At 50.9% G+C, this 52,193-nt stretch carries 47 protein-coding genes, 1 tRNA gene and 1 pseudogene (1 of these 49 cut by a window edge); 25 read left to right on the plus strand and 24 right to left on the minus strand.

Annotated features, from left to right (window positions below):
* From WW58_RS07385 to ruvB, 3 genes are all read right to left on the minus strand, one after another.
* On the minus strand, positions 1-335 hold the start of the coding sequence (locus WW58_RS07385; protein WP_215833641.1) for a sulfite reductase subunit alpha. It extends 796 nt beyond the left edge of the window; the window shows 335 of its 1,131 coding nt (coding positions 1-335); its start codon is at positions 333-335; its stop codon lies beyond the left edge, outside the window.
* 27 nt (positions 336-362) lie between these two features.
* Positions 363-1,382 carry a beta-ketoacyl-ACP synthase III gene (locus tag WW58_RS07390; RefSeq protein WP_046436566.1) on the minus strand — a complete coding sequence of 340 codons (1,020 nt, stop codon included), beginning with the start codon at positions 1,380-1,382 and terminating at the stop codon, positions 363-365.
* Positions 1,383-1,503: 121 nt separating this feature from the next.
* Complete coding sequence (gene ruvB / locus WW58_RS07395; protein ID WP_012419681.1) at positions 1,504-2,523, minus strand: Holliday junction branch migration DNA helicase RuvB; 1,020 nt, start codon at positions 2,521-2,523, stop codon at positions 1,504-1,506.
* A gap of 696 nt (positions 2,524-3,219) precedes the next feature.
* On the opposite strand from ruvB, the gene WW58_RS07400 reads away from it, so the two are divergent.
* From WW58_RS07400 to WW58_RS07410, 5 genes are all read left to right on the plus strand, one after another.
* A tRNA-Ser gene (locus tag WW58_RS07400) sits at positions 3,220-3,310 on the plus strand.
* 409 nt (positions 3,311-3,719) lie between these two features.
* Positions 3,720-4,922, plus strand: coding sequence for an SIR2 family protein (locus WW58_RS07405; protein ID WP_046436568.1), 1,203 nt, complete (start codon positions 3,720-3,722; stop codon positions 4,920-4,922).
* A gap of 1 nt (position 4,923) precedes the next feature.
* Positions 4,924-6,810 (plus strand): ATP-binding protein, encoded by a 1,887-nt coding sequence (locus tag WW58_RS13280; RefSeq protein WP_180975534.1) that lies wholly within the window; start codon positions 4,924-4,926, stop codon positions 6,808-6,810.
* On the plus strand, positions 6,803-7,012 hold the full coding sequence (locus tag WW58_RS13775; protein ID WP_180975535.1) for a KTSC domain-containing protein: 210 nt from the start codon (positions 6,803-6,805) through the stop codon (positions 7,010-7,012). Before WW58_RS13280 ends, WW58_RS13775 begins: the two co-directional genes overlap by 8 nt.
* Positions 7,012-8,049, plus strand: coding sequence for a hypothetical protein (locus WW58_RS07410; protein ID WP_046436570.1), 1,038 nt, complete (start codon positions 7,012-7,014; stop codon positions 8,047-8,049). Before WW58_RS13775 ends, WW58_RS07410 begins: the two co-directional genes overlap by 1 nt.
* Positions 8,050-9,414: 1,365 nt before the next feature.
* On the opposite strand, the gene WW58_RS07415 is transcribed toward WW58_RS07410, so the two are convergent.
* Entirely contained in the window at positions 9,415-12,405 is a 2,991-nt protein-coding gene (locus WW58_RS07415; protein WP_215833640.1) for an autotransporter family protein, read from the minus strand.
* A gap of 40 nt (positions 12,406-12,445) precedes the next feature.
* The gene (locus WW58_RS07425; protein WP_046436576.1) at positions 12,446-12,667 is read right to left on the minus strand and encodes a hypothetical protein; all 222 of its coding nucleotides are present in this window, start codon (positions 12,665-12,667) and stop codon (positions 12,446-12,448) included.
* A gap of 295 nt (positions 12,668-12,962) precedes the next feature.
* Between WW58_RS07425 and WW58_RS13285 the strand changes: the two genes are divergently transcribed.
* Positions 12,963-13,130 carry a hypothetical protein gene (locus WW58_RS13285; protein ID WP_164917391.1) on the plus strand — a complete coding sequence of 56 codons (168 nt, stop codon included), beginning with the start codon at positions 12,963-12,965 and terminating at the stop codon, positions 13,128-13,130.
* Between the two features lie 72 nt (positions 13,131-13,202).
* Positions 13,203-13,631, plus strand: coding sequence for a hypothetical protein (locus WW58_RS07430; RefSeq protein ID WP_046436578.1), 429 nt, complete (start codon positions 13,203-13,205; stop codon positions 13,629-13,631).
* Positions 13,632-14,282: 651 nt separating this feature from the next.
* Here the strand turns inward: WW58_RS07430 and WW58_RS07435 are convergent.
* Positions 14,283-15,803 (minus strand): M60 family metallopeptidase, encoded by a 1,521-nt coding sequence (locus WW58_RS07435; protein ID WP_046436580.1) that lies wholly within the window; start codon positions 15,801-15,803, stop codon positions 14,283-14,285.
* 362 nt (positions 15,804-16,165) lie between these two features.
* Between WW58_RS07435 and WW58_RS07445 the strand changes: the two genes are divergently transcribed.
* Entirely contained in the window at positions 16,166-17,425 is a 1,260-nt protein-coding gene (locus WW58_RS07445; RefSeq protein ID WP_217730197.1) for a sialidase family protein, read from the plus strand.
* A 119-nt stretch (positions 17,426-17,544) separates the two neighbouring features.
* Here the strand turns inward: WW58_RS07445 and WW58_RS07450 are convergent, their stop codons facing one another.
* Entirely contained in the window at positions 17,545-18,240 is a 696-nt protein-coding gene (locus WW58_RS07450; RefSeq protein WP_046436586.1) for a substrate-binding domain-containing protein, read from the minus strand.
* Positions 18,241-18,254: 14 nt separating this feature from the next.
* Here WW58_RS07450 and WW58_RS13290 point away from each other — a divergent pair, with 14 nt between their 5' ends.
* Positions 18,255-18,518: a hypothetical protein gene (locus tag WW58_RS13290; RefSeq protein ID WP_237970154.1), complete on the plus strand. Its 264-nt coding sequence runs from the start codon at positions 18,255-18,257 to the stop codon at positions 18,516-18,518.
* Here WW58_RS13290 and WW58_RS13820 read toward each other — a convergent pair.
* The 3 genes and pseudogenes from WW58_RS13820 to WW58_RS07465 all read right to left on the minus strand — a co-directional run.
* A pseudogene (locus tag WW58_RS13820) lies at positions 18,498-18,638 on the minus strand (hypothetical protein); the annotation flags it as partial. The gene WW58_RS13290 and the pseudogene WW58_RS13820 overlap by 21 nt on opposite strands.
* Positions 18,639-18,718: 80 nt before the next feature.
* Positions 18,719-20,035 carry a sialidase family protein gene (locus tag WW58_RS07460; protein WP_046436590.1) on the minus strand — a complete coding sequence of 439 codons (1,317 nt, stop codon included), beginning with the start codon at positions 20,033-20,035 and terminating at the stop codon, positions 18,719-18,721.
* Positions 20,036-20,053: 18 nt separating this feature from the next.
* The gene (locus WW58_RS07465) at positions 20,054-20,767 is read right to left on the minus strand and encodes a PEP-CTERM sorting domain-containing protein (protein WP_215833637.1); all 714 of its coding nucleotides are present in this window, start codon (positions 20,765-20,767) and stop codon (positions 20,054-20,056) included.
* Positions 20,768-21,080: 313 nt separating this feature from the next.
* On the opposite strand from WW58_RS07465, the gene WW58_RS07470 reads away from it, so the two are divergent.
* On the plus strand, positions 21,081-21,416 hold the full coding sequence (locus WW58_RS07470) for a DMT family transporter (protein WP_012419673.1): 336 nt from the start codon (positions 21,081-21,083) through the stop codon (positions 21,414-21,416).
* 67 nt (positions 21,417-21,483) lie between these two features.
* Here WW58_RS07470 and WW58_RS07475 read toward each other — a convergent pair whose 3' ends face one another.
* Positions 21,484-23,418, minus strand: a complete 1,935-nt coding sequence (locus WW58_RS07475) for an NAD(+) synthase (protein WP_046436594.1) — start codon at positions 23,416-23,418, stop codon at positions 21,484-21,486.
* 318 nt (positions 23,419-23,736) lie between these two features.
* Here WW58_RS07475 and WW58_RS07480 point away from each other — a divergent pair, with 318 nt between their 5' ends.
* On the plus strand, positions 23,737-24,486 hold the full coding sequence (locus WW58_RS07480; RefSeq protein WP_046436596.1) for a class I SAM-dependent methyltransferase: 750 nt from the start codon (positions 23,737-23,739) through the stop codon (positions 24,484-24,486).
* Between the two features lie 50 nt (positions 24,487-24,536).
* On the opposite strand, the gene WW58_RS07485 is transcribed toward WW58_RS07480, so the two are convergent.
* A complete protein-coding gene (locus tag WW58_RS07485; RefSeq protein WP_046436598.1) occupies positions 24,537-24,932 on the minus strand; it encodes a hypothetical protein in 396 nt (131 codons plus the stop codon).
* A gap of 342 nt (positions 24,933-25,274) precedes the next feature.
* Here WW58_RS07485 and WW58_RS07490 point away from each other — a divergent pair, with 342 nt between their 5' ends.
* Positions 25,275-26,054, plus strand: a complete 780-nt coding sequence (locus tag WW58_RS07490) for a PP2C family protein-serine/threonine phosphatase (protein ID WP_162610417.1) — start codon at positions 25,275-25,277, stop codon at positions 26,052-26,054.
* 141 nt (positions 26,055-26,195) lie between these two features.
* Here WW58_RS07490 and carB read toward each other — a convergent pair whose 3' ends face one another.
* Positions 26,196-29,390, minus strand: coding sequence for a carbamoyl-phosphate synthase large subunit (gene carB, locus WW58_RS07495; RefSeq protein ID WP_046436600.1), 3,195 nt, complete (start codon positions 29,388-29,390; stop codon positions 26,196-26,198).
* Positions 29,391-29,647: 257 nt separating this feature from the next.
* On the opposite strand from carB, the gene WW58_RS07500 reads away from it, so the two are divergent.
* Positions 29,648-30,454, plus strand: coding sequence for a hypothetical protein (locus WW58_RS07500; RefSeq protein ID WP_148038602.1), 807 nt, complete (start codon positions 29,648-29,650; stop codon positions 30,452-30,454).
* A 12-nt stretch (positions 30,455-30,466) separates the two neighbouring features.
* Positions 30,467-30,985 carry a DNA-deoxyinosine glycosylase gene (locus WW58_RS07505; RefSeq protein WP_046436604.1) on the plus strand — a complete coding sequence of 173 codons (519 nt, stop codon included), beginning with the start codon at positions 30,467-30,469 and terminating at the stop codon, positions 30,983-30,985.
* A 59-nt stretch (positions 30,986-31,044) separates the two neighbouring features.
* Here WW58_RS07505 and WW58_RS13295 read toward each other — a convergent pair whose 3' ends face one another.
* Positions 31,045-32,013 (minus strand): hypothetical protein, encoded by a 969-nt coding sequence (locus WW58_RS13295; protein ID WP_215833636.1) that lies wholly within the window; start codon positions 32,011-32,013, stop codon positions 31,045-31,047.
* 86 nt (positions 32,014-32,099) lie between these two features.
* On the opposite strand from WW58_RS13295, the gene hisI reads away from it, so the two are divergent.
* The 4 genes from hisI to rsmI all read left to right on the plus strand — a co-directional run bounded on the left by hisI (position 32,100) and on the right by rsmI (position 34,870).
* Positions 32,100-32,591, plus strand: a complete 492-nt coding sequence (hisI, locus tag WW58_RS07515) for a phosphoribosyl-AMP cyclohydrolase (RefSeq protein WP_046436606.1) — start codon at positions 32,100-32,102, stop codon at positions 32,589-32,591.
* A gap of 63 nt (positions 32,592-32,654) precedes the next feature.
* The gene (locus tag WW58_RS07520) at positions 32,655-33,605 is read left to right on the plus strand and encodes an outer membrane protein assembly factor BamD (protein ID WP_046436608.1); all 951 of its coding nucleotides are present in this window, start codon (positions 32,655-32,657) and stop codon (positions 33,603-33,605) included.
* Positions 33,606-33,623: 18 nt separating this feature from the next.
* The gene (gene lptE / locus WW58_RS07525) at positions 33,624-34,139 is read left to right on the plus strand and encodes an LPS assembly lipoprotein LptE (RefSeq protein WP_012419661.1); all 516 of its coding nucleotides are present in this window, start codon (positions 33,624-33,626) and stop codon (positions 34,137-34,139) included.
* A gap of 29 nt (positions 34,140-34,168) precedes the next feature.
* A complete protein-coding gene (gene rsmI, locus WW58_RS07530) occupies positions 34,169-34,870 on the plus strand; it encodes a 16S rRNA (cytidine(1402)-2'-O)-methyltransferase (protein WP_022197616.1) in 702 nt (233 codons plus the stop codon).
* An 18-nt stretch (positions 34,871-34,888) separates the two neighbouring features.
* Here the strand turns inward: rsmI and WW58_RS07535 are convergent, their stop codons facing one another.
* Positions 34,889-35,557 (minus strand): endonuclease/exonuclease/phosphatase family protein, encoded by a 669-nt coding sequence (locus tag WW58_RS07535; protein WP_233465537.1) that lies wholly within the window; start codon positions 35,555-35,557, stop codon positions 34,889-34,891.
* Positions 35,558-35,915: 358 nt separating this feature from the next.
* Here WW58_RS07535 and WW58_RS07540 point away from each other — a divergent pair, with 358 nt between their 5' ends.
* A complete protein-coding gene (locus tag WW58_RS07540) occupies positions 35,916-36,215 on the plus strand; it encodes a hypothetical protein (RefSeq protein WP_022197618.1) in 300 nt (99 codons plus the stop codon).
* Between the two features lie 72 nt (positions 36,216-36,287).
* Here WW58_RS07540 and WW58_RS07545 read toward each other — a convergent pair whose 3' ends face one another.
* The 9 genes from WW58_RS07545 to WW58_RS07580 all read right to left on the minus strand — a co-directional run bounded on the left by WW58_RS07545 (position 36,288) and on the right by WW58_RS07580 (position 48,079).
* Positions 36,288-37,658, minus strand: a complete 1,371-nt coding sequence (locus WW58_RS07545) for an ankyrin repeat domain-containing protein (protein ID WP_046436610.1) — start codon at positions 37,656-37,658, stop codon at positions 36,288-36,290.
* A gap of 205 nt (positions 37,659-37,863) precedes the next feature.
* A complete protein-coding gene (locus tag WW58_RS07550) occupies positions 37,864-38,388 on the minus strand; it encodes a hypothetical protein (RefSeq protein ID WP_046436612.1) in 525 nt (174 codons plus the stop codon).
* Positions 38,389-38,431: 43 nt separating this feature from the next.
* Positions 38,432-39,298, minus strand: a complete 867-nt coding sequence (locus tag WW58_RS07555) for a hypothetical protein (protein ID WP_046436614.1) — start codon at positions 39,296-39,298, stop codon at positions 38,432-38,434.
* Positions 39,180-39,617 (minus strand): lysozyme inhibitor LprI family protein, encoded by a 438-nt coding sequence (locus WW58_RS13825; protein ID WP_102758724.1) that lies wholly within the window; start codon positions 39,615-39,617, stop codon positions 39,180-39,182. The genes WW58_RS07555 and WW58_RS13825 overlap by 119 nt, the downstream gene beginning before the upstream one ends.
* A 321-nt stretch (positions 39,618-39,938) precedes the next feature.
* Entirely contained in the window at positions 39,939-41,024 is a 1,086-nt protein-coding gene (locus tag WW58_RS07560; RefSeq protein WP_148038604.1) for a hypothetical protein, read from the minus strand.
* A gap of 14 nt (positions 41,025-41,038) precedes the next feature.
* Positions 41,039-41,728, minus strand: a complete 690-nt coding sequence (locus WW58_RS07565) for a hypothetical protein (RefSeq protein ID WP_146023941.1) — start codon at positions 41,726-41,728, stop codon at positions 41,039-41,041.
* Positions 41,729-41,739: 11 nt separating this feature from the next.
* Positions 41,740-42,759: an SPFH domain-containing protein gene (locus WW58_RS07570; protein ID WP_046436620.1), complete on the minus strand. Its 1,020-nt coding sequence runs from the start codon at positions 42,757-42,759 to the stop codon at positions 41,740-41,742.
* Positions 42,760-43,078: 319 nt separating this feature from the next.
* Positions 43,079-47,398, minus strand: coding sequence for an autotransporter outer membrane beta-barrel domain-containing protein (locus tag WW58_RS07575; RefSeq protein ID WP_046436622.1), 4,320 nt, complete (start codon positions 47,396-47,398; stop codon positions 43,079-43,081).
* A 372-nt stretch (positions 47,399-47,770) separates the two neighbouring features.
* Positions 47,771-48,079: a TRL-like family protein gene (locus WW58_RS07580; RefSeq protein WP_022197627.1), complete on the minus strand. Its 309-nt coding sequence runs from the start codon at positions 48,077-48,079 to the stop codon at positions 47,771-47,773.
* 281 nt (positions 48,080-48,360) lie between these two features.
* Between WW58_RS07580 and WW58_RS07585 the strand changes: the two genes are divergently transcribed.
* From WW58_RS07585 to WW58_RS07610, 6 genes are all read left to right on the plus strand, one after another.
* Positions 48,361-48,990, plus strand: a complete 630-nt coding sequence (locus tag WW58_RS07585) for a glycosyltransferase family 2 protein (RefSeq protein ID WP_180975864.1) — start codon at positions 48,361-48,363, stop codon at positions 48,988-48,990.
* Positions 48,983-49,399 (plus strand): hypothetical protein, encoded by a 417-nt coding sequence (locus tag WW58_RS07590; protein WP_046436624.1) that lies wholly within the window; start codon positions 48,983-48,985, stop codon positions 49,397-49,399. The genes WW58_RS07585 and WW58_RS07590 overlap by 8 nt, the downstream gene beginning before the upstream one ends.
* Positions 49,396-49,590 carry a glycosyltransferase family 8 protein gene (locus tag WW58_RS07595; RefSeq protein ID WP_046436627.1) on the plus strand — a complete coding sequence of 65 codons (195 nt, stop codon included), beginning with the start codon at positions 49,396-49,398 and terminating at the stop codon, positions 49,588-49,590. Before WW58_RS07590 ends, WW58_RS07595 begins: the two co-directional genes overlap by 4 nt.
* A complete protein-coding gene (locus WW58_RS07600; RefSeq protein WP_046436629.1) occupies positions 49,587-50,342 on the plus strand; it encodes a glycosyltransferase family 8 protein in 756 nt (251 codons plus the stop codon). The genes WW58_RS07595 and WW58_RS07600 overlap by 4 nt, the downstream gene beginning before the upstream one ends.
* A gap of 229 nt (positions 50,343-50,571) precedes the next feature.
* The gene (locus WW58_RS07605) at positions 50,572-51,804 is read left to right on the plus strand and encodes a hypothetical protein (RefSeq protein WP_046436631.1); all 1,233 of its coding nucleotides are present in this window, start codon (positions 50,572-50,574) and stop codon (positions 51,802-51,804) included.
* A 35-nt stretch (positions 51,805-51,839) separates the two neighbouring features.
* A partial coding sequence (locus WW58_RS07610) for a hypothetical protein (protein ID WP_046435453.1) occupies positions 51,840-52,193 on the plus strand: 354 nt, incomplete at its 3' end.

Genomic DNA, 52,193 nt, shown 5'->3' on the forward strand with positions numbered 1-52,193 from the left:
GAGGCGGCGGCCCATTTGGTCAGCAGGGCTTTGTTGACATTGGTAATGTCATAGCAGCGAACCAGAGCGTCCTTCAGGCTTGCGGTTTCCCCTTCCGGCGTGGGAACCTGGGAATCCGGGCTGAGGCCGAGCTTGTCAATCAGAGCGTCCGCCAGGGCCGGATCATTGGCGGGAATGACGGCCAGGGCATCCCCGGCAATGTAATTCATCCCGGAACCGTCCAGGCTGTATTCAATGTGGATGGTTTCCTTGGGACTGCCTTCCCCGGTGATGTGCTTGACGGAGAGGACGGGAGCGGGAAACGGATTTTTTTTGCCGTATGGTTCAGTGGTCATGATGATGGGGGAGTATGAAAAAGAATATTACCAGCGGATAACGGCGGCGGACCAGGTAAGCCCGGCGCCGAACGTGACCAGGACGACATTGTCTCCCTTGCCGAATCTGCCGGAACGGCGCGCTTCGTCAAAGGCGATGGCGACGGCGGCCGCGGACGTGTTGCCGTACTTCTCAATGTTCACGAATACCTTATCTTCAGGAATGGAGAGGCGCTGCGCTACGGCGTTAATGATGCGGAGGTTGGCCTGGTGGGGAATAATCAGCTGAATATCGTCCGCCGTGAGGCCGGCGCGTTCAATGACGCTGGCGGCGGAAGCCTTCATGCGCGTGACGGCATGGCGGAAAGTCTCATTGCCGCGCATGGCCAGGGTGGCCAGGCGTTCATGGGCGTTTTCCGCAGTGGTGGGGCAGCGGGAGCCGCCGCCCGGAATCTGGAGCAGGTCATGCAGGGAGCCGTCCGAACCGATATCCGTGGCAAGGACGGAGCCTTCCCCCTCTTCCCCTGTGGAGGCCTGGAGCACGGCTGCTCCGGCGCCGTCCCCGAACAGGACGCAGGTGCTGCGGTCCTCCCAGTTGACGACGGTGGAAAGTTTTTCCGCGGCGATGATGAGCGCCGTCTTCATCTGGCCGGTGCCGATGTACTGGACGGCGGTCTTCATGGCGAACAGGAAGCCGGAGCAGGCGGCGGAAATGTCAAAGGCGGCGGCATTCTTGGCGCCCAAGGCATCTTGGATATAGCAGGAAGTGGAAGGGGTGAACGTATCCGGCGTGATGGTGGCGACGATAATCAGGTCAATATCCTCCGGCTTCAGCCCGCAGGATTCCATAGCGCGCTGGGCGGCCTTCGTCCCCATATGGGAAGTGTACTCGTCAGGGGCGGCGATGCGGCGTTCCACAATGCCCGTGCGTTCAATAATCCATTCGTGGGAAGTGTCCACCATCTTTTCCAGATCCGCATTGGTCAGGCGGCGTTCCGGAACATAGGAACCCGTACCGATAATCTTGACGGGCAGTCTTTTAAAGGGAGTATCAGAATGTGCGGCCATAGCTTTGGGCGTATGATGAACAGAAAACGTCCTGACGTTTTATGTGGAAACAGTCTAAAAGAAAGCGGGCCTGATGACCAGCACAAAACGCAGGACTCCTTCCATGCCGTAAATGAATGGCCTACAACAGCCACCCCTGGCCGTTGGCGGGCGGCGCGGCTCCCATCTTGAGATAGGCGGAAGGCATCGCCACGCGCCCCCTGGGGGTGCGGCTGATATACCCCTGCATAATCAGGAAAGGCTCGTGCACGTCCTCCAGCGTGGAAGCGTCCTCCCCTACGGCCACCGCCAGGGAGGAAAGGCCCACCGGGCCGCCGTTGAATTTGTAAATCATCGCTTCCAGCAGGCGCTTGTCCATCTCGTCCAGGCCATCGTCGTCAATCTCAATCATGGTCAGGGCGTCGTGCGCCAACTGCTCCGTAATCACGCCGTCGCCGCGCACCTGGGCGTAATCCCGCACCCAGCGCAGCAGGGAATTGGCCACGCGGGGCGTGCCGCGGGAGCGCAGCGCGATCTGCAGGGCGCCCTCCGGGTCCACGGGCACGTTCAGCAGCCCCGCGGACCGTTCGATAATGGCGCACAGCTCCTCCCGCGTATAATAATCCAGTCGGTTCACCAGGCCGAAGCGGGAACGCAGCGGGCTGGTCAGCATCCCGGCGCGGGTGGTGGCCCCCACCAGGGTGAACTTGGGCAGGTTGAGCTGGATGGAGCGGGCGTTCGGCCCCTGGTCGATGATAATATCCAGCCGGAAATCCTCCATGGCCGGGTACAGATACTCCTCAATGGCCGGGTGCAGGCGGTGGATCTCGTCAATAAACAGAATATCCCCCTTTTCCAGATTGGTCAGCACGCCGGCCAGGTCTCCCGCCTTTTCAATCTGGGGGCCGGAAGTCGTATGAATGCGGCAGCCGACGGCATTCGCGATAATATTGGCAAGCGTCGTCTTCCCCAGGCCCGGGGGACCGCTCAACAGGATGTGATCCAGCACGTCGTCGCGCTGTCTGGCGGCTTCCACCATCAGCATCAGGCGGTCCTTAATCTTCTCCTGCCCGCAGAACTCGCTGAAAGCGGGTGGTCTGAGGGACAAATCAAAAGCGGAGGAGGGGGCCTCCGTGGTGCGTGTGTAAAAGGACTCTCCCATGCGCAGGACTAGCAAACCTGTCTTTGGGGCATCCGTCAAGGGGGAAGTGCGGTCGGGAAACGCCTTTTCCGGGACATTCCGGAAGCCTTTGGCCTTTTTTGAGGACGGGAGGAATGCGGAGCCGCGGAAATGATGATACTCGGTGAAACGGCATGTTCTGCCTTCTCTTCTTACAGTGTGGATTCCCATTTCTGCCGCGTTTTCCCGGAACTCCCGGAACCCTGGGCTTCCGGAATCTTTCAGTCTTCTCTTCCCGTCTCGCTCCTGAAACTTCTCAAACGGCTGCCGGTCAATCCTGGAGCCCGGACGGAAGCAAGTTTATCAATAGAGGTTCTTACCTGAACCTTGCCCGATTGCCCGGAAGCCGTAAAGGTGGAGAAAGAGAAAAATTCTTATTTGCTCTGCGGGAAAAACAGGGCAGGGAGGGAGGAAATCTGCCATGCCCTCATGGATGATTTTTGTGAACCACGGAAACCTGTCCTTTCAAAACTTTTCAAAATACGCTTCGTTTCTGCTTATTCCTATTGAAAACTTCCTCGTGCTGCCGAGGCGCTTTTCATCCTTTTCGAGCAACTGCCGGAAACGTGAAAAAACTCGGGGAAGACGGGAAAATTTCTTCCGGATGAAAAAAAGATTGCCAAACCTCTCTTCTGCCATTATTCTGCTCCTGCTTTCCTATCTAGCACAATCTCCAACGGGCAGGTGTCAGAGTGGTCGAATGAGCACGCCTGGAAAGTGTGTGTACCGCAAACCGGTACCGAGGGTTCGAATCCCTCCCTGTCCGCCATCAATTTTCCACCGCAATATATTCGTAATGGATATATTGCGGTTTTTGTTTGCAGGAGTATGGGGAAAATATTGGGAAAACGAGTAATCCTTTTATTGCTGTCTCCATCAGAAATCCTACAGGAGGTATTGACAATGAGAAACCCTAAAGCATAATCTATTTGGGTGGCATTCCAAGAACATTACTCAGAGACACAGGATAATCTACAGGGTTTCGGTGATACGCAGGAAATTATTTCTCTGAAAACGCATTATGATATTTCAGGATATTCCTGTCCGCCATCAATATTCTACTGTAATATATTCATCATGAGTATATCGAGACTTGTGTTTGCTTGAACATAGGAAGAAATGGGGAAAATAGCATAACTATATGCTTGCTTTATAAAATTGATAATTGATAATGAGCTATGGGATTCCTTCAAAATGAATATTTTCATGATCCGATAAGACACTTAAAAGCCCTAACTCAAATTCTGTCTCAAGATAAAAACCCAATTGGTTTTTTCATATCGGCTGGCTGTCCTTTATCGATAAAATGTGGAGAAATTGAAAATAAGATTCCACTTATTCCCGATATGAAGGGATTGCAAGAATATGTTCAGCAAAATTTAACATCAAATGACGACTCTAATCCAAGTGTTTATGATAGATTTATTGAGGTTTTTAAAAAAATAAATCCAATTAATGAAGGAGATTCTCCAAATTTGGAGAAAATACTTAGTTTTATTAGATCTCTCATAAGTGTATCGAAAGGGAACCTAATAAATAATTTTAAGGAAGAAGAATTAATAACACTTGAAAAGGAAATATGTAAGCATATCGTAGAAAAAATAAAAGTAAATTTACCGACAAAAAATACTCCGTATCATAAGTTAGCGAATTGGATTAGTTCTATTGATAGAGAACAACCCATAGAAATATTTACAACAAATTATGATTTATTGATGGAGCAAGCCTTAGAAGACACAAATATACCTTATTTTGATGGTTTTGTAGGATCAAGGGAAGCTTTTTTTGATTTGAGGTCTTTGGAAGATAATCTTATTCCTAGGCATTGGACAAGGCTGTGGAAAATGCATGGATCAATAAATTGGTTTAAAAAAGAAAATGGAAAGATTTTTAGATCTGATAAATATGACAACTCTGAATCCTCTTACCTCATCTATCCCTCTCATTTAAAATATGATCAAAGTAGAAAGATGCCTTTTTTAGCTCTATCTGATCAATTGAATTGCTTCTTAAAAAAAACATCTTCTGCATTAATCGTTTGCGGATATTCATTCAATGATGAACATATAAATGATACAATTACCAACGCACTCATTTCAAACCCATCTGCTCTAGTAATTACTCTCCTATACGGGAATATAGAATATTATCCTAAAAGCATTGAAATAGCAAATAGGAGACATAATTTAATTATATGGGCTGAAAATGAAGCCATAATAGGAACACACAGGGGTAAATGGAGAAAAGCGAATGATATAAATTATGAATTTGAAGAATTTATTGAAGAGGAAAATGAAAAAATATATTTCAAAATGGGTGATTTTATTACATTTTCCAATTATTTAAGATCCTTAATAGGCAGATCTTCAGAAGAAATATAAAATGACTAAAGTTGCTACTTATATAGGTGAAGTTCAAAATGTTGAAGGAGCGACAGTTAGCGCAATTCTGTCAATGGACTGTGCCTCGGGATTAACATATGTTAATGGAGAAGTATATAAAATAGGACAAGTTGGAAGTTTTGTAAGAATTCCTATAGGTTATAATGACTTATTTGGAATAGTATCAAAAGTGGGAGCTAATGCAGCTCCGGATAATCAAATAGAAAGCCAACCTCATGGAAACCGTTGGATGACTATTCAATTAATTGGTGAAAGCTATCATAAAACTGGTTTTGATCGCGGCATTTCTCAATATCCAACGATAGGCGATGAGGTTCACTTAGTCTCTGAGAAAGACTTAAAATGCATCTATGGCAGATTGGAAAAACCCCATTTCGTAAAAGTAGGTCATATTGCTGGAGCTGAATCTATCCCTGCACTACTCGACATAAATAAGTTAATTATCAGGCATTCTGCTGTGGTTGGAACGACGGGAGCAGGAAAATCCACAACTGTAGCAGGACTCCTTAATGCTCTATCTAATGATATTAGATATCCATCTGCTAGAATAATTGTACTTGATATTCATGGAGAATACGCAAATGCCTTAGGGGATAGGGCAAATATATTCAAAATAAATTCAAATTGCATAAAGACAAATGAAAAAGAATTAAATTTACCGTTTTGGGCATTAAATGCAGACGAATTAATAGAAATTTGTTTTGGAGTAGTAGATGAAAAATCAAAAACATTGATTCTAGAAAGTATATTGAGAGAGAAAAAAAATGTTTTCAAGCTATATCGAAAGAGTGTAATTTCAGAAGAATTAATTAATGCAGATACACCCATTCCTTTTAGTATAAAAAAAATATGGTATAACTTATATCAGGAAACATTGGGTACCTATTATAGTAGAAATCAAGGGGCTCCGATAGATAATTTGGCATATGAACTGGATGATAATGGCAAGGAAATGAAAGGAGACCCTCAAATAGGTATTCCTCCCACATTTAAGAGAATTAAAAATAATGCAAATGATCCAGAAAAAATCTATTACATGCCTAATGGCGCTAACTTAAGTAGTCAATTAATTTCTCTCGGAGCAAAATTTAGAATTCCTCAATATAATTTTTTATTTTCTCCTGGAGATTGGGAACCTAGTCTTGATGGAAATACAAAATTAGATTTAGATGAGTTATTTAAAGGTTGGATTGGTAATGAAAGACCAGTGACAATATTCGATTTATCAGGAATTCCTACTACTATCCTTAATACAATAATTGGAGTATTATTGCGAATTTTATATGATGCCTTGTTTTGGACTCGAGATTTATCGCAAGGAGGCAGGCATAGACCCCTTCTTATAATTATGGAAGAGGCACATAATTACCTAAGTAGTAATACAAAGAATTCTGCATCCCATATCGTTCAAAGAATAGTTAAAGAAGGTCGAAAATATGGAATAGGAGTAATGATAGTAAGTCAACGACCTTCCGAAATCAGTGAAACAGTATTATCTCAATGTGGCACTTTTATTTCTCTCAGACTATCAAATAGAGCAGACAGAGGACATATCTGCTCCGCTGTAAGTGATAATTTGGAGAGTCTTACAAGCATGCTCCCTATTCTGAAAACTGGTGAGGCAATTATTTTAGGAGAAAGTGTAAAACTTCCTATGAGGGTATTTATAGAGCCTCCTCCTAGAAATCATTGGCCAGATAGTCAAGATCCTGTTATATATGATGAAGTAGAAAGCGCAGATGGTTTGTCAAAACCTCAGGGATGGGGAGCTTCTAAGGAACAAGCATCTGACTTCAAAGATTTTTTAGCAGTATGGAGATCGCAAAACCCACACCTAAGAACTCAACACGATAATAAAAATGGATAGACAATCAGTTACATCATCGAATATTTCTTCTATAGGCTATGATGCCTCTAGTCAAACGCTAGAAGTTGAATTTAAACATGGAGGCATATATCAATACTATGATGTTCCTCAACATGAATACGAAGGATTAATGAATGCCCCTTCTCATGGTAAGTATTTTGTTTCTCAGATAAAAGGAAGGTATAGATATTCAAGAATATAATGGCATCGGTAGAAATTAATCAACAACTAAAAAGGGTAGAGATTGAAGATTTTGAAATACAAAATGAAATAGTTTTCAAATATTTTGATACGCTTCCATATACAGAAAGAAGCGAAAAATTTTTGAAAGCACTGTATATAGGTGTATTAGCGCTAATGGAAGATCGTTTATCCGCCTTCCTTTCAAAAACATCTAATGAATTGGGCACAGAATTAGAGAGCCTTAAGATGATTTTTGAAATGAAAAAAGAAATTTTCTATAAATCTAGTATAAAGGGTGTCTTAGCAGAGGAAGAAATAGCTGATTTTTTGAGTAATTATTTTCAAGAGAAACAGTTGGATGATAGGGTTCTCTTCACTGGAAATACAATAGGAAATATTTCTAAAAATAAAACAGGGGATTTTGTTTGTGAAATCAATGGCAATGATAACTTGAAAATTATTATTGAGTGTAAATTTGACAAAAGCACTCGCTTAGGAGATATTACTTCCAAAGATATTTTTACTCGAAAAACAGATGCCGCATGGAGTCAACTAATTGAATCAGAAGCAAATAGAGATGGTAAGGTGAGTATTATCGTCTTTGATCGATCGTTAGTAGATAATTCAATACTTAAATTTTCAGAAAACGTTGGTTACATCTCAAATATTGGATTTACTGTTATTGTAGATTCTCAAAAGGGGGATTATTCAAATTTAGCCATTGCATATATGCTGGCTCGTGATATTGTATTAAATGCAAGACAAATCGACTTGGATAAAAATTTGCTAGCGATTCTTGTAAGCAGAATTATCAAAGATATCAATGAAATTCTATCTATAAAATCACTTGTATATAAAAATATAGAAAACAATAAAACCATTTTGAAACAATTAGAAAAATCTATATTATTGATGGAATTTAATCAGGAATATATGAAAAAATTTCTACAACAAGGCACTTTAAATAAAAAAGATTTACTTGATTTTTATATGGGAGAAAATGTTAAAAATAGATTTCAATTGCTAGAGAAAGAAATAACTGATATCACTGATTAGAAGCTACCTCTTCAATTGATCTCTCCCACTCTTCCTCTTTCCTTCTACAATCCATCTCCTTCTGTTCCTTTCTCCATTCATAATCGTGCAATCCTCCATGCATTCTCCAAACTCATGAGGATCATTTGGACTAGAATCGGGGCTCCAAAATTTGCTCCAATTAGGATTCTCTGCTTCTGAATCACTGTCCATAGCTGACTGTTCTTCTTCTCGACCCATCTAGGACTCTCTCAGCAATCTCTAAGTTTTTCCTCTATATTCTGAGAAATTCCCTCAGGAATTATTTTAGGATTAATTATTTGGAATGATTTTAATTAAAAACACCTTCGTACAAAGTTAATTGACTTTGGAAATCTTGGAATTTTGTCTACATCATTATGAATTTGGGAATTCTATCATTTATTATATTCACACATTGAGTGAGATTTTTTCTTATAATTTATTAATTTTCTTATGATTGTGAATTTGAAAAATTTCCCTGGGAGTAATACTAGGTATACATTTGAAAACTCTCTCTTTTATCTTTAGTATACATCGTATGAGGTCATATTTTCATAACTTGCTCATTACGATATATTTGTAAATTTTAAACATGTTTTATATTCCTTCATTACACCATTGTACAGGATCATTTGAAGAATACATGTCTTGGAAAATGCAGATGGCAGTATATGGAGGATCATCTATACGCAGGTTATTTTATTCTGAATATCCCCAGAATTGATTATTCGAATTTGTAACCACTTCCCCTTACCAATTACATTCCTTCCTGAATAATTTCCGTAGGAATCAATTTAGAATTAATTATCCTGTATTCCTTTGATTCCAAGTGATGAGGATAGTTTAAGTGAATACAGGGAAATGGTTAATTAAAAACGGCTTCGTACAAAATCTTCATTGAGGGATGGTGCTGTGTTTCCGCTCAATTGTACGTTGTTTTCCTTGTCCGTGGAGGGTAATTTATTCTGAATGTCTCTAGGATCATTTGTAAGGATTCCAGAGGAATGATGGGTATTAACCTACGTAAATCTGAAAAATTACCGTAAAAAATAATTTTGCCTTACAAAGGGCTAAATGGACTTTCCTCTTTTCCCAATTGATACATTTCCTAATGAAGAAAAATTTTTCATTTTTTGAGAAAAACATTTCCGAAGCATTTGGGAAAGTACCCCCTTCAGGTGGAAGTCTCTCTGTATATGTTGATGAAGAATGGGGATAGGCAGTTATTGGGGGAGTGTATTTGATTAGATGGGGGTGCCTTGCCATTTGCTGTACCCTGTATGGAAGGGGATTCCGTATTGGTGTAAAATGAAAAAGGATGGAACCATTGCTGATCCCATCCTTGGGTAACTGTTATTTGTCTAATTAGAAGCTGTACCTTGCCGAAAGTGAGGCGGATTGATTCACCTGGCTGCTTCTGGCTTCCAGAGTGTAGAATGCTCCCAGGCTCCAGTTTTGGTTGATGATCCAGTTGGCGCCTGCGTTCAACATGAAAGCGCTTCTGCCCGGATTGCTTCCTTCCGATTTAACTTCAACTCCATAAATGGAGGATTTTACGGAAGGATTCGTCCGGGAGACATCTCCCACATAGGAGACAGTCAGCTCGGGAATAAGATATTGGTTTCCTCCCAAGGCTACTTGTGTTTTGGCGGTAACACCTGCGGGTACGCTCCACACTTGCATGTTGCCGTCCCTGTACTGGCGGTTGCCGCCGGTATACGTTTCCGTGAAGCTTTCCTGCGCTCCATGAACATAATCGATTCCAACAAACGGAGTCAGCGTTGTCTTCTCGGTGACCTTGATATTCCAATCGGCTTTGAGTCCGAAAGTAAATACGTCGTCGTTCCATTTGGACTGGCCTAGAAGATTATTGGAGCCTCCTACGAGCGTGTAACCTCTGTTTTCAACGGAACCGTAAGCGAAATAACCGCTCCATTCCAGATTCTGCCTGTCACACAGGGGGGCAAGGTAATTGGCATACAGGCCGCCCATGATGCTGTTCTGCTTGGATCCTGCCTGGTATTCATCCGTCTTGAAAACGCCGAACGTCTGCCCCAAAGTGATGCCTGCACGGAATTTTTCCGTCCACGCGTGATCAATACCGATAGCATAACCTCCTCCGTTGTATTGGAATCCTCCTGCGTGCGAGGTTGAGTTCATATTGATAAAATCACCAAGACCGCTTACCCATGCATTGGTATCTCCTGGTTGAACAGTTTTGAGCTGGGATGCAGCTGTTTGTCCGAAGCTCTTGACGACGTTCGTACTGGACCAAAGCATGTTGGCGATATTGGAACCGTCTTTTCCGCTCAACAGGGCGGCAACGGATTCGTCAACTTGTCCAGTGAAACTTAATGTCCCGGTAGTAGAATCCCAGAAAAGATGGCCTTCCTTAAGGAGATGGTGTTCATCATTCAGGGAAAGGGCAAAATTACCGCTGACCGACCCCGTCCCATTGGCTTTGATGAGGTTAAGAGTAAACGCTTCCGTCCCTGCGGCCAGGATTCCAAGGCCTACTTCCACTTCGGTATTCACCGTTCCATTAACCACAAGGGAATTGGTCACGGAAAGATTGGAATAGGTTCCGGAACCGTGATTGGACGACGTAGCGGCTGTGATTCCGTCCAGATAGAAACCGAGCCTCGAACCGTTATTCAAAGTCAGATTGTTATGCTTTTGGAATCCCGGGCTGTTACCGACATAGAGTAGTGCATTTGATTGGAGGATGGTTGAACCAAAGGTGCCGCTGCCATTGACAGAGCCGTTTTCCGATACCGTTACGATCCCTTTTACCACCCCGTTATTGCTCAAGATGGATGATCCATTAACGAGTACGTCTCCATTGATGGTATTCCTGTTGTCCAGGGATGCACCGGAATTAATGGCAACGTCATTGTTGATTGTTCCCCTGTTGTTGACGGAAGCAGTAACTGCATCCTCGGAACCATTGGGAGTTCCAACAGTAAGCACGGAATCAGTTGTTCCAAGAACAGTGTTTTGACCGATTTCCAGAAGACCGCTCTGAACATTGATCCGATTGGATTCGTATTCGTCCCCCGTCAAAACAATGGCGGCATCGGTAATACTTCCTCCTGCCTGACCAACTTGAATGTCTGCGCCTGCATTTCCATCGGTTCCCACCATGTTGAAACCGAGTGTATCCGATCCCGACATCGTAAATGTTTGTGAACTACTGGTGACCAATGTTCCTCCCGTTCCTTGGACATAGGAATTGCTGAGTCCGCTTGTAACTTCCGTCGCATCAACATTGCCGCCGTTCGCCAAGGAAACGACAACATCCTTGGAAAGGGTATCGGGGGCCTTGCCGTCGGTAATAATGGTTCCCGGTTGTTCAGGTTCCCCGGGATCGTACCCATTGTCAACCAGCGTCAGGGCATAACGTCCATCTGTTTGAGCAATGGAAACGAACTTCTTGTCAGCAATGTCCCGGGAAACTGTGGTGGTTCCACCATAACTTTCAGTAATCTTCAAAAGACTAGTTTCACCAGTAATATCTTTACAGTAAAATACAATCGTCCCCGTCTCCGGACTAAGGAGACTGTCTTCTGGACCAATACAGTGGAAATCAATTGTTGTATTCCCTGTAATAGATAAAGTTCCAGTTACAGTTATATTAGAATATTTATTACGACCATAGTCCAATAGAGCAACCTCTCCTCCGTCCGAAAGAATGAGATTCCCTTGTAGAATTCCACTCCCTTCAAATGAAGTGTAATTCCAGATCTTAAGTCCATGAGTAGTTGATACAGTATATTGATCTTTGATAATAGTTCCTCGACAAAATTCCAAATTAACAAAGTCGTTATCTTTAATCGTCGCGTTTCTCAAATCAATGATAGATAATGGGCCATCAACAGTAGAATCAACAAAGAATGAGCAGGAGGACTCCTTGCTGCTTGTTTCGAGGGAACCATTGAATTTCACTTGCGCTCCTAATTGTGCATCTAACGATACATTTTTTAAAACGATGCCAGAACTGATGGTGTATTGGGCATTGCCAGTAGGAGGATTAGCTGAATCAGGCCAATCGGAAGATCCTCCACATATAATAAAGTTGTCATTTTTGAAATCCATAGTGCCTTGTCCTGTCAACGTATAGGAACCGTTATCCGTTGATCCCCAGCATGGGTCGTGAAATTTATCAAGATTAACAGACCAATTGCCATCAAGGCTCAGATTGACGTTATCAAATCCAGGAGATCTTGGATGTCCATAATCTCCGACATATTGCTCCCAGTCATGGGTATTCAGATTGATTGTTTCCGTGGCAATGACCGGTTGCGAAATGCAGGCAAGCACGGCCGCTAGAAGTATTGTAGGCAGATGTAGCTTCATAATCGATTTTGGTGAGTGGTTGCAGATCACATGGGAAGAATCAGTTGTTCTTCTGATTCTCCAATAAAGCTATTTTTCCCAATATATCGTTTAATTCCTTTTCCTCGGCAGGGGACAGCTCAGAATATTTGATTCTAAGGTTTTCAGCCTTTACGCTTAATTCTCTTAGAAGTTTTTCTCTTTCATCTTCCTGTGTTAGATTATTGTTGTTTTCCATGGTTGTATCGGTTTCGTTGTTCTGTCTTTTGTCGGAAATCTCCATAAGGCCATATATGGAATTCTCAGGTGGAGAGAGTAATATATCTCCTAAAGAGATTTTTGTAAACACTTAATATCTCAAAAAGATAATTTACTTGAGATTGTTCTTGTGGCATACTCCTCTCATGAAGACGCATGGAACAGGCGTTCGGTCTGCGAAGGAGTTTGAAAAATGGATGATGGACAATGGATTGAGTTATTCAAGCATTGCGTTTGCCTGTGGAGTTTCGGAGCGTACGGTACGTCAATGGATATCTCAAAAAGGTATTCCCGAGAGATTTTCCCATTGCCTCAAGAGCATGGTTGAGTCCTCCAGAAAGACAGTTTCCTTCATTGAAGGAAACAGGGAAGACGGTCTCAAGTTCGAACTATCTCTGGAGGATCATGCAAAATTGTCCCGCAAAGCCCTGGAATCCGGTTGTTCCCTTGAGGAACTCGTTGCCCGTCATCTCCATTCCATCCTCTAATAGATACTTCATGTCTCCAACAGAGATGCTTGTTGCCTTGTCTTTTCCGGGAATTGTGATAAAATCCCTTCCATGAAACAAGAGGGGGATCAATCCATATTCAAGATGGGAGTTAAACGATGGCTCAAAGAGCAAAATCTTGATTACAAATGGATGGCTGACCAATGCGGAGTTTCTGAAATTACTGTTCGCAATTGGATGTCCCAGAAGATAATTCCCCCATTGAAGCAACAGCTGATTGAACGGGTGATGGTTCAGATGCCAGCCGCGCAACCGACATCATCTCCCAATTCCATTCCCGATATTCAGGTAGACGTTTCCTTGTCTCTGTCGGTTAAACTTTCCCCTGAACTTTACAAGCAGCTTGAAGCCAAGGCGTCCCAGCAGGGGATATCCTTGGGAGACATGGTGGCTCGGTCCATTTCCTCTCTTATCAACGAACAACCGGAGTTCCCCCATTCCTCGAAAACGCGTAAAGTCGTTCTTCCTCTCCAGTCTTGAATATTTTCATCAAGCGGTATTAGATTGTGGGGAAAACAATTGACTGTCATGGAGCTTTGTTGTGTATAAAGCCCATGTTTCGCGACATGGTGGATTCATGATCGGAGCTGCATACCAACAAGGAATATTTGTCTAGGTAATATCCTCTGAAGGGCAAATTCTCTTCACTCAAAAAGGAAAACTGCTGAGATGTTCTTCTGAAGTCGTTTCCTTTCTCAAGGGAAACGCCCTCTTTATTTGTGACCATCAGGGAAGCACGCTATCCACCCATCGCTATACGGATGACGAGCCAGACAAAGCCGGTTCATCGAAAAGCATCCTCTTTTGTTTCCTGTTTGGATGTTTGATCAAAAGGAGACTTATACCAATTATATCAATTCCTGGGTAGGCTATCAAATGGGGAATACATTTAATCTAGGGGCACCATGCCTTTGGCCGTACCCTGTATGGCTGGGAATAGGGGGGATGGATGTAGAAATGAAAAAGGGAGGAATCAGCAATGATTCCTCCCTTGGTGAGGGAGTTTAACCTCTTAATAATCTTCCATCATCAAAAATACTTTCAAAAGAATTAAACTTGGGTTCCTGTTTTTCTTACCCGTTTGCAGCATATTTGATGATTAAAGGGAATTGTCGGGATTGCCGAATCTCTTTACTCGCTTAATTCGGTGATGTCGGTTTCAGGTTTCGGGTAGCCTTTGTCGGCAATCCATTTTTTCGTTTCCGCCGCCATTTCGGGGGTGACGTTAAAGTCGTACTGGGCATAGTCGCCGATGTGGAATTTTCCGGGCTTGAAGAATCCCCATTTCTCAAAGAAGTCCGTCAGGTCGGTTTTTGTGACGTCACAGCATGCCTTGACGAATTCGAACTGGTATTTGACGGTCTCGTTTCCTCCGTAGTTTCCCGCGTTGTTGCGCAGGTACTCCATGACGTCAGGATAGAAGTCGGGGTGTCCGTTTTTGGTAAAGTAAAGATGGAGCTGCCACAGGGGAACCAGCTTGTTGAAAACATCCTTGGATTGCAGGTAGGCGATTTCCCCTTCGATGATTTCCTTGCGCGCCTTGTCGTAGCTGCCCTGGCGCTTCAGGCGGCTTTCATTGCCTGTTTTGGCTGCGGCCTGCAGGGAAAAGATGTTGTTGCTGACTTCCGTCATGCCGCCCCAGGTCATCGGGCGCATTTGCATGACGTGTCCTACTTCGTGGGAGAATCCCCAGCAGGCGTCGCCCTTGAGAACGTTTTCAGGGTCGGTGACCATGCGCATTGTCCCGTCGTTTCCGAGGTAGGCGACTCCGTCTCCGTCGCGGAACATGTAGTAGTTGAAGTTCACGCGGGCCAGGACGCGGTTTTTCGGGATTTTGCCGTATTTATCCAGGCCCATCAGCTGGTATTGGATGCCGATGAGTTTGTCATAGGCGTTGATGAGTTCGGTTCCGCGATCTTTGGTGAATTTTTTCAGGAATTCTACGGGGTAGGCAACCTGGATGTATTTTCCCCGGGCATCCATGATCGGAGAGACGGCCTGGTCAAGCAGGCGAACCCAGTCCTTGTTGGTGTCGCCCCGGGTGGTGTCAAAGTAGCCGTTGGCTTTGCCGGTCACGAAGTGGACGGGGATTTTCGGTGCCTTGCCGGCGTCTTCGGTGAAGTAGCTGATATAGGCGTTGGCGGGCGTTTCCACGTCAATGATGTTGATTCCTTCCTTGAGCGGAATCTGCTTTTTGTGCAATCCCCAGCCGTTGGGGTCTTTTGTGGGCTGCACTCCTTCGGCCGGCTTGCGCATCAGGTTCGGCAGCAGGAGGCTGATTTCCTGCCCCTCCGTCTTGCCGACCAGGACGACATGCCGCCCTTTTTCCAGATAGACGCCCGTCATGTTGTCGTACTTGCTGAATCCGTCGCCGATTCTGAGATTTTTCCCCGTCTGGCGCGGTGAGGGGAGGGCCCGGTATTCGGCATACAGGTAGTCCGGCTTGTAATGGCCCGCCAGGATTTTGGCCGCGAGTTCCTTCATCGCGTCAGACTGGAAGGCGGAGGTGTCTTTGACATCCGGCTTCAGGGAGGTGCAGGAGGAGTCTTTGAACAGTTTGAGGTCGTTGCCGATGTGTTCCGGCGTGTTGGCGGCAAATGCCGCTGCGAGCGACAGCAGGGGCAGGGATAGTAATGGAAGGATTCGGTTCATGACAGTACGGGAAGCAGGTGGTTCCGTGATGTTACAAGATACAGGTTCCGTTTTCTTCTTCTTTCACCATTTTTCTCTTGATGAATAAATAGGCAGGCAGTTTGTCCGGAAAAAGGACGGGCGGGTGATGTGTGGAATGGCGTTGGCATTGAGGCAGGGATTTTTTCCAGCCGATTCACGTTTCCGGATATTTCCCGGTTCCGGCGGGCGCTTTTCCGGATTGCCGTATCCGGATGAGGACGTTCTCTGCTGCCGTGCTTGAGCTTTGGGCCGAAGCCTTCCGGCGTTTCCCGGCGGCGGTATCGCGTTTCTGCCGCGTGTTTCTCTTTATGTCCCTTTTTCTCTGGTCTTGGCGCACATGCATGACATGGTTGTTGTACGGAAGGGAAAAATGGAATAAGGTGGAGAGGATGATGAATTCCGTATTCAAGTGTTTGATGAGTGCCGTATGCGCCGTGGCATTGCCGGCGTTCGGGCAGGAAGAGAAAACCGGTTTCCCTACGGACAGGGCTGTGACCGTATTCAGCGCCGGGGAGGGTAATCCCTATGCGTCCATCCGCATTCCCGCCCTGCTCAGTATCGGCAAGGGCCAGCTCCTGGCATTCGCCGAAGGGCGGTATAAAAATACCGACCAGGGGGAGAACGATATTATCATGAGCGTCAGCAAGAATGGCGGGAAGACCTGGTCCCGTCCCCGGGCGATTGCCAAGGCCCATGGCGCCACATTTAATAATCCGTGCCCTGTTTATGACGCCAAAACCAGGACCGTGACTGTCGTGTTCCAGCGTTACCCTGCCGGGGTCAAGGAGCGGCAGCCCAATATCCCGGACGGATGGGATGATGAAAAGTGCATCCGCAATTTCATGATTCAGAGCAGGAACGGAGGTTCTTCCTGGACGAAGCCGCAGGAGATTACGAAGACGACCAAGCGTCCTTCCGGAGTGGATATTATGGCGTCCGGCCCGAATGCGGGAACTCAGCTGAAGAGCGGCGCCCACAAGGGCCGTCTGGTGATTCCGATGAATGAAGGGCCGTTCGGCAAGTGGGTGATTTCCTGCATTTACAGCGATGACGGCGGCAAGAGCTGGAAGCTGAGTCAGCCGACTGCCAATATGAAGGGCATGGTGAATGAGACGTCCATTGCGGAAACGGATAACGGCGGCGTGGTGATGGTTGCGCGCCATTGGGGCGCTGGCAAATGCCGCCGCATCGCGTGGTCCCGGGATGGCGGGGAGACCTGGGGACAGGTGGAGGACGCTCCTGAGCTGTTTTGCGACAGTACCCAGAATTCCCTGATGACGTATTCCCTGAGCGACCAGCCCGCCTACGGCGGCAAAAGCCGCATTCTGTTTTCCGGGCCCAGCGCGGGACGGCGCATTAAGGGACAGGTGGCTATGAGCTATGACAACGGCAAAACCTGGCCGGTGAAGAAACTGCTGGGCGAGGGAGGTTTTGCCTATTCCAGCCTCGCCATGGTGGAACCCGGCGTCGTCGGGGTGCTTTATGAGGAGAACCAGGAGCATATTAAAAAGCTGAAGTTTGTTCCTATTACCATTGAATGGCTGACGGACGGGAAGGATGCGGGGCTTGCTCCCGGTAAAAAAGCTCCTGTTCTCAAATAGAGGAAAGCCGGCCAATACGTTTTCCCCTCCCGGAGGTGTTTCCGGGGGGGGATTGAATGCTTTCTTCTGTAGCGGAGCGTTATGGAAGAAGGAAGGTCAGGTCTTGTTGCTTGATGGACTCAAGGGCAGGAGGGCGTACTGATGGAGTGACCGGGGTATAACTCCGGGAGGATGAGTCTGTTGGAAATACGGCGATGTGCCAGTAAGGCTTCAATCATCCGGATAAGCCTGCGCGTTGTTTTTTCTGCAGGGGCGCGGTAGGAAGTAATGGGGGGAGTGACATGGTTCAGGTAAGGTTCGTGAACCAGGCTGAGCAGACTTATTTCCCCCGGGATGTTTTTAGCCATGGCGGCCGCCCAGGAGATGATGGATATCAGCATTCTGCTTCGGGTGGAAATTAAGGCGGTGATACCCGTATTCTCCAGATAAATCCGGTTGAGTTCTTGGGTTGCCCTGATGGCATCCGACGGCATGCGGATGACACAGGGGGTCCAATGTTCCCCCTGGAAGGAGAGGAACCCCTGTTCCATGAGTTTATTGCCTCTCAGCTTGGAATCCGGGATGCAGAGCGCGATCCGACGGTGCCCTTTCTGGTACAGGTAGCCTGCCGCGTGGCTGGCCAGCACTTCCCAATGCGTATCCAGATACGGCAGATTGGAGGAAGGGTAGGAAACTCCCCGGACCAGGCAGGGGAGGCCTTTCCGCTTAAACCACAGCTGTATTTCTTCCGTGGCGCGGTAGAGTATCCAGCAGCAGCCTGGATATTCTGTTTCCAGTTTTTCCAGCCGCGTGCCAGGATTTTTTTTTCTTCCCACGCAGCTTCAACCAGTTGAAGAGCAATACCTTCTTCTCTCAGCGCCTTTTCCAGTTGATAGAGTTCCACCCAAATGCTTTGGGGGATGTCCCGGATAGGAACGGAGGAGAGGAAGCAAACGCGTTTTTCCAGCAGGGGCAGAGACTGCACAGGGCTTGTAGAAGTCCTGATGATTTTTCTGGCCCTGTTTTTATCCGGAGCCGCCAGGAAGCCTTCTTCCTGCAGCTGCGCGAGGGCTTTCCGGATGGTTCCCCTGCCGGCGGCGAGCGCTTTGCTTAGTTCCCGTTCCCCGGGCATGACGTTTGTAAATTGCCCGGACCGGAGGCGGTGCTTTAATTTGGCAACGGTTCTTGACTGGGCCGTTTCCCCGGGGCATGTATTATTCATGGGGGGAATCATACTTTCTGCTCGTGTTTGGTGGCAAGCGGTTCTGCCGGTTGTGTTTTTCCCGTTCCGTATTTTCCGGGGCGGGGAGGTAATTATTTCCGGGAACGTTTCAGAAGGCGATTAACGGAGTCCGGATCATTGGGGTCAAAAACGGTTTCTCCCGCTCCTGTGTCATTTTTGATTTTGGGGTACTTGTTCCCCGCGTATTGCCTGACCATGCTGTCCGTGTCGCTGATTTTGAATCTGACGGAGAGGATGTATGGCAATTCCCCTTTGTCAAAGTGTCCGTAGGTAGTGCATACCAGGGTATGGTCCGGCAATAGTTCGGCAGCCGGGTAGGCGCAGTCCCATCCGTTGCGGTTGTCCTTAAAACGGATTTTATATGAGCCTTCCGTGCCATTTTTCAGGTCTTCCCACCGGCCTATCCATCCCACCCAGTCCCCTTCCGTCGGGCTGGCGGCCTGCCCTTTCTTCCTGGTCGGGGGAGCATCCCTGAATTGAACCAGCAGTCTTCCGTCAGGCAGGGGAAGAATCTGGTGGCGGTCTCCGCACAGGGCTGCCGGCAGTTCTTTGGGGGGAGTCCATGTTTTGCCTTCATCTCCGGAAAACATGATCTGGGAGTTATGGTGCCTGCTGTTTTCCCGTAACAGCAGCGCGATTGTTTTTCCGTCCGGGCTGCGGACAAAACCTCCCTCACACAGGTGCATGTCCCTTGTCCCCGGGAAAATGACTCGGGGGGAGGTCCAGGTCAGTCCTCCGTCTTCCGTAAAGGTGACATATTGTTCAATGGTGTGAAACTCTCCATGTTCGTCTTTGCCCCGGGCATTGGCATGGTAGGAGGCCATATAATGCCCTTTTCCCGTTTTTAGAGGAATCAGGTCGCTCATGACAACAATGCCTCCGGCCTGGTTGGGAATGGGGGTCAGTTCGGACCATGTTGTCCCGTTGTCTTCACTGACCGCCATCCGGTTTCTGGGGGCTGTGTTTCTGTTTCCTCCCTGAATGCCGCTGAAAAGCAGAATGCGGCGCTTTCCCCGGGAATCTTCCGTTTCATATAGTGTGGGTACTTCCCTGCTGGTTTTCCATGATTCTGGAACCGGCAGCCTTTCGCTCCATGTTTTGCCTCCGTCCGTGGATTTTTTCAGGATGATTTCCCCGGAGCCGTGCCCTTTAGGATAAACGCACAGAATGGTTTTTCCGTCTTTCAGCAATAGCGTCGTTGGATGTCCCAGGTATTTTCCTTTTTCCTTGTCAATGACTACCTGGGCTTCTGTCCATTGATCCAGATCAACGATCGGGAGGCCGCTCCGGATGAACGCTGTGGAAGGGGAATGGTCCGGTACGGTGGCCTGCGCCGGAAGGTATGACGCCAGGAGCAACGCTGCCAGGGATGATAGGTGCAGATTCATGGGAAATGGATGTTGTGATTAAAGGGTGGGAGATTTGCGGCGTCTGAAGGGCAGAAGCGCCATGCCAAATGCAAGCAGCAATGCGCTTGCCGGTTCCGGTACGGACGATGTATGAATTTGAAGACCTGTGGGAACCATGTTATCGTTACGGGCAATAAAGTCCTTTTGCCAATTGGAGCCGACTAAAGCGAGCTGGTTGACAGACGGCCCCGTTCCGGCTGCGTTATCCATGGAATTGTCGATGCGCCGGGAACCGTTGATGGAGAAGAAATCGTTGTCCCAGCAGTCTCCTATGCTGATGGTGGACAGATCCGTTTCAGTAAACATGGCGTAATAAGTAGTGCCTGTATTTAAAATTGGCCCGTTGCTAAAAGTCCATGTTCCGGAAGCATAGTTTCCAGTAGAAATGGTATTGTCCGATTTGCCGATAATGGTTTGGATATCGCCTGAATGTTGCACGATGAGCAGGCCTATTCCGTTTTTTCTGGCCTCTCTCAAATTGAAATCAATGGATGTTAGACGAACTTCTGCATCCATTGGCTGGGAATGCGGCGTGCTGGTCGTGATAAGCCTTGACCCTGCTTCTCCCAGGCAGAAAGACCATCCGGTGCACAGGTACTGGGATGTGGGGGAGAGATCGGGGGTGGCGCTTGTCCATGTAGTAGCCGCGATTCCCGTGGAAGCCATGCTTCCGGTCAGAATGATGGCGGCAAGTGAATAATGAATAGCCATAACGGAACCAATATCACAGGGCGGAGGCTCCCGGCTCAAGGATATTCAAGAAGGCTTGAAATAAGACCGTTTTTTAATTAAAAAGAACAGGTATATGGTTTATGGTAAATATGTTTTGTATAGACTCCATGTTTGAAAGAACCATTTTCCCAAAGCCGGTGAAACAGGGTGTATCCCATTTCATACGGGTTCATAAAAAATTATTGCCTTGATCGGAAACGCCGGACAGATATTCTGCGAAGCATCCGTTGCCCTTGGAGCTTTTCCCATTTGGGAAGGCCGGTGAGCGGAAGGTGATTCCCCGTTTCAATATATGTCCTGGATTTATCTGGTGTTGGCCGGTCTCTGCGAGATCGGATGGCCTCTGGGTTTCAAACTTTCTCAAACGCCCGGCACAGGGCCCGGCAAATTCGCCGCCTGCATCGCCTGCTCCGTTTTCAGCATGGTTCTGAGCGGTTTTCTTTTGTGGCTTGCCCAGCGGAACATTCCCATCGGCACCGCTTATGCGGTGTGGACCGGCATTGGCGCGTTGGGCACGTTCCTGGTTGGTATTCTGTGGTTCGGGGATTCTTCCAATATCTGGCGCATGCTGGCGGCATCCTTCCTGCTGATAGGCATTATCGGGCTGAAGTTAGCCCCCGGGCATTGATGTGGTCTTTGGAATCCTTGCCGGGTTCCGGGAAAAGCCGTCTCCGCAGCTTTCCGGATAGGAGGTCTCAGTAGTGGGAGATGGCTTTTTCCCACACGGTCCCGCAGGCGTCGGAAGGCATGCGCCAGTCCCCGCGCGGGGAAAGGGAAATGGTGCCCACCTTGGGGCCGTCCGGCATGCAGCTGCGCTTGAATTGCTGACGGAAGAAACGGCGGATGAAGATGCCGAGGCAGCGGCAGATGAAGTCCGGCTGAAATTCGCCGCGAAAGGCATGTTCCGCCAGGTGCAGGATTTTATCCGGTTCCGCACCGTATTTAATGAAGTGGAAGAGGAAAAAGTCGTGCAGGTCGTAAGGCCCAAGCACATCTTCCGTTTTCTGCTCAATGGTGCCGTCGTCCGACGGCGGCAGGAGTTCCGGGCTGACGGGAGTGTTGTTGATGTCCGTGAGGGTAGCTGCCAGTTCCGGGGATGATTCTTCCGCGATGTGTTCAATGAGGCAGCGTATCAGCGTCTTCGGAATGGAGCAGTTGACCGCGTACATGGACATGTGGTCCCCATTGTAGGTGCTCCATCCCAGGGCAATTTCCGACAAGTCCCCTGTTCCCACGACCAGCCCCCCGGTTTTATTGGCCAAATCCATCAGAATTTGCGTGCGTTCGCGGGCCTGGACGTTTTCATAAGTGGTGGTTCGTTCGGCAGGATCGTGCCCGATGTCGGCGAAGTGCCGGAGGCAGCATTCCGAGATGGGGATTTCCCGAAGTTCCACGCCCAGAAGGCGGCACATGGTTACGGCATTGTCATGGGTTCTGTCCGTGGTGCCGAAACCGGGCATTGTCACGGCCAGAATGTCCGAGGCCGGGCGCTTCAGCGCACGGCAGGCGCGGGAGCAGATGAGCAGAGCCAGCGTGGAGTCCAGCCCGCCGGAGATGCCGATGACGAGCCGTTGCGCGCGGGTATGTTCCATTCTTTTGGCCAGACCTGCCGTTTGGATGGAGATGATTTCCTCACACCGTTCCCGGCGGCGGGACGGAGAAGGCAGAAAGGGCCGTGCCGGGTTGAAAGCGTATTCCAGGCCGGGCGCTCCGGGGACCTGTTCCGGCAGGGCCAGATGCAGGGCATTCCCGGCAGGGAAAAGGGATTTGCTGTCATTGAAGGAGCTTTCAGAGAGGCGCGCCGCCTCCAGCCGTTCAAAATCCACGTCCGCAAAGATGAGGGTGCTTTCCCTGCAGAACCGTTCCCCCTCCGCTGCTGGCCTGCCGTTGTCCGCAATGAGGGAATGGCCGCCGAATACGGTGTCCGTGGTGGATTCATGCACACCTGCGGAGGAAAGGACATAGGCACAGAGGCATCTGCCGCTCTGCTGTCTGACCAGTTCCCTCCTGTATGCGGCCTTACCGGTGAGTTCCGTTCCTGCGGAAGGGTTGAGAATGGCTCTGGCTCCCAGAAGAGCCAGTTTGGAACTGGGAGGAATGACGCTCCACAGGTCTTCGCATATTTCCACGCCAAAACTGAAGGGGGAAGATTCTTCATGAAAAACGATTTCTGTCCCGAACGGGATATGCATCCCATTGACTGTGACTTCCTTCACCCCTGTACCCAATTCCCTGCCGGAGGTGAATTGACGTTTTTCATAGAATTCCCGGTAGTTGGGGAGCACGGTTTTGGGCACCAGAGCCAGAATGCGACCGGACTGCACTACCGCCGCCGTATTATACAGAGCGTCTTCATGAAGGAAGGGCAGGCCCACCACGGCAATCGTGCCGGAGCCTTCCGTGGCTTCCGTAAAGCGGAGCAGACCGTTCAGGGCTGCTTTCCTCAGGTTCGGCTGGAAGAAAAGGTCTCCGCAGGAATAGCCCGTAATGCACAGTTCCGGGAAAACGACGGCTGCCGCCTGCTGTTCTGCGGCTTTCCGGAATTCCTCCGTAAGTTGGTCGACATTGTAGTCCACTTCAGCCACGCGAAGCTGGGGGACGGAGGAGGCGAGTCTGTAATATCCGAACATGGGCGGAGCAGTCTGGAAAATGGAACCCGCAGATGTTCCTTTTTCCGGTAGTCAGGACGCAATCCGGGAAAGGCGGGCCTGAGCCAGATACTAAAAGTTCATGAAAGACTTGTAAAGCCATCTGTAGGGACTGCTCCGCCCATGTTGCCGGGGAAGGGGCAAGGAACGCAATTTTTCCCGCATGCCTTTCTGCATGACGGTCACCGGGCAAATCAGTTTTTTCCCGGGATCCCGCAGCATGGCGGCTTTTCTTGAGCCGGGTACGGCATTGAGGCTGGAACAGCGGGAGAAAAGGAGTAAACCATACCCTGAAAACTAATGAATAATACTGACCGATTTACTGGAAAAGCCCGGGCTTATGCCCAGGGCAGGCCCGATTATCCCGCCTCCGTTGTTGGGCTTCTGACGCGGGAGAGCCGCCGGGAGAATCCCCGTCTGGCGGATATAGGTTCCGGAACGGGCATTCTTTCCCGCGCCATGCTGGAGCGCGGCTGGACCGTGTATGGCGTGGAGCCCAATGATGACATGCGGAAGGAAGCGGAGAAGAGGCTGTCCGCTTTTCCCCGTTTTCATTCCGTGGCGGGAACGGCGGAGCGGACCGGGCTTCCCGGAGCTTCGGTGGATCTGGTGACGGCGGCGCAGTCATTCCACTGGTTTGACGCCGCCGCGTTCAAGAGGGAGTGCCGCCGTATTCTGTTCGGAGGAGGCAAGGTAGCCCTGATTTGGAACTCCAGGGTGGAAGACAGCCCCGTTGTCCGGGAGGAAGGAAATATCCACCGTCTTTACTGTCCGTGTTTTTATGGATTCAGCGGAGGGCTGGAGAAGTTGACGGACAGCATTGGAGCGTTTTTCAACCACCGTTTCCAGGTATTCCGCTTTCCAAATGATTTGTCCTACACGCGGGAGCAGTATCTCCGCCGCATGATGTCCACCTCCTATGCCTTGACGGAGGGCGGGGAAGAGCGGTCCTCCTGGCTGGGCGCCCTGGAAAAGCTGTTTGACCGGTTTGAAACGGAGGGGCGCGTTACGGTTCCGAATGAAACTGTGGTGTATCTGGGGAAGTGCTGAGGATGCGGCGTTCATGCATGGACTCCGGAAAAGGAAAAGCCTCTTTCGGTTCAGGAACTGAAGATGATGACGGCAAGGACGGCAATGATTGCCAGAACGACAACGATGGCGGTAATATAGCCGGGTTTGTGGACATCAAGAGTCCACTCCTTTTTGAGATGGGAAAGATCCTCCCCTGCCGCATAGCGTGAAAAAAGGTCATGGAGCCGGGAGTAGTCCAGGTCTTTGGGCGTCATGTAAAGCTCCCTGTCCTTTCCGCCGGCAAACGAAATTTCGTAATGGTAATTATCCGGACTATTGCAGATGGCCTGGAGGAATTCGTCACCACGGCTGCAGATAATGAAAGCTTCCGTGTTATTTTTAATGCCGGACAGGGCTTGATCCCGCGTTTCACAGGGCTCTCCGGAAAGTTCCCAAACGATGGAGGGGGCGGAATGAAGGCTCATGGAATAAAAAAATCGGAAAATATGGCGGAGAATTATTTTTCCTGCCGCCAGTAAAAACTATCCTTTCTTCTTCCTGGGCGGAAGGTGTTTCCTGGCTCAATACTACGGAGAATACTGGGAGCGCTTGCGGGTTGGGGCATTCAATGGCTGTTTTTCCGCTTATCATTCCGGTTTTGCATGGGTTCTTTCTGCCGGGGCGTTCCCTTCGCGTTTTTCCAGCCATGCAGGCTGACGTTTCCATTCCTCTGGAAATAATCATTCCGCGGCTTCAGGCATGGCTATTTTCTCTCGCTATTCTTGCTTTATTAAGGCAGGCCATCCATGTTACGATTATTTACTGCCATGATGCATCAGACTTTTTCCCAAGAGCCTTTTCTGGTTTCCGGATTGCATGGGGACCAGATTCTGGGCGCCCGCAGTAACCAACAGGATTCTTTCTCCATTCTGGCTGGAGAGGACGCATTGGTACTGGTGCTGGCGGACGGCATGGGTGGGTATACCGGCGGAGAGTTGGCCAGCCGCGCGGCGGTGGAAGGCTGTTCGCGGGCTTTTGAGCAGAAATCCGGTTTGCCCGGAGAGAGAATGAAAGCTGCAGTGACCGCCGCAAATGAACAGGTATGGTCCGCCCGGAAGAAAAGAGGGGAGGATGACGAGATGGGGACGACGCTGGTAGCAGCCTGGATAGGGGCGGATGGGCTGAGGTGGGTCAGCGTGGGGGACTCCCTTCTGCTGCTTATCCGGGAAGAGAAAATGTTTCTGCTTAATGAGCTGCACCAGTATTCCGCGGAATTGGAGCGCATGGCGGATGAAGGGATCATCAGCCGGGAGGAGGCTTTGAGCCATCCTGCCCGCCATTCCTTGACTTCTGCCCTGATGGGGAAGGAAGTTCCTTTGGTGGATTTGCGGGAGGAATGCTTTCCCTTATTTCCGGGGGACCGTGTTTTGGTCGCCAGTGACGGAGTGGGGCCTTATCTGGATTCCCTGGGGCCGGCAGGGATGCGGTATTTGTCCATGCTTTCCGCGGAGGAACTGGTGCGTTCCGTGCTGGACGGCATTAACCGCGACGGCGCGCCCAACCAGGATAATGCCACATTGATTTGCGCAGAGATAGCAAGGGCTTGATCTGCATTAGTGCGGCAAGTAGGTAATCTGCGGACGGGCGATTTTTGAGATTCACATCCTCCGTCTGCCGGACGATGAATAAAACCCCGCATGCCTGAAACGCATGCGGGGTTTTATTAAAATAGCCGGGGTATTTCCCGTTCAGGAATGGTATTCCTGGAGGGAACGGGGTGATACCTTCACGTGCTGGGCGGAGCGGATGCCCTCCACCGTGGCCCTGGCGGCTGCGATGGTAGTCATGTACGGAATTTTCTTCTGGATGGACTGCATGCGGATGAAGGAGTCGTCAATCATACTGGTGCGGTCCACCGGAGTGTTGATAATCAGGTCGATCTGCTTGTTGGTGATCATGTCGCCCAGGTTCGGGCGGCCTTCATGCAGCTTGTTGACTACTTCCGTTTCCACGCCCTGGCCGCGCAGGTATTCTGCGGTGCCGCCGGTGGAGATAATCGTAAAGCCCAGGGAAATCAGGTCCCGGGCGATGGGTTCGATGAACTTCTTATCCCGGTCGGAAACCGTGACGAGCACCTTGCCGGCGGTAGGCAGAATGCAGCCCGCAGCTTCCTGGGCCTTGTAGTAGGCCATGCCAAAGTTGTCCGCAATGCCCATGACTTCACCCGTGGCGCGCATTTCCGGCCCCAGTACGGGGTCCACTTCCGGGAACATGTTGAAGGGGAAGACGGCTTCCTTCACGCCGATGAAACGGCAGGCGCGCGACTTCAGGCCCAGCTCCTTGAGTTTCTTGCCCAGCATGATTTCCGTGGCGTAGCGCGCCAGGGAGATGCCCGTTACCTTGGAGACGATCGGCACCGTGCGGGAGGCGCGGGGATTGGCCTCAATGATGTAAACCTCATCGTTGCAGATGGCGAACTGCACGTTCAGAATGCCCTTTACCTGGAAGTCCTGGGCAATTTTTGCGGCATGTTCCTCAATGGTGCGGATGTGCTTGGGAGCGATTGTCACGGGGGGGATGGCGCAGGCGGAGTCGCCGGAATGGATGCCGGCCAGTTCAATGTGTTCCATGACCGTGGCTACAAAAGTATCCGTGCCGTCGGCCAGAGCATCCACTTCCGCCTCAATGGCATTGTCCAGAAAACGATCGATCAGCATGGGATATTCCGGGCTGACCTGGATGGCCTCCACGCCGTAGCGCTTCAGGTTTTCTTCATCGTAAATGACTTCCATGCCGCGGCCGCCCAGCACAAAGGAGGGGCGCACCATGACCGGGTAGCCGATGCGGCGCCCCAGTTCCACGGCCTCCTCCAGGGAACGGGCCGTGCCGCTTTCCGGCTGGCGGATATTCAGGGCGATCATGCGTTCACGGAAATATTCGCGGTCTTCCGCCAGACGGATGCCTTCCGGTTGGGTTCCCATGATTTTTACGCCGGCGTCCTTGAGGGCCTGGGCGATGTTAAGCGGGGTCTGGCCTCCGAACTGGACGATGACACCTTCCGGCTTTTCCTTTTCGTAAATAGCCAGCACGTCTTCCACGGTCACGGGTTCAAAGTACAGCTTGTTGGCCGTGTCAAAGTCCGTAGAAACCGTTTCCGGGTTGCAGTTCACCATGATGGATTCATACCCGTGGTCGCGCAGGGTGAAGGCGGCATGCACGCAGGTATAGTCGAATTCGATGCCTTGGCCGATGCGGTTGGGACCGCCGCCCAAAATCATGATTTTCTTCTTGTCGTTCACGGGAACTTCGTCCGCCGCGCCACTGTAAGTGGAGTAGTAGTATTCCGCGTGTTCCACGCCGCTGACGGGCACGATGCGGAAGGTGGCCGTGATGCCGTCTTTCTGCCGGCGGGCGCGGACGGCCTTTTCCGGCACCCCGAAAATCTGGGCCAGGTATTTGTCGGAAAAGCCCATTTCCTTGGCCTGGCGCAGGGTTTCCGCGGAAAGGGAATCCCAGTCCTGCCCATCCAGGGAAAAGTCAAAGTCCGCCAGTTCTTTCATCTGTTCAATGAAATACGGAGTGATGCGGGTCAGCTTCACGATTTCCTCCACGGCTGCGCCGCGGCGCAGGAGTTCATAAATCTGGAAGAAGCGTTCACTGTTGCCGTACGTGATTTTTTCACGCAATTCCGGGGTGGAGAGGGCTTCCAGCTTTTTCACGCGGCCCAGGCCGGCACGTCCGATTTCCAGAGAGCGCACGGCTTTCTGAAAAGCTTCCTTGAAGTTCTGCCCGATGCTCATTACTTCGCCCACGGCTTTCATCTGGGTGCCCAGTTTGTCGGCCGCCTTGGGGAATTTTTCAAAGGCCCAGCGTGCGAACTTCACGACTACATAGTCTCCGTAAGGTTCGTATTTTTCCAGGGAGCCTTTGCGCCAGTAGGGAAGTTCGTCCATCGTGACGCCGGAAGCCAGCTTGGTGGAGACGGAGGCGATAGGGAAGCCGGTGGCCTTGGAAGCCAGGGCGGAGGAACGGGATGTACGGGGGTTGATTTCAATAACGATGATGCGGTTGTCCTCCCGGTTGTGGGCGAACTGCACGTTTGTGCCTCCCGTGACGCCGATGGCGTCCAGAATGCGGTAGGAATAATCCTGAAGCTTATCCTGCACTTCCTGCGGAACGGTCAGCATGGGAGCCACGCAGAAGCTGTCCCCGGTGTGCACGCCCATGGGATCCACGTTCTCAATAAAGCAGACGGTAATCTTCTGTCCCTTGGCGTCACGGACGACTTCCAGTTCCAGTTCCTCCCATCCCAGCACGCATTCTTCCACCAGCACCTGGTTGATAAGGGAGGCGGCCAGGCCGCGGGGGACTACCTGGCGCAGTTCCTCCACGTTGTAAACGATGCCGCCGCCCGTACCGCCCATGGTGTAGGCGGGGCGCAGCACGACGGGGTAGCCCAGTTCTGCGGCCACCTTTTCAGCTTCCTCCACGGAATAGACGGGTTCGGACTTGGCGACCGGCACGCCGATCCTGTCCATGGTTTCCTTGAAAATGATGCGGTCTTCGCCGCGGGCGATGGCTTCCAGATCCACGCCGATGACTTCCACTCCGTACTGTTTCAGGATGCCTTCTTCATGCAGCTTGGAAGCCAGGTTCAGGGCCGTCTGGCCGCCCAGGTTGGGCAGCAGGGCATCCGGGCGTTCCTTCTCAATCACGGCCGTGATGCGGTCCACAGTCAGAGGCTCAATGTAGGTGTGGTCCGCCATGCCGGGATCCGTCATGATGGTGGCGGGGTTGGAATTCACCAGAACGACGTCGTAACCTTCGGCGCGGAGGGCCTTGCAGGCCTGGGTGCCGGAGTAGTCGAACTCGCAGGCCTGGCCGATGATGATGGGGCCTGAGCCGATAATGAGGATTTTGCGGATATCTTCGCGTTTTGCCATGGTATGATGCCTCTATGTGGTCCGTGGTGGTTAAAAATAAATGCCGGAAACAAGGTCCGCCCAAGGTGCGTTGCCTCTCCGCTCCGCATACCCGGCGCGTGACCTGACGCACAGTACGGGACGTCGGGCGATAAGTCCAGACAAAACAACAGGAATTCCGGGGAAAAGGCTATGGCCTTCTTTCCTTTTCGTACAGTGCCGCACGCAATCCGCCCTTGATATTTTCCACCGTCCGTATTATACCCTGCGGAGCAAGGATGAGGAACGCCCTGACATTGATTTGCTGTCTTGGATTGCTGTGCTCCGCAGCATCGGCTGCGGACCTTTCTTCCACGGGGCGGGGGAGCGCCGTGCCTTCGGAGGTGGCTTCCTGGTACCAGGCCCTGCGGACCGGACTTTCCCAGTTCCGGAACGGCGGCGGCTACGAAACCAGCAGGGAAGCCATGCAGGCCCTTGCGGAGAAAGCCTGCCGCTGGGATCCCCGCACGCGCCGTCCCGTTTTTCTTCTCCGTAACGCCACGCCCTCCTTCTGTTCCTCTGCCTGCTACCTGCTCCTTTTGAAATCCCTGCAGATATGGGACTCTGCACAGCCGCGGCCCGTTATTTCCGAACGCGCGTGGCTGGCCCTCATCCCCCGCTTCGGCCAGCATGACGGGGAAGGGCCGTGGGGATGGGCGAACGCCAATGGCCCCGGCCTGGCCGTCCTGGTGCACAGGCTGGGAGCCGGCATCAACTTTGAGGACTGGAGGAAGGCCCGCCCCGGCGACTTCATGAAAATTTTCTGGACGGACCGCATCGGGCGCCGGGAATCCGGCCATCTGACCGTCCTGGTGAAGGATGGAGGGGACCAGGTAACGTTCTGGTCTTCCAACATTCCGGACGGTTACGGAGCCAGGACGGTGCCCAAATCCCGGATCAGGCGCGTCATTTTCACGCGCATCACCAGGCCGGAACGGTTCAACCTGGCCCCTTCCGTGGGAAGTCACCCATGGCTGTCCTCCCTGCTCCGGCAGGAAGTGGGCATGAAGGAAGTGCGCAGGCATTCCGGCATGCAGAACCCCTGACCGTTTCCCGTAGTGAAAAAATGCTCCTTCCCTCCTTCCGTCACCCCGGACTGTTCCGTGCTGGTGCTCGGTTCCCTGCCGGGAGACGAATCCCTGCGTCAGGCCCAGTATTACGCCCATCCCCGCAACGCGTTCTGGAAAATCATGGGGTCCCTTCTGGGGTTCGACCCCTCCCTGCCATATGGGGAACGCCTGTCTCTGCTCAACCGGGGCGGGGTGGGGCTGTGGGATGTGGTGGCCTCCGGCGTCAGGCCCGGCAGCCTGGACCAGCACATCTCCCAGGAACGGCCCAATGACATTGCGGCCCTGCTGGATAGCTTCCCGGGCATCGGCGTGGTCTGCTGCAACGGCACCGCTTCCCATAAATACCTTAAACGGTATTTTCCCGAACTGTTCCTTCGGGAAACGCTTTCCGTCATTCAAATGCCTTCCACCAGTCCGGCGGCGGCGCGGCTGACGTATGAGCAGAAATTCCACGCCTATGAGGAAATCATGGCGCCCCTGCTCCGGAAGGAAAGGGAAGAATACTGACCTTCTGCGCCTTTTCCAATGCCGTGCGCGGCCCGACGGTAACAGGCGGGGTTGTTCGGTCAGCAGGACCCGACGGCCGCCAGCAGGTGGACATCCAGGGCCAGGGCTTCGTGAATATTGAAATTCAAATCATCACGGAGCCTGCTGAGGGCCTCCATGCGCTTCAGCAATTCGTTCACGGGCATCTGGGCGGCCAGCGTGCGCACCTCCGGATGAATCGGAGTGACTTCCGGGGCTCCTGAGGCAATCAGGGCTGCCTGGCCGAACCAGCTGATGAGCAATTCCAGGGCCTGATTGCGCTGTTCCAGATATTCCGTCTCTATCTGGGCGGCGTTCGCGTCCTTATTGCGGGCCTCCCAGTCGGAGGCGTCCGTACCCTGGGCCGCTTCCCTGGCTTCATCTTTCAGAGCCTGGTTCAGGTTTTTGGTGATGGCGGCCTTGGCTTCCGCCATGACTTCCATGAACCTGCTGCGGAAGGCCAGTGCTGCTAGGTCATTATTCAGATTGCGGCAGGTCTCCAGCCAGTGCGGGAGCAGGGCCTCCTGAATGGGGGTGAGCCTGAATTCCCCGGATTGCAGCAGATTGACGCGCACGCAGCGGGAAATAATCGTCTGAAGGAGCTGGTCCGGCTGGGAGGTGGACAAAATGAGCAGGCACTGTCCGGGCGGTTCCTCCAGGGTTTTCAGGAAAGCGTTGGCGGCCTCGTCATTCATCCGCTCCGCATCCATGAACACGGCTATCTTCCATTTACCCTCTGCCGCGCGCTGTTGCAAAAAGGGTTCCACGGCGCGGATATCATCCCGCAGGATGCGGCGCGACTTGGACTTGGGGCGCACCAGCCGGCAATACTCGTCCCTCACACTGTCCAGGTGGTCTGCCCGGATGCCGTTCATTAGCTCCAGCAATTGCAGGATCAGGCGGGAGGCTCCCTGGTGCTCGTCTCCCACGATGAGCAGGGCATGAGGAAGCCGGTTGCGGGAGAAGGCGGTGCGCAGCAGGTCGAACGCTTGGGATGCCGTAAATGCCATATGCTCCTATGAAAGCATTTCGTTGCGTCAGGGCAACAGAAAAGATTGGTATATGTCGGATATTTCATGTACTAAGGGGGCCGGTTATGGAACAAAATGACATCTCATCCCGGATTGTCTTTGCCGACCGCGGCAAGGTGAATGTGGAAAAAGGCGTGGAATTCGCCCCCAAATTTGACCAAAATGGCCTGATTCCGGCCCTCGCCATGGATCATATTACCCATGAACCGCTGATGCTGGCCTATATGAATGCGGAATCCCTGCGCATGACCATGGAACTGGGGGAAGCCGTTTACTACTCCCGCAGCCGCCAGGAAATCTGGCATAAGGGCGCAACCAGCGGCCATGTGCAAAAAGTGAAGCAAATCCTGGTTGACTGTGACCAGGATGCCCTGATTGTGCTGGTGGACCAGTGCGGCGCCGGCGCCTGCCACACCGGGCACCACTCCTGCTTTTACCGTTCCGTTCCGTTCGGAGATGAACTGAAAGCCCAGCCCCAGGGGGCACCCGTCACGCTGCGTGAAGCGGACGGAGGCGTCGTTTTTGATGCCGAAGCCGTGTACGGCAAGGGCCATTAACTCCTTTTGCGCGTCAATCTGCGTTCGCCGGATTGACGCGCCTTCTTTTTCTGCTGTAAAATCATGAATGTGAAAAAACTGTTTCTCATGATGGCTGCCGTTTCCGGGGCGCTGGCTCTGTGCCAATGCTCTTCGGAGGCGCCTCCTCCCCCCGGAACCGTCCGTATGGTGGATCAGCAGGCGATTGCCCTGATGCAGGAAGCCAGGGCAAAGGAAGCGAAGAATGATCTCTCCGGGGCCATTAAAAAATACAGGCGCGTGGTGGAAAAGCACCCCCTTTCCAGGGAAGCTCCCCAGGCCCGGTTCAGAATGGCAGAACTCTATGAGGCCCGCAAGGAACCTGCGGATGCGTTTGACCAGTACCAGAAACTCATTGACCGCCACCCGGACAGCCCCCTGTACAGGCAGGCCATGGCCCGGCAGAAGGAAATGGCCTTCGGCGCTGCGAGCGGCGCGTTGACCAACCGCGTGCTGTGGATGTTTGACGTCAGGATGGATCCCACGAACGTCACGGAATGGCTGAAGCATGTGCGCGACAACGCCCCGTATGCCCCTACCGCCCCGCAGGCCATGAACGTGCTGGGCAATTACCTGGCCGCGCGCGGCCGGATGAAGGAGGCCATAGAGGCATACCAGAACCTGGTGGACAATTACCCCAATTCTCCGTTGGCCCCCACGGCCCAGCTCCAGATAGCCACCCTGTATCGCCAGGCTGCTACGGACGGAGACCGCAACCACGTCAATGTGGCCCGCGCTCAGGAAGCGTATGAAGACTACCTTCAGCGTTATCCCAACAGCGCCCGTGCGGGAGCCGCCCGTGCCGATCTGGCGGCCATGAAGCGTGAGCTGGTGGCCCAGCAGCTGGAAGTGGCGGAATACTACCTGACCAAGATGAAAGATGCGGATGCCGCCGTCTTCTGCTACCAGGAAGTAGCCTCCAAAGGCAGCATCAATCCCGCCGCCGCCGCCAGGGCGAAGGCCCGCCTGAAAGAACTGCGCGTGACCAGCAGATAACAGGAACTCTCCGTCCTCATGAATCGTATCCGGAACGTTTTCAAACTCTTCCTGCCCGTTTTTTGCCTCCTGGCCGGTTCTTGCGGCTACCAGCTTGGCGGCACCAAGCCGCCCAAGCTGGAACTGGCCCAGACCGTCAAGGTATGCCTCTTTGCCAACAACTCTTTGGAGCCCCGCGCCGCCACGCTGGTGACCGGCGCCTTGGCGGATGAGCTGCAGCGGGACGGCACCTACCGGTTAAGCTCCGGCGCGGATGCGGATATCCGGGTGGAGGGGGAAGTGTACTCCATCACCTTCGACCAGTTGCGTTCCAGCCGGGAAGACACCTACAAAAGTACGGAACTTGGATTGCGCCTGTCTGTCAAATACCGTGTGGTGGACGCCAGGACGCAGGAAATCCTGTATGCCGGCTCTGCGGAGGAAGTAGGTCAATTCTTTGACCAGGGCAACATACAGTCGGCCCGCACGAATGCCCTTTCCTATGCGGCCCGTCTGGTGGCTACTTCCATTGCGGAAACCCTTACCAATGGCTAATCCCGCCCGGTTCAGGAAAATTTGTGCTTATGGAGAAAGTGGAATACAGCGTTTATTTTGTTCCGGTGCCTATCGGCAACCGGGCGGACATCACCCTGCGGGCGCTGGACGTGCTGCGCAAGGTGGATGTCATTGCGTGTGAGGACACCCGCCATTCCGGTCTTCTGCTTTCCCATTATGAAATCCGCAAACCGCTGATAAGCATGCATGACCATAATGAACAGCCGCGCGCCGGGGAAATTGCGGCGCGCGCGGCGGGCGGAGAAAGCTTTGCCGTGATCAGTGATGCGGGCATGCCTGGCGTGAGCGATCCGGGCTATCGTCTCATCCAGACCCTCAAGGAAAAGGGAGTAAGCTTCACCGTCCTTCCCGGGCCATCTGCCGTGGTGACGGCATTGGTGGGGTCCGGGCTGCCTACGGACGCATTCTTCTTCGGCGGTTTTCTGCCCGTCAAATCCGGGAAAAAAAACGCTGTGCTCCAAACGGCAGTGGAAGCTTCCCATACCAGTATTTTTTATGAATCCCCCCATCGCATCGTCAAAACCGTGCAGGCTCTGGCGGCGCTGGATCCGGATATTCCCGTCTGCGTAGCCAGGGAACTGACAAAAACCTTTGAAACTTACCATCGCGGTCCGGCCTCCCGGCTGGCGGCGGAATTTGCGGAACGCCCTCCCAAGGGGGAAATCGTGCTGCTGGTGGGCGGCGTCAATGCCCCGCGGGCTACCCGTTGACGGGCCGGAAACATCATGTCAATAGCTGACCGTCACTTTAACCGGGCGGTGGTCGGAGGCGGCGGGAGCTTCAATTACCCTGCGTTCCTTCACATGGAACGCCTCCGTCTTTTTTCCCCTGTACATCCAGATGTAATCAATGCATTCCTTCGGATGCCCGGCGGGAAACGTTTTTTGGGCCGGATCGCTCAGCAGGATGAAATATTTCTTCATCCGGGTTATCGGCTCCGAATCCGGCGTTAAATTGAAATCCCCTGCAATAAAAAAAGGCTTGCTGCATTTTGCGGCCAGGGCGGCAATCATATCAATGGAAGCGCTGCTGTCTTCCCTGGTCAGGGACAAATGCGTGACGCAAAACCAGTAATCCCTGAACTCGGCCATCAACAGCACACGGGCCTCCTCCCTGCCGGGCAAAGGAATCCGTCTGACGCTCAAAGGCTTTTCCCTGGATAAAATGCCTACTCCATAGGAACCGCCTGAATAATCAATGGCCTTGGCATAGGTACCCGTCAACGTTGTCCTTGCGGCCAATTCCTGCAGGGTATCCCTGCCGCCGCTCCTGATTGTCCCCTGGTCCAGCTCCTGAAGGGCCACGACATCCGGTTTTTCCTCCGCGATTACCCGAGCCGTGCGGTCATAATCCCTCCTGCCGTCCATGCCGGTGCCGTTCTTTACGTTATAGCTCATCAGCGTGCATTCTCCGGCCTGCAGGGGAAAAAGGTTCAGAAAAAGCGCTGCGGCTGCACATAACCTGAAAATGAACCGTTTATTTCCTTTCATCTCTGTAAAAAGCTTCGTATTGCTGTCCGGGCTGCAGGTAATACGTGTTCCCTGTTCCCTTTTCTTGCAGAGAATCTTTTCTTCTTCCGGATAAGTAAGTCCTCCGGAGAGAAAGGGCGGCAACTCATTTCCGGTTTCCGGAGCAGGCCTCATTCGCTGTCGGCTCCTTCACCTTTGAAGCTTTTTGAGTCGTATGCCGGCAGAAAATGACGCAAATTTTATCAACTTGACGGCTGGAAGTGTGTCATGATAATATCCTATCATCATGCTGGAGGATAGGAGATCACGTTCCTCGCGCAAGACACCGGATTTGGTGACTGATGAGCTTATTCTCATTCTTCATGAAGCGGGCATGCTGGAATTCAATGACATTTTTCAGCGTACCGTTGTCGTGATGAAGGCAAAGCACATGTCCCTGGGCGGAGAGGAAATCCTGAGGCTGAGGATTTACGAGAAACTCCAGAATCTGGTGAGCGCCGGCGGCCTGATGAAAAAAGGCCGTGAATACACGGCCCTCCCCAAGCTGATGGCCTTGAAATCATCGGCGGGCGGGGAAGGAGCCTGATTCAGGGCGAGGCTTTGGTCTCCGGGATCTTGTTATAAACACGGTCTGCCAATTCAAGACCCATCAGGGAAATCAGCGGGTTTTGCTCAAAAGCCGATAGATTTCTTCGGCGCCTGTCTTATTGATGTAGCTTCCGTCCAGGAGAAAGTACTCCTTGCCGTTCTTTCCCTTCTGTGTACTTCCGGCATAGTTTGACGATTCCCGGGCATGGTCTGCCGCTGTTTTCCCTTTATGGTCCGTGATGGCGGCGTCAGCCCCCTCCGCAAGCAATGTTTTGACAGCATTCAGTTCTCCTCTTTGGGCGGCCAGCATTAATGGCGTGCGTCCTGCGGAATCGGGGGAATTGACATCAAGGCCGGCCCGGATCAGGAATGGGATGACGGAGTCATTGCCATATAGAGAAGCGTTATGAAGGGCATTGTGTTTGCCGTCATCTTTTCTGGTGTCATGGATATTGGCGCCCTTGGCCAGGAGCATTTTAATGATATTGACGGTTCCTCCTGCTCCCGCTTTGACAATGGCTGAGCCGGATGCGGGGCAAATGCCCGCTGTGTGGATGTCGCATTCCGCGCCATGTTCCAGCAGAAGGCGGACCATGGCTTCATTGCCTTTCGAACAGGCCCAGGCCAAAGATCCCGCTCTGTCCTTTTTAATATCACAGCCGTTTTCCAGCAAATACTTCATGACAGTCAAATGGATGCAGCCGTTTTTCTGTTTTGAGCGACAGCCTTGTGAAACATTGCATTCATGGCTGACTCCTTCCAAACAGCCGGAATAAAAAGGGATGCCCTGTTCTTTCAGGAAACGGAGCATGGGCAGATCCCCATTCCGGGCGGCAATATATGTAGCCCCTAATCTTTGGTAGTCGGTATCCGGTATATGTTTCAGGAGCAGCTTGACCATCGGAATGCTTCCGGATTCCGCCGCCGCAACCAATACGGCGGAATAGTGCTTGGGCATCACATAGGACTTCTCCATTTTGACGTCGAGACTTGCCCCGTTGTTGATGAGCAATTCCATCATGGGGACATTGCCGGTTTTTGCTGCGATGGTGACCAGACAGTTTGGGTGGGAAGCATTGAACGCCCCTCTGTCAAACCAGAGCGCCTGCTTCTTATGATTGATTCGCTGGTTAAGGTCTGCCCCGTTCCTGATGAGTATTTCCATCATGGGGACATTGCCGGTTTCTGCTGCAATGACGGTGGGAAAAGTTGATATGGCCTGAGAACTGCCAAAAGGGACGAACGATACTTCCTGATTGACGTCAATCTTGTATTTTTTAATCAGCCTTTCCGCCTCCCGGGCCGATTTTTCGAGCAGTCTTTCCAGTTTTTTCTGGTTCTGGTTCTGCTTGCTGGCGGAAAGGGAAGATGTCTTGCCGCCCTTGTTTGATAGTTGCGATGCTTCTTTATTGCGGAAATAATCTTTGACAGTATCGCTCAATAAGGATGCGAATGGATCCTCTGGGCTTTTCCTGTCTCTGTCATTCCGGCCGAAAGACTGGGGAGTAAGCAAAAACAGGAAAAGGAGGAGGGCGGATAACGGCTTGCTGAAAAATGAGGGAATCATCGGAATGTAATGGGTTAAAATGGCTCTTGGGGTAAGGCGCAGTGCGGGGCTTTCAGATTATTCTGAGTTGGAAATGGGTTCAGGACTGTTGCGGTTCTTCGAATTCTTCCGTCTCGGGAAGGATTTCGATGCATTCTTCATCCCCATGAATGGATACGTTCGTGGGGAAAATGATTTCCATGCTCTGTATGGGTTCAACCTGGTCGGAAGAGCTGCTGGTCCAGAAGCCGCCTTCCACGGAAACATGGTAAACGGAGCCTTTGACGGCGTTAAAAGTAAGGAGGGCCGGAGTTCCCTTGTGTTCTTTCGCGTCGTAGGCTTCATCTCCGGAAAGCTTTTTGTATCGGATCTTTTGGAACGTGCCGTTCACTTCCTCGGCATGGGTGAAGATGAGCCGGGCGCTGCTTCCCTGCGGTTCGTACAGGATGATGTGCAAATCTTTCGCTTTACAGAGTATTTCCTTTTCCTCAGCTGTTTTGATTCTGATGGAAGCGCCGTTCAGGGATTGGGGCGCCTGCGCCCTTTCCTGAGCCAGGGCGGGGCAGACGCATGCAAGAGCTACAGAAACGGCCAGCAGAGCAGAGAGGGGATGTCTCTTCGTCATATGGTTCGTGAAAATTGTTGTTCAGTATATACCAGGAGAGCATTTACGGCAGAGTGATGGTTATGCTGAGCAGCTGCTCCTTGAATTTGATGACGTAATCCTGGAACAGGCCGCCACTTGATGACGGAGCTTCCGTGTATCCGTATAAATAACCGAAGAAGGCGCCTTCATAAATTTTATCGGACAATTTTTTGGTGAATGCGATGTATGGCGCGGGGTTGTCCGCCGTCATCACTTCTTTGAGGTTATCCTCTCCGGACATCCAGAAAGAGACGTTCGGATTCTCCGGGTCCTTGGGCGGTTCCAGCTCAAGGACGGCTGTTTTTTCATCCGGATATTTCAGGAAGTATTTTGATACCTCGCACCCATTCCCTATTGTAAAGGTGAAACTTCTCTTATCTGTCCTGATTTGGATGATGGCCCCTTTTCCCAGCTTTTCCGGGCCGTTGATGACGCCCGCCACAGGGCGACCGTTGTCAGGAAAAATAAACTCAATTTTTTCATTCTTCAGAATGGTGATTTTCTCGTCTTCCTTGCCTCTGTAAAAAGAGGAGCAATAAAAGGAACCCGATACGGTTCCCGAATAAACACGGCCTTTTTGCCCGGTAAAGGTGACGAGGGCCGGTTTAACTTTTTCTTCATGGACCCCTTCTGTCGTGGCCGCGCCGGTGAGTGACGCCGCCTCCGAGATTCTGGGCATTAACTGCTTGGAGTAGCGCATAATCAACCGGGCGGTGTTTTTGTCGGGTTCATATCGTTCAATCGTAATATCGCTCGGACTGTATATGGCCTCATTCAGCTTGATTGCCGCCCCGGCGATAGATTCGGGCGCTTTGGTATCTGTTGCGCATGTTTCGGTTCCGCAGAGGGTTGTGCTTATGGCTGACACAGAAATAAGAAATATGTTCATGGTGTGTGGAGGGAGATAATGAGTTAAAGATCGCAGCTTTGGATGGTGTTGAGTCTAGAATGAGGCAGCGCGTTTTCGTCATTTCAATAATGATGAGGTTCATATGGGCGTTGAACCATCCGTCTTCCGTTTGTTGCGGATTACCTTGTTTTAGGCATAGTTTGTAGGCTTGCATGGTGGCGTCTCTGGTCGTCAGCCATGCTTGTTGTGATTGTTTTAAGGGTTCTGCCAGTTCCGGTCGGCTTACGTAGTGCTGCTGCAAAAGGCTGCATGTTTGCTGTAGCCGTTTTTCCCAATAGAACCAGAGTTCTACCCGGATTTGATTGGCCTGTTGTTCGTGGTGGGGTTACGTTGATTCTCTGGAAAGCGCCGACTCTCGCCTTCCGCCTTCCCCCTCTTCTCTGCCGCAGACTGCCCAAAAACTGACCGCCGCCAAGGCAAATGCCATGACCATGAATGATGACAGTTTATTCACAGCCAGAATCGGAATGTCATGGGGATTGGGATTATTTTAGTTTGTCGAAGTCGATTTTCTGTGAATTTGGATGTATTGGATGATTGGTTTAAAGTGTTTCCGACTGACAAAATTATCAATCAGGGGATAACGAGAATTAGTATGTTTGAGCGACGTTTTTATAGTTTATCCAAGATTTTGTGCCGCTAAACGACGTGCTTCTCGAGAAGCATTAAGACGATCTTTTATTTGTTTATCCATAAGATAATTAAGTATGATCTTAGATATAAACCAAACCATAAGATAGATTAATGCGTAAATTAAATCAAGCCAGCAGAATACAAACCAAGTCGGAATCCATAAATATTTATAAATGGATTTAATTAGATTTCTTCCTTTGACAAACTTAACTTCTTCTTGATCGATAGGTGTTGTCATTGATGTCCCTTCGCCCAGCCCATCCATGATGAAATAATGTTTTGTGTTATTATAGGTGTAATATACAAACCAAAACGGGGCCAGAACGTAACGGCCATTATGCTTCAGGTGATAGCTGTTACTTGCTCGGAAATTTTGTATTTCATTTCCGGATAACTGTTTTTGAGCGTTTTGTGTAGCGATATCGTTTACAAGAGCATCGCCATACTTGTTCCAAGTCAAATCGGTTTCAGTGTCCAATGCCAATGTTAAAGGACGTTCCCCTGATTCCAAGCCAAGCAAAGCCGGATCATACTCTTTGGAGGCCATCACATTATATTTGTATTGTTGGCTAAATGCTTTCAATTCGTTTGGTATATCGTTTCCCTCGTAAGCTAAACAGAGAAAAGCAAAATTACCTTGAGATGTTCCTGTTTGTGGAATAAATTTCTTTACTTTTTCGTTGTTTAAACTATTCCCTGAGAATGAGGCTCTGACTTCTGTAGTTTCTATAGCCATTTCGCATGACCATGAAGACTGATAGGTGCCTTCATAAAGGAACATGGGAAGATATGCTTTAATGACATTTCCGGGATTGATACATTGGAAAATATCAGTTGGTACATAATCATGATCTACTAAGTTATCAATCATTGCTTTTTCGAAATCTTTTTCGGATGTTCGAAATATGATCAAACGTTCTGGAATAGGAACTTTCTTAGCAGTAATAAGAGGATTGAATGCTTTGTTATGGCAATAAGGACATTCAACTTCTGCCTGAAATGGACTAAATGACGTAATTACTTGTTTACAGCTTGGGCAAATAACCTGTTGCAGTTCTAGTGTTTCTGACATGATGTTTTTTTGTGTTAATTTTTGAAATTATTTAATCTTGCCACTTTAATTATCAAATTTCTTTCTTGAATGGTATAGATGACTTGATTAGAAAGCGCTTCTATTTGTTCCCTATTTCCTTCGATTATTTTTTCACAAAGATTATCTATAGTGTTATTTAGAGTAATATCTATATCTTGTGTCTCGGGATAGGTTTGAAGAGGGCTGTTGTTTAATGCATCAAAGCAACGATTTAACAATTTTTTGATATCAGGATCTTTGATTTCGCGTGTTTTTTGTTGGATCTTGTTAATTAAATTTTGTTTAAAAAAAGAAGATTTTTTTTGATTTTGCAAAGATGCAGTAGTTGAATCATTTGCAAGTACCGTCATAAGCTGTATAACAATGAAAAGTGCCAACAAGATGCTTTGGATGATTAACGGCCATTTCATGCTTTCCGGATTTATGAATATGCAAATAATAGCAGCAATAAGTTCTACAAAGAAAAATGTTGTACTTTGAATCCACAGACTTCCTATTAGAACTGCCGAGGAGGATCCTTTTGCAAATATCGGAGTGGCACATAGGCAGAGGTATGCAAAAGTTGCAAATCCATATGAGCACCAAGATGCGTTTGTGTGTTCGACTCCTTCAAAGAAGAAAATCATATTGAATACAGCAAAAAACACCAAATGTATGATGATTTTCATTAATGTTTTTTTCATGGTTGTTGATTTTATAAATTACTCATAATTTCATCCACTTTAGCGTCGTATTTTTCTTGAGTAATAAGACCTGCATCAAGTAGTTTTTTTAGTTTGCCTAATACTTCCATAGGATCTGACTGTGCTGGTGTAACAGGAACTTGTTGCTGTGAAAAAGTAGAAGAACTCATTGACGCAAAGGCGCTTCCTGCAGCTAAGCCAATGCCAAGCCCCGCCCCTGCTCCAGCGAGACCACCGGCTCCAGGATTGACTGCAATATCTTTAAGAAGTTCTTGTTGAACGGCTTGATTGTAACGAGCGTCGGCCACGTTGGCTGCAGCAACACGCCTGTCTATATATTTTTTCCGTTCTTCTGTTTCATCGATTGTTAGATTATAGAAGGAAAAATTAACTAGTTCCAAACCATATTCATGGAACAATTCATCAAAGGAGGGTTTCAATTCTTTTGAAAAACTTTTCAATTGACTTGAAATAGCATTGATAGAGCGATTCATTGAGATATTTTCCAGAGTTCTTCCTACAACATCGCTGATTTCTTGAGAAATCTGAGCTCTGAAAAGCATGCTTAAGTCATTTACTGTATAAATACTTTTATCCCCCATTAGACGCATAAATGTTTGAATGCTAGCATTATCGTCTTCACGGATATTGAATCGAACCCGGAATTCTCCTGCCCCTCGAATCAATGTAGGTACTCCTATTTCGCCCCGCCCTAAGAAGAAATCTTGGATTTCAATGGCGCTAGATGTGCCCCAACTTACATTTTGTTCAGAAGTGCTGACGTGATATGCCTGACAAGTAAAAGAACTCATTCCGCCTGTCAGCATGTTTCTGATTCGAGTGAAAACCGGGTAATTTTCTGTTTTTATTTCATGACGACCGGACGACAGTGTTCCGAACAATTCGCCATTTTTAATAAAAATAACCTGTTCGTTAGGAGCCACGGTAATGATTGATTCTGTGTTGAAATCTTCACGGGGATCAAGGTAAATGAGAGTGTTTGTATCATGATCTCGCTGTATGGATTCCATGACATTCTTGCTCCCTCCGGCAAAATTTGTTTCTTTTGAATTTCTATTAAATAGTCCCATATTGCTGGATATTATTTTTTATAATTAAAATGCATTGTAGGATAAATTCGATCATCTCTTCTTGCATGTCCATGTATTGTTCCCTACTGCTTTTCTTGCAGGAGACGGCGGTTAGGGGCAGGAGTACGACGCAGATGCCGGAGATAATTTTTTCATGAGCGTATGCGGTTATTTTTTATGCTGTTTTTGGATTCTCAGGAGTGTTTGTGGTGAACAGGCCGCGGACCGGATTCCCGGCCCACGGCTGGTGGGCAGCAGCTTAGAAGCTGTAGGAGGCGTTGAGGTTGACGCTCTGGTTGGTTTGTCCGCTGCGGACTTCCAGCGTGTACCAGGCGCCTGCCTTCCAGTTCCGGTTGATTTGCCAGCCCAGGCCGGCGCGCGTCATCAGGGCGTGCCTGCCGGGAGCGTGTCCCCGGCCGGTTACGGATTGCCCGGCAGCCCAGGTGCGGGTGTACGGGTTCCTGCGGGCGATGTCCCCTACATAGGCCACGCTCAGTTCCGGCAGGAGGGCCTGGCCATTGCTCAGAGCGCACACGGATTTGAGGGTGACGCCCACGGGGACGCTCCATGACTGCAGGCCGCCGTTTCCGAAGGAGCGGCTGCCGCCGTCAAAGGTCTCTTCAATGGGGCCCTGGGTTCCGTACATGTAGGTAATGCCGGTGTAGGGGGACACGGTAAAGGTGTCGCTCGCGGCAATGTCCCAGTTCGCCAACAGGCCGAAGGCGTAAACGTTGTCATCCCAGCTGGCGCGACCGGGCCGTCTCGTCTGGCGGGAGCCGCCCACGTGCGTTCTGGCTGTGTGGTCAACGCTGCCGTAGGAGAAGTAGCCGGAGAGGTTCAGCTCCTGGCCCCGGGCAAGTTCCTGGCGGACGTTGCCGTACAGGGCGAACATGAAGGATCTCTGTTTATCAGAGAGTAGAGAGTTATCACTCTTGTGCGTTCCGAACATCTGGCCGAACGCGGCTCCGACCACGGCGTTTTTGCTTACGGCTGCATCCGCGCCTACGGCGTAGCCACCACCCTTGTAAGAAAAGCCGCTCAGCGTTCCTTCAGAGGACATGGAGGTGAAGTAGCCCAACCCGGCACCCCACAGGCGGGAGGATCTGACCCCGGCCATTCTGCCCTGTTCATTTGCCGTACGGGCAAAGGAGGCGACGGAGGATACGCTGCTCCAGAGGGTGTCCGCCAGCAGCGCGGCGTCCTGGGCCGCCAGGCCGCCTGCGGCGGCAGTATTCAGCTTGCCGGAGAAGGTAAGAACCCCTGTTTCCGGGTTCCATTCCAGAACTCCGCCGTTTTCCAGCAGGCCGGTTTCTCCGGTAAGACGGAGCTGTTGTTCCAGCTCGGCAGTTCCGGTGATTTCCTCCGCCTGGAGCAGGTTCAGCGCAAAGGACTCGGACCCCGAGGCGATCAGGCCGGAGCCGATGTTCACCTCAATGGTTGGCGTCCCATTGAAAGACAGGGTTCCCACGGTTGCATGGGAGTAGGTTTCCGCCATGCTCATCCCGGAGCTGAAGGGGGTTGTTCCGTTGACGGAAAACGCCATCCCGGAGCCTTCTTCAAATGTCAGGCCGTTGAAGCTGGCTGCTCCATGAATGTTCAGGCTGCCTCCCTGCTGGACGGTGACTGAATCGAAAATGCCGCCGCCGGAAAGGGACGCGCCATGTTGCACCAGAATCATGCCGACGGTCTGGCCGCTGTTGCTCATGCTGCCCTGGAGGGAGACGTTACCTTCCAGGGAGCCGGTATTGCGTAACAGGGCGCCTTCCGCCACGGTAATTTCCTCCGCCGTCAGATTCCCTGTGTTCGCCAGAGCGGACTGGCTGTTCAGGGTAATCTCCGCAACATGCAATGTGTTGTTGTTGGTCACGGCACCGCCGGAGTTTACGGTGAGGGTGCTTCCCTGAATGGCACCGTCATTGATGAGGGCGGCACTGGTTTCTCCGTTATTGAGGGAAGAACCGACGATGATGCTCGTGTTTTCGTGCCCCAGTGTGGCTGTTTCCTTAACGCTGGCCAGGCCGCTGCGGACATTCAGGGAGGCGATGTTGTACCTTTCCCCGACCAGGTCAACGGCGCCGCTGTTCAGAGAGCCGCCGCCGCTGCCTATGGCGACGCCTCCGGCGCTGCCGCCGCCGGTTCCGTCAATGTCGTAGCCGATCTTGGCGTCTCCCGTCAGATTGCCCGTCAGGATCAGGCTCTGGTCTTCATTCATGACCAGCAGGCCGTCTGTACCTTCCAGGAGCGTCTGATTGGTGAGCGGCGTGTCTTGGGGGAGGCCGGTCACGTCCAGCGTGCCGCCCAGCAGATGGACGCGCTTGCTCAGATCTGTGATGGATTTTTCTTCTCCGGTACATACATAGATATCGTCTTCACCGGGCGTGGGAGGCGTTTCTCCTCCCGCCAGTTTCAAGATGACGCCCCATTTCCCGTCAGTCAGGATTGTTTTTGTCAATTCCGCATTTTCCAGCGGGTTGAAGGTATTTGCCCAGGCGCCCGTGCCGGCGTCATAAGTTTCCGTCCAGCTCTGGAGAGTCCAGTCAGAGATATTTCCGATGAAGTTGTCTCCTGTTTCTCCATTGAGCCGGAACAACGTCAGGGTTGCTCCGTCTTCCCCGATCAGGCCGGCATATTCGCTGCTGAGGTTGATGGTGGTGGAACCGGAGACGGAAAGCGTTCCGGCAATGTCGATCCCGTTGAAGACGGCTGTGGGATTTCCTCCATGGTTTTCCGGGGAGAGCCAGATGGCGGCGTTCTCCAAAGTCAGATTTCCGTCCACGGTTAACGCGTAACCCTTATTCTGGGGGCGTATCCGCAGATCCGCTCCCGTCATGGAGACGGAGGGAGCCTTCAGGGTCGCCCCCGTGCCGTAGTAATGCTCCAGAGAGGAACCTTCGTTGAAGACGATATTGCCTGCGGCATTCAGGATATTGCCGTCGCCGTTGAACGTCACGTTGGAAGATTCCTGGACGGTGAAACCGCCTCCCGTTGTGACGGAGGAACCGTTCTGAAGTTCAATCCAGCCTCCGCCGTTCAGAACGGCGTCCCCTCCAATGTTCAGCGTTCCCTTGTAGAGATGGGCATATCCGGATGACGTGAAGTTCCCTCCCGCCGTCATGGCTGCCTGGCTGATCCGCAGGTTGGCGCCGCCTTCAAACGTGGCGTCACGGTCAATATTCAGGGTTCCGTTATTGGATAGCTCTGTGAGAGAATTGTTTTTTGCAATATAGTTGCCGCCTGTGAAATCACCGTTTAAAATATTCAGAATGGCTCCATCCGTGACTTTCAGGGAACCTCCATGAAGAGTGAATTTGCCGCCGACCTTGAAGGAAGAAGTCAGGGAGTCTTCCAGGCAGCTCCGGAACGTTGCTCCGGTTGCGTCCAGCCCCAGCGTCTGGAAAATAGCCGTTAAATCTTCTTCCGCATATTTGCCGGAAAAGATGATGTCCCCGGTTCCCGTCACGGTATTGCCGTCGCTGTCTTCATAGCGGTTCAGATCAAAGTGGACACTACTCGCGTTGACGACGGGATCGTAGAAGGTGATGGTCCCGCCGTTCGCCTGGGTGGAAAGTTCAGGAGTACCATTGATGCTGTTGAGTACGGCTCCGGTGAGATTCCCTTCCCCGTCGTATTGTTTTACATAGTTGCCCCGGAATTCAACGGTTTCATTGTTGACGATGGAGACGGTTCCTCTGCTGGCACAGATGGCCCCACCTGCGCTTCCTGAGCTGTTGCCTGTGAAGGAGACCAGTTTATTTTCTGTGAAAGAGATGCCTACGCTTGAGTTGGCGCATATGGCTCCCCCCTTTCCTTTAGCCGTGTTGTCTTCAAAGGAGATGGTGTCATTTTTTTGAAAGATGATGCGATCATTGCCACCATTGTTAATGGCGCCGCCGTCATTTCCTGAGGAGTTGTTAATGAAAGATAGTGCTCCGTTTTTCTGGAACACAGGTATTTGGTTGCTGTAGCCTAGCCCATGCAGGGCGATGGCCCCTCCGCTGCCTGTCGCGGTATTGTTTTCAAAGGTAACCTTGGCATTGTCGCTGATGTCAAATTGGAAGTCTTCACTATTATAATGAGTATAGATGGCGCCGCCGTGAGCATTTTCCGGCTGCCAAAGCTTTCCAGTTGCGTGGTTGTCGTTGAACTTAACTTCCTCCTTTGTGTTGGTAATGCTTAGGCCTGCGGCGTAGATGGCGCCGGCGGACTGAGCATTGTTGTCGGTAAAGACAACCTGGTTATTTCCGTCAAATTGGACAGTTCCGCAAGTGTAAATAGCTCCTCCGACTGAGCTGTAGTTATCAGAAGTACTATCAAGGGCGGTTATCGAGTTATTCAGGAAGATAATGTTGTTATTGTCTTGAAACGTGAATACATTCCCGCTTCTTCCGGAAATAGCTCCTCCTTGCGCGCCGGCATGATTTGATTCAAAACGGATTTCTCCGAGATTGTTTTCAAATGCCAGCCCAAGCCATCCACCAGCTATTGCTCCGCCGTCATTGGTTGTTGTGTTGTTGATGAATTTGATGGAGCCGGCGTTACCTGAAAATGCCACCTGTCCCTTGGAGTTGCCATAGCCCATTGGAATTACACTAATTGCTGCTCCATTACTCTTTTCAATGCTGTTATTGAGGAATTCTATGGCCTGATTATTCTGAAAGGATAAAAGTAATGTAGGGGGATCGGACGAATTTAAATCATAATAAAAGCGACGGCTGTTATTACTGAAAGACAGCGTTTCTTCAGAGTTCTCGAAAAGATCGGTGCCCATGGACGGGGATATGCCTGCAACCGGAAGGAGCAGGGAGAGCAGTGTTCTGCGGAGAGTGATAGGGAGATGTAATTTCATGGCGTTCTGGAAAATTGGAAGTTACAGGTAATAGAAAGGGAAAACGATGAGCGAGGGAGCCGCGCGCCTTTCGGCGCGCGGCTGTATGAAGACACCGCAAGAGGATTAGTTGCCTTTGACGGTGGTGGTGTACTTGCTGATGACGCCAAGGATGTTTTCACGTTTGACGTCCACGCTGGAGACCGTGCTGATGCCTCCCTGGGCCTTGGCGGCGGAGACGGAGGAATCGCCCACGGCAACCAGACCGAGGTAGGAAGTAGCCGTGGCCACCCCGGTGCGGGAACCGGAGGAGCTGGTGACAGCGACGGGGTCTGACACGTTGGCGTACAGCATTCCCATGGGCCGGTCTGAAAGGCCGCCGCCGCAACTGCAGAGAAGGGCGGAGGATGAGAGCAGAATGAGGAGTTTTTTCATGATTGGATTTCAATTAATTGTTTTGACAGGCCTTCTTTTGACGGGAGGTTCCGTGCAGCGTCATGCAACTGTGGATGCCCAAAAAAGAAGACCCGCTTTTACGGATAGCGAATTTGGAATTCGCTATGACAGGTTCATTCGCGCGCTGATGAATCATGGGAGGAACGATGGATTCGTCCCCCTGCCATTCACCGGTTGCGATAGTTACAACCCCATCAGAATCATGTTCTCCATATCTTGGTTCCCGTTCTATTCACGAAGCAGTTCATCATTCCCCTTACATGCAGAAACCGTTCTTCAGCATTATTATCCCGGCTTATAATCTGGAGAATTATATTGCTGCCGCCCTTCAGTCAGTACTGGTTCAAACATTTCAGGATTTTGAGATCATCATCGTGGATGACGGTTCTTCCGATGAGACCGTTTCCATCATCCAATCTTTTCATGACCCCAGAATCCGCCTGGTTTCCCAAGTTAACGGCGGCGTGTCGCGGGCGCGAAACGCAGGGATGAAGAAGGCCGTGGGGGCTTACATCGCTTTCATGGACGGAGACGATTACTGGTATCCCGAGCATCTGGAGCTGGCAGCCGATTTTTTCAACCGTCATCCGGAGATATTGGCCTATGCCAACCGCTACATGAGGGATGAACTGGCGGCCATCCCGCCGCGCCCTCCATCTTATCCCGAATCTATCCGGAGGCTGGGGATACGGGGAGTGCTTTTCATGAATTCCAGCAGTGTAATCCTGAATTCGTTTCTTGCGTCCCGGCTTCCCCCCCTGGGAAGAAGCGATGCCCTATGGGGAAGACGGCCTGTACTGGACACGGTGCATGCGGGGGACAGGCCTGATCGGGCTGGGAGGCTCCGTCACCTCCATTTACAGGCAGAGAGCTTCTTCCGCCATGCATAATGAGCATTACCAGCATATCTCCCTCCACTCGCTCATTGCGCCTCTGCTGAATGAGCTTGAAGCCATGAAAAATCCCAAATGGCAATTTGCCGTTCATTATCTGGTCATCAGGGAATTGCATCCCAAAAGACTGTTATCGCTCAACGTAGAGGAACGGATTTCCCTGACGGGCAGAATCAGGAAAATCATGCACCCATGCCTGAACCGGCCGTTTTTGGACTCCTATATGAAAGCGTGTTCCGCAAGAGCAGGCATGGAACAATCATTTTCCGCTCTCATGGACAGAACCATGTTCTCCTGCAAATGGCTGGACCGCCTGGAAAGGATGGGACGCTTCCTGTTTTTCCGGTTGCAAACCAATAACGGAACAGAGAGCAAACACCAAGATCCAGTCCGTTCACGATCATGAATATCGTATATGCTACAGACGATAACGGCGCGCTGGGAACGGGCGTGAGCATTGTGTCCCTCATGGAGAATTTGCCGCTCGGCGTTCATGCCGATATTTACATCATGACTGACGGGTTAAGCGGGGATAATACGGCCCGTTTCCATTCCCTGCAACAGGATACAATCTCCATTTGCACTTCATTGACATGAAGGATAAATATACGGATTTCCCCGTCGGTTCCAAATGGTCGGCGGCGACGTATTACCGTCTTGGCCTCGCAGGGGAACTTCCCGCCACGGTAGAACGCGCCCTTTACGTGGATATTGATACCATTTTCAACAGGGACATAAGCCCCATGTATGAATCCGAATTCGGAGATTGCCTCATTGCCGGCGTTTTCACCACGGAAGATTTATCCGAGGAATCTTTTTCACGCTGGAAGAGAGAAATGAATCTGGACCGGGACTCCATTTACATCAATGCCGGCGTCATTCTTTACCATATCGGAAGAATACGCGAAGAACGTTTTGAATCCCAGGTTTTATCCTGGGCGAAAAACAATATTCACCGCCTTTCCTGGCAGGATCAGGATATTTTGAATGTATGCTATCAGCAGCGTATCCTGTTGCTTCACCCCATGTGGAACATTTGCGACGGGGCTATCTGGTCCATTCGTTGGGAAGGCGTGAAAAGCTTCAGAAATAATCCCCTGAAGCCGGCAGACCTGCTGGAAGCCGCCAGGCGGCCGGGCATTATCCACTACTGGGGCCATCCCAAACCCTGGCATCCCAACAGTATTCGCCAGGATTACGGATTGTTCTACAAGTATTGGAAGAAATCTCCGTGGAAAGATGACATCAGGGATTTCCGGAAGCAAAACGATACCGGCCGGATGTTCATCTCCAAAATGAGATGCCTCCTGGGAAAGGGTAAACGGCTTTTACAGGGCAAGCATCAATAGAAATACGGAGGGAGGGCTTTATATTTTCCTGATGCCCAGCCTATTTACTGCGTCGCCTTTTATGGGGAAATGCCAGAGCCGGCTATTTTTTAACAAGCCGACTTAACTCCCCTCCGGAATTTTCCCGAATCCGGGAGAAACCGTCCGCATATGCCTTCAGGAACGCCTCAACGTTTTATGCCTGATGATTTTTCCGGAGTTTTATCAATAGTAAAAAAATCATTCATTTATGAAAGTTGATACCATTAAGGGAAGTTCCTATGTCATGACCTGTACAAAAGCTTGTACTGTAAGCGCCATTTTCAATTCCGGAGAGACGTCCATGCTTATTCTGGAAGCAGGGGAAAAAGGGCAATACGGTTTTGCGGCCCCGACGGACGCCATAGAAGTATCCGATGAAGACGCTTTGATCACCCAGGTTTTCAAAACAGCCGTTCCAGGGCTGCCGGGCCAGAACGGCATCAGGCAAGGAGAAAATGCCGAATTAAAAAATCTGACGGCTGAGTCCGGGACTTTTGCAGGGGCCGTCAACGCCAACGGAGGCATCAATATCCCGCTGACCGTGGGGGCGGCAACGGATACGTCAGCGGTCAACCGCCTGTACGCCGCCGGGCTGGCTGCCGTGACGGACGCTTTTTCCCTCAGGTGCTATCCGCTCCCGGCGGATTGCTCGTCTTCCAACGGGACGGTTTTCAAAACAGACAAGGAACCCAATTCCCTTTATTTCAATGTCCCTCCCAATTCCTCTTTTACCGTGAAATGCGGCCTCGTGACCAACGCGAGGCCCATGCACAATTATTCCAGCATCCGGGGGTGGGTGGCCCCGCTGCGCCTGCCGTCTGTCAGCGCTAAATTCACGACCAGGTTCGGCCAGATGAAAACGGTCGTGCGCATGGGAAGGGACAGGGACGCATTTACGCTGGTGCCGGATCAGGCGGCGGGCGGCTACAGGATTGGGGAGATTATCGATATTACGTTTGATCATGTCCGGGACGCGGCCGCAGGGGGGTATCACATTCGTGTCCGGGAGATTTATTATTCCAATGCCGAGCAGAAATGGAAGATGAAGACGACGCAGGCCCTCGCGCCGGAGACGTCTTCCAATAACGGTTATCCCGTCTGCGTGTACGCGGTGGTTTACGAGCAATACCAGGACGGAGGATATGATACCGAAGACAGGGGAGCGTTGTGGCTGCTGCATGGCGGGAATTCCACCCGCGGCTGCGTCAAGATCGCCACGGTGAGGGGAGTCCATTGCTTTGAGAATATTTATCCCTTTTCCGGATATTATCTTGATATGGAGAATGCCAACAGCTGGGCGTTGGCCGGAGCGTTCCTTCCGGCGACGATGCACTTGCATTGCAATAATGTCAATCCGGCGTATTACGGGTTTTCCTCCATGGAGAGCAATATCATTGTCTCCGAGGCGGTGGAGGATTTTGTTGACCCGGAAGCCGAATAAGAAACGACGGAAGAAACGACTACCGAAGATTGAGCATGAATAATTCAGAGATACAGATACAGTTTCCCCGGCCCGGCGAGTGGGGAGAATTCACCCTGACGGCCATTTATCAGGACAAGGGCGGTTATAGACCTCCGGCGCGCTATACGCAGGACGAGATACCAGCGGAACAGACCCCGGCCATGCAGGCCGTCGTTGCCTCTCTGGTGGGCATGGGTGAGGACTGGCAGGCGGTGCAGGTGTGGGCACGGCTGGGAAAAGATGTCCTGACCCTTGCGGAGGATGGTGCCTATACAATGATTGATGCGGTATCTTTGACCGTTGAGGCCGTCCATGCGGAGACCAAAGGCCGCAGGATTTTTACAGTCTCGGACTACCCGGCTTTTATC

It is taken from the genome of Akkermansia sp. UNK.MGS-1 (assembly GCF_000980515.1).
Classification (GTDB): Bacteria; Verrucomicrobiota; Verrucomicrobiia; order Verrucomicrobiales; family Akkermansiaceae; genus Akkermansia; species Akkermansia muciniphila.

Bases quoted from the DNA above. Each gene is read 5' to 3' on its own strand.
- WW58_RS07390 (WP_046436566.1), bottom strand. From the start codon at position 1,382: ATGGCCGCACATTCTGATACTCCCTTTAAAAGACTGCCCGTCAAGATT.
- ruvB (WP_012419681.1), bottom strand. From the start codon at position 2,523: ATGGGAGAGTCCTTTTACACACGCACCACGGAGGCCCCCTCCTCCGCT.
- WW58_RS07405 (WP_046436568.1), top strand. From the start codon at position 3,720: ATGGGATTCCTTCAAAATGAATATTTTCATGATCCGATAAGACACTTA.
- WW58_RS13280 (WP_180975534.1), top strand. From the start codon at position 4,924: ATGACTAAAGTTGCTACTTATATAGGTGAAGTTCAAAATGTTGAAGGA.
- WW58_RS13775 (WP_180975535.1), top strand. From the start codon at position 6,803: ATGGATAGACAATCAGTTACATCATCGAATATTTCTTCTATAGGCTAT.
- WW58_RS07410 (WP_046436570.1), top strand. From the start codon at position 7,012: ATGGCATCGGTAGAAATTAATCAACAACTAAAAAGGGTAGAGATTGAA.
- WW58_RS07415 (WP_215833640.1), bottom strand. From the start codon at position 12,405: ATGAAGCTACATCTGCCTACAATACTTCTAGCGGCCGTGCTTGCCTGC.
- WW58_RS07425 (WP_046436576.1), bottom strand. From the start codon at position 12,667: ATGGAGATTTCCGACAAAAGACAGAACAACGAAACCGATACAACCATG.
- WW58_RS13285 (WP_164917391.1), top strand. From the start codon at position 12,963: ATGGTTGAGTCCTCCAGAAAGACAGTTTCCTTCATTGAAGGAAACAGG.
- WW58_RS07430 (WP_046436578.1), top strand. From the start codon at position 13,203: ATGAAACAAGAGGGGGATCAATCCATATTCAAGATGGGAGTTAAACGA.
- WW58_RS07435 (WP_046436580.1), bottom strand. From the start codon at position 15,803: ATGAACCGAATCCTTCCATTACTATCCCTGCCCCTGCTGTCGCTCGCA.
- WW58_RS07445 (WP_217730197.1), top strand. From the start codon at position 16,166: ATGACATGGTTGTTGTACGGAAGGGAAAAATGGAATAAGGTGGAGAGG.
- WW58_RS07460 (WP_046436590.1), bottom strand. From the start codon at position 20,035: ATGAATCTGCACCTATCATCCCTGGCAGCGTTGCTCCTGGCGTCATAC.
- WW58_RS07465 (WP_215833637.1), bottom strand. From the start codon at position 20,767: ATGGCTATTCATTATTCACTTGCCGCCATCATTCTGACCGGAAGCATG.
- WW58_RS07470 (WP_012419673.1), top strand. From the start codon at position 21,081: ATGTCCTGGATTTATCTGGTGTTGGCCGGTCTCTGCGAGATCGGATGG.
- WW58_RS07475 (WP_046436594.1), bottom strand. From the start codon at position 23,418: ATGTTCGGATATTACAGACTCGCCTCCTCCGTCCCCCAGCTTCGCGTG.
- WW58_RS07480 (WP_046436596.1), top strand. From the start codon at position 23,737: ATGAATAATACTGACCGATTTACTGGAAAAGCCCGGGCTTATGCCCAG.
- WW58_RS07485 (WP_046436598.1), bottom strand. From the start codon at position 24,932: ATGAGCCTTCATTCCGCCCCCTCCATCGTTTGGGAACTTTCCGGAGAG.
- WW58_RS07490 (WP_162610417.1), top strand. From the start codon at position 25,275: ATGATGCATCAGACTTTTTCCCAAGAGCCTTTTCTGGTTTCCGGATTG.
- carB (WP_046436600.1), bottom strand. From the start codon at position 29,390: ATGGCAAAACGCGAAGATATCCGCAAAATCCTCATTATCGGCTCAGGC.
- WW58_RS07500 (WP_148038602.1), top strand. From the start codon at position 29,648: ATGAGGAACGCCCTGACATTGATTTGCTGTCTTGGATTGCTGTGCTCC.
- WW58_RS13295 (WP_215833636.1), bottom strand. From the start codon at position 32,013: ATGGCATTTACGGCATCCCAAGCGTTCGACCTGCTGCGCACCGCCTTC.
- hisI (WP_046436606.1), top strand. From the start codon at position 32,100: ATGGAACAAAATGACATCTCATCCCGGATTGTCTTTGCCGACCGCGGC.
- WW58_RS07520 (WP_046436608.1), top strand. From the start codon at position 32,655: ATGAATGTGAAAAAACTGTTTCTCATGATGGCTGCCGTTTCCGGGGCG.
- lptE (WP_012419661.1), top strand. From the start codon at position 33,624: ATGAATCGTATCCGGAACGTTTTCAAACTCTTCCTGCCCGTTTTTTGC.
- rsmI (WP_022197616.1), top strand. From the start codon at position 34,169: ATGGAGAAAGTGGAATACAGCGTTTATTTTGTTCCGGTGCCTATCGGC.
- WW58_RS07535 (WP_233465537.1), bottom strand. From the start codon at position 35,557: ATGAGCTATAACGTAAAGAACGGCACCGGCATGGACGGCAGGAGGGAT.
- WW58_RS07540 (WP_022197618.1), top strand. From the start codon at position 35,916: ATGCTGGAGGATAGGAGATCACGTTCCTCGCGCAAGACACCGGATTTG.
- WW58_RS07550 (WP_046436612.1), bottom strand. From the start codon at position 38,388: ATGACGAAGAGACATCCCCTCTCTGCTCTGCTGGCCGTTTCTGTAGCT.
- WW58_RS07555 (WP_046436614.1), bottom strand. From the start codon at position 39,298: ATGAACATATTTCTTATTTCTGTGTCAGCCATAAGCACAACCCTCTGC.
- WW58_RS07560 (WP_148038604.1), bottom strand. From the start codon at position 41,024: ATGTCAGAAACACTAGAACTGCAACAGGTTATTTGCCCAAGCTGTAAA.
- WW58_RS07565 (WP_146023941.1), bottom strand. From the start codon at position 41,728: ATGAAAAAAACATTAATGAAAATCATCATACATTTGGTGTTTTTTGCT.
- WW58_RS07570 (WP_046436620.1), bottom strand. From the start codon at position 42,759: ATGGAATCCATACAGCGAGATCATGATACAAACACTCTCATTTACCTT.
- WW58_RS07575 (WP_046436622.1), bottom strand. From the start codon at position 47,398: ATGGGCTATGGCAACTCCAAGGGACAGGTGGCATTTTCAGGTAACGCC.
- WW58_RS07580 (WP_022197627.1), bottom strand. From the start codon at position 48,079: ATGAAAAAACTCCTCATTCTGCTCTCATCCTCCGCCCTTCTCTGCAGT.
- WW58_RS07585 (WP_180975864.1), top strand. From the start codon at position 48,361: ATGCAGAAACCGTTCTTCAGCATTATTATCCCGGCTTATAATCTGGAG.
- WW58_RS07590 (WP_046436624.1), top strand. From the start codon at position 48,983: ATGCATAATGAGCATTACCAGCATATCTCCCTCCACTCGCTCATTGCG.
- WW58_RS07595 (WP_046436627.1), top strand. From the start codon at position 49,396: ATGAATATCGTATATGCTACAGACGATAACGGCGCGCTGGGAACGGGC.
- WW58_RS07600 (WP_046436629.1), top strand. From the start codon at position 49,587: ATGAAGGATAAATATACGGATTTCCCCGTCGGTTCCAAATGGTCGGCG.
- WW58_RS07605 (WP_046436631.1), top strand. From the start codon at position 50,572: ATGAAAGTTGATACCATTAAGGGAAGTTCCTATGTCATGACCTGTACA.